Here is a 57,671-nt window from a genome sequence, read left to right as displayed (position 1 = left end):
TGCAAAAAACGATTGATGAAACCAATTACAGGCGAGAAAAGCAACTGGCATATAATACTTTAAATAATATCACACCAAAGGCCCTGAATAAAAGCCTGGATAATGCTTTGGCCAAAAATTCGGTAAGCACCTATAGTTATGAATTAATGGCCGCCAGAGCAGCCGAGCCTGAAAGCGAATATCTCACGAAATCAGAACTGGAAAAAAAGATTCGTGAAAAACGCAAACTCATGGAGGAAGCCGCAAAAGCCCTGGATTTTATTGTTGCCGCTCAATTACGTGACGAGATAAAAAAATATCAGGATAAAATAGAAGCGCTAAAAGTATAATACCTTTAGCGCTTTCCAATTAGAATTCAAACCCTTAAATACTAATTATATTGTGTTTTGAATATATCTATTAAGACATCCGGTGGAACAATCTTATTGGGAAAACTTTCCATTAAATAAAGTACCTTGCTAATGGACTCATGACTCAATCCCATGCGCAATCCAAAATTATACAATTTGGTTGCACCCGATCTTGAATTATCGCTGTCTATATTCATAAGTAAAACCAATCTATGAAACTGTACAATACGTTCACTGTGCGATTTTAAATGTGTATAACTAACAGGATGCTCAATTAAATAATCAAAATCTTCGCGGGATATACCCAGTTGTTTTGCAACCCCCAATAAAAAATTGTACTCTATAACATTTATCTCCTTATCGTACTTCGCAAATGCAATCATTTCCGAAAGCAGACTCAATTTTTCTACTCTATTAATCATTGCTGAGAGGATTAATTAATTACTTTATAAAGATACTCAAAACTGTATTTTTATAATCGTTGATAATATGTAACTTATCGAAAAGAGCTGTGCAATTCATCGCTGTTTTTTCGAAGTTCATCAATAAAAATTAATTACATTTTCCATAAATTAGAAAATTAACGCTATATATAAATGAACTTATCGGAATTTAAGACTCTGATAATCAATAAAATAATATAAACTTAATGTATGAATACCTACCAGATTTAAAACTTAAAATAAAGTACCTTTACAAAAATTGACAAAATTCTAGAAAGTGGTGGGTTTCCTTTTTAATTTGATAATATTTTAAGACTAAAACAAACACATATTATATAAATGACAAATAATGATATATTAAAAAAACTGCGCGTCGCTCTAGAATTAAAAGATAGTGATATTGTAGACATTTTGAAACTCGCAGACTTCAGGATATCAAAAAGTGAATTGGGTGCTTTTTTTAGAAGGGAAGACCACCCTAAATATATGGAGTGTGGCGATCAGATTTTACGAAATTTTTTAAATGGCCTCATTATTCATATGCGCGGACCAAAACCACCGGAAAATAAAAAAACCTCTAAGTAGAGGTTTTTTTATGCAGTGTCCTACCAGGCAGCATTTACCCTAACCGGTATGACAAAGTTTTTAGATCCCTTTTTGGATCTGGCATTAAGCCTTTTGTAGTTCAATCTATTTTTGATAAAACTATCGATGAGTTCGCTGTCCGAATCAACGGAAAGAACTACCATTTCATTGTTATCATTTAGAGTAAACTTTACAAATACTAAAACATCTTTCTCTAGGTGGAACTGAGGCTTTTTTAGATGAGATACAACCTCCTTCGAGATTGGGTTTGATGGCTCTGAGTTTTCGACCGTGCTTCGTGATTTTTTGTCGGTTAACGCTTCGATGTTACTACTGACTAAGATAGCTAGAAGTAACGCTAAGATTTTTAAAGATTTCATAAGTTGTTTGATTTTTGATTAATGATATTCAAAGTAATGAAAAAAAACTCCAAACAGCACTTTCAAAATATGTATTTAACCGCTTTTTAACACAATCTTTATTAATATATTAATTTTTTTAACAGTTTTTTGAATTATCGCAAAAAAAAGCTCTCTTTTGTTAATTTTACAAAAGAGAGCATATATATCTTGAATTATTGCTTTTACCCTAAAACTTCCTGAACTTTATCTGCAGCTTCCTGAAATTCTGTTGCACTTAAAACATCTAATCCTGAATTATCGATTAATTCTTTGGCAATGTCTGCATTGGTACCTTGAAGTCGTACAATAATCGGCACATTAATATTCCCCATATTTTTATAAGCATCTATCACCCCCTGGGCCACGCGATCGCATCGTACAATGCCTCCAAAAATATTAATCAATATCGCCTTAACCGCTGGGTCTTTTAAAATGATTTTAAAGGCGGCTTCAACTCGAGCGGCATCAGCAGTTCCGCCAACGTCTAAAAAGTTTGCTGGTTCTCCACCGGCCTGCTTAATCAAATCCATGGTTGCCATGGCTAAACCTGCACCATTTACCATACATCCCACATTGCCATCCAGGTCCACATAATTTAACCCTACCTCTTTGGCTTCAACTTCAATTGGATTTTCTTCACGTAAATCCCTTAATTCGGCATAATCCTTATGTCTGAACAGCGCATTATCGTCAATCGTTACTTTCGCATCGACTGCCATGATTTTATCATCACTGGTTTTCAAAACAGGATTGATTTCGAATAATGATGAATCAGACTTTACGTAAGCCGTGTAAAGTGCGGTAACGAACTTCACCATTTCTTTGAACGCCTGTCCGGACAAACCTAAGTTAAAGGCAATTCGTCTCGCTTGGAATGGCATCAACCCTATAGTCGGATCTATTTCCTCGGTAAAAATTAAATGCGGTGTTTCTTCTGCAACGGTCTCAATATCCATACCGCCTTCAGTAGAATACATAATCATATTTCTGCCCTTTGCTCTGTTTAACAGAACGGACATATAAAATTCACTTGTTTCACTGTCACCAGGATAATATACATCTTCCGCTATCAGCACCTGATGTACTTTCTTTCCTTCCGCAGAAGTTTGGGGTGTTATTAAATTCATCCCAATGATTTGTCCTGCCAAGGTTTCAACCTCCTGCAGATTCTTGGCAAGTTTCACGCCTCCTCCTTTACCTCGACCACCTGCATGAACCTGAGCCTTTATAACGTGCCAACCCGTACCGGTTTCTTCTGTTAACTTCTTGGCTGCTTCGACGGCCTCCGATGGATTTTGCGCAACAATACCGCGTTGAATACGGACTCCAAAACTACTTAAAATTGCCTTACCTTGATATTCGTGTAAATTCATAATTTGCCTAATAGTATAAGATGTGCAAATGTAAATAATAGCTCGTAATTAGACTAATCTTTTTAAAAAGAATAACCCGCATGATTGAGGCAGGACCATTAATTCGCTTGTTATATAATTAACATTTTGTTTATTTATTACAATATTTGTATTAATTATTTTATTTTTGAGCTAAAGAAATATCTTTGTCCTAAATTTTAAATGTCAACTATGACCAAGGATAAATTAATAGCGATAGCGAATGAATTTGGCAGTCCTGTTTATGTGTATGATGCCGAAAAAATTGTATCCCAATACCAGCGGCTGACCAATGCTTTCAAATCGGTTAAGCATTTAAAGATAAACTATGCCGTTAAGGCCTTGTCGAATCTTTCCATTCTTAAATTATTCAATTCACTTGGATCAGGTATTGATACAGTCTCCATTCAGGAAGTAAATTTAGGATTAGCAGCAGGTTTTAAACCGGAGCAAATTATATTTACGCCGAACGGGGTGTCCTTAGCTGAAATTGAAGAAGCTTCAAAACTTGGAGTTCAAATAAACATTGATAATTTATCGATCCTGGAACAATTTGGAACAAAATATCCAAGCATCCCGGTTTGTATTCGCATTAACCCTCATGTTATGGCAGGAGGTAACAGCAACATTTCTGTTGGTCATATCGATTCCAAATTTGGAATTTCTATTCATCAAATCCCTCACTTAATGCGTATTGTTGAAAATACTAAAATGAGGATTAACGGTATACACATGCATACCGGTAGTGATATATTAGATATTGATGTATTCCTATATGCCAGTGAAATTCTTTTTGATACGGCCAAACAATTTAAAAATTTAGAGTTTATTGATTTCGGTTCTGGGTTCAAGGTCGCCTACAGAGAAGGAGATATAGAAACCAATGTAGAGGAATTAGGAAAGCGGTTAACACGCAAATTCAATGACTTCTGTAAAGCATATGGTAAAGAACTTACGCTGGCCTTTGAACCAGGAAAGTTTCTGGTAAGTGAGGCCGGAATCTTTTTAGCAGAGGTAAATGCCGTAAAACAAACAACATCCACAGTTTTTGCGCAAGTTGACTCCGGGTTTAATCATCTCATCAGACCGATGTTCTATGGATCTCACCACGATATAATTAATATATCTAATCCAAAAGGACGTGAACGCTTTTACACCGTCGTAGGTTATATCTGTGAAACAGACACATTTGGAAACAACAGAAGAATAAATGAAATTAATGAAGGTGATATTTTAGCATTCAAAAACGCAGGTGCATACTGCTTTTCCATGGCCAGCAATTACAACTCACGATATCGCCCTGCCGAAGTCTTATGGTACAACGATAAAGCGCATTTAATAAGAAAACGCGAAACATTTGATGATATTCTAAAAAATCAGATTGAAATAAATTTTCAAAAACAGAAAGAGGCCGCGATCTCTAAATAAATAAGGAATTCAGTATAGTTTAAAGACGCTCAAAACATTGAGCGTTTTTCTTTTTAATATCTTTTCTTAATCACCTATATAATTTTAATAATTTATTATGCGTGCATAATAAATTTTATTATATTTGGGCTGCTTAACCATCCTCTAATGAAAGATAAAACAATAGACTATATTCTGCGAACAACATGGCTCAGTGTGCAAAAAATGTATAATGAAGAAGCGGCTAAATTCGATAGTACCATGGCCACCGGTTTTACATTGTTAAGTATAGACCCGGAAAAAGGAACGCCTTCTACCGCTCTCGGACCAAAAATGGGAATGGAAGCAACCAGCCTCTCAAGAATTTTAAAATCAATGGAAACCCGAGGCCTTATTGAACGGCAACCCAATCCTGAAGATGGCCGTGGCGTATTGATACATTTAACCGAATTTGGAAGGGAAAAAAGAGATTATTCTAGAGAAAAGGTGCTCACTTTTAATAATAAAATTAGAAATAACATTTCGGATGAGAAACTAAAGCATTTTTATGAAGTCGCCGATCTCATCAATGACATGATATCTAACAAAAAAATTTACGATCAAAATAAATAATAGCTTATCATAAATGGGCAAACGAAGAATTAAAAAGGTAGCCATAATTGGCTCTGGAATTATGGGTAGTGGCATTGCATGTCATTTTGCCAATATTGGTGTTGAGGTGCTGCTTCTCGATATCATTCCAAAACAGTTAAATGAGAAAGAAAAAGCCAAAGGACTTTCTTTAAACGATAAAATAGTAAGAAACAGGTTAGTCAATGAGGCATTAAGCAATGCCATTAAATCGAACCCCTCTCCTATCTACCACTCCAAATTTACAGACAGAATAACCACAGGGAATTTAGAAGACGATATTGCTCGAGTAGCTGAGGTCGATTGGATTATGGAGGTCGTTGTTGAGCGGCTTGACATTAAAAAGGAGGTCTTTGAGAAATTGGAACGTTATAGAACACCGGGCACCCTAATTACCACCAATACCTCAGGGATCCCTATAAAATTTATGAGTGATGGCCGAAGTGATGACTTTCAGAAGCACTTCTGTGGTACACACTTTTTTAACCCGCCCCGATACCTTAAATTATTTGAAATTATTCCCGGGCCTAAAACCGATCAGGATGTATTGAACTTTCTCCATGATTACGGTCAACAATTTCTTGGAAAGACCCCTGTGATTGCCAAGGATACTCCAGCCTTCATCGGTAATAGAATTGGCATTTTCAGCATTATGAGTCTGTTCCATATCGTGAGGGATATGGGATTGACAATTGAAGAGGTTGACAAGCTCACCGGGCCTGTAATAGGACGACCTAAGTCGGCAACGTTTAGAACGGTCGACGTTGTTGGTTTGGACACCCTCGTCCATGTTTCCAATGGTATTTTAGAAAATTGTCCCGAAGATGAATGTCTGCAACTTTTTGAGTTACCCGATTTCATTGCGACCATGGTAGAAAAGAAATGGTTGGGAAGTAAAACCGGGCAGGGCTTTTACAAAAAACACCTGTCCAATGACGGGAAGAAAGAAATTTTGTCATTGGACCTCAACACCTTAGAATACCGATCTGCTAAAAAAGCAAAATTCGCGACCTTGGAGTTGACCAAATCTGTTGAAAATTTAATCGATCGATTTAATATTTTAATACAGGGCAAAGATAAAGCCGGTGTATTCTATAGAAAATCATTCGCTGCCTTATTTGCATATGTTTCACATCGAATTCCTGAAATATCAGATGATATCTATAAAATAGACGATGCCATGAAAGCAGGATTTGGATGGGAGCACGGTCCTTTTCAAATATGGGATGCCATTGGTTTGGAGAAGGGAATTGAACTTATTAAGGAAGAAGGATTACAGGTTGCATCCTGGGTAAATCATTTAATTTCTGCAGATAGACCCTCGTTTTATACAATTAGAAATGGGGCCACCTTTGTATATGATATTTCGAAAAAGAACCATATTAAAGTCCCTGGGCAAGAAGGCTTCATTGTTTTGGATAATATCAGAAAATCGAATGCCGTCTTCGAAAATTCTGATGTCGTTGTTGAAGACCTGGGCGATGGCATTCTCAACTGTGAATTTCGGTCAAAAATGAATACCATCGGGGGCGATGTTCTTGCCGGTCTGAACAAAGCCATCGATCTTGCAGAACAAAATTTTGAAGGCCTGGTCATTGGTAATCAAGGTGCCAACTTCTCAGTTGGAGCAAATATTGGTATGATATTCATGATGGCTGTCGAACAGGAATACGAAGAATTGAATGCCTCAATAAAGTATTTCCAGGATACGATGATGCGCATGCGCTACTCGTCGATACCCACAGTGGCCGCTCCCCATGGTCTTTCCCTTGGTGGTGCCTGTGAACTCTCCATGCATGCCGATAAAGTTGTTGCAGCTGCAGAAACCTACATTGGGCTCGTAGAGTTTGGTGTCGGAGTCATTCCAGGAGGTGGCGGTTCTAAGGAAATGGCCTTAAGGGCCTCGGATACATTTAAAAAAGGTGATGTAGAATTAAATGTACTTCAGGAATACTTTCTTACTATCGGAATGGCAAAGGTAGCAACATCTGCCTATGAAGCATTCGATTTAGGATTGCTTCAAAAAGGTAAAGATAGTGTCGTCGTTAATAAGGATCGACAGATTGCATTAGCTAAAGCCCATGCCAAACTAATGGCCGAAAATGGATACACAAAACCTATAAAACGTCATGATGTAAAGGTGCTTGGTAAACAAGCTCTGGGGATGTTCCTGGTGGGTACAGATGCAATGGAAGACAGCAATTATATTAGTGAGCACGACCGTAAAATTGCCAATAAACTGGCCTATGTTATGGCTGGTGGTGATTTATCGGAACCCACATTGGTCACAGAACAATATTTATTGGATTTAGAACGTGAAGCATTTTTAAGTTTATGCACAGAACGAAAAACCTTAGAACGTATTCAGCATATGCTTAAAACAGGTAAGCCATTAAGAAATTAATTTGGGGATGATCTCCTTAAAAGATATCTCATTACAATAGATTGAATAAAGAAAATGAAACAAGCATATATCGTAAAAGCATACAGAACCGCGGTTGGAAAAGCACCCAAAGGGGTCTTTCGCTTTAAACGCGCAGATGAATTGGGAGCGGAAACCATTCAATACATGATGAAGGAATTACCAAATCTCGAAACGTCCAGAATAGACGACGTAATTGTGGGTAATGCGATGCCTGAAGGATCACAGGGTCTGAATATGGCTCGGTTTATATCATTGATTGGTTTGAATAGCATTGATGTTCCCGGAGTTACAGTGAACCGATTCTGCTCATCGGGAATTGAAACCATTGGCATAGCCACGGCTAAAATTAATGCGGGTATGGCTGATTGCATTATTGCCGGCGGCTCGGAAAGTATGAGTGCTGTACCTATGACGGGTTTCAAACCGGAACTCAATTATAACACCATTAAAGCGGGTCATGAAGATTACTATTGGGGTATGGGAAACACCGCAGAGGCAGTTGCAAAACAATTTAAGGTCTCCAGAGAAGATCAGGATCTATTTGCCTATCATTCTCATATGAAAGCATTAAAGGCTCAATCTGAAAATCGGTTTGAAGGTCAAATTGTACCGATTGAAGTAGAGCAAACCTATGTGGATAGCGCTGGTAAGAAAGCGACGAAAACCTATACCGTTTTTGAGGACGAAGGCCCACGATCGGATACCAGTTTGGAGGCTTTGGCCAGATTAAAGCCCGTTTTTGCTCAGGGGGGCAGTGTGACAGCCGGAAACGCTTCACAGATGAGTGATGGCGCTGCATTTGTTATGGTAATGAGCGAAGATTTGGTCAAAGAGTTAAACCTTGAGCCCATTGCGAGATTAGTAAGTTATGCCGCTGTAGGTGTGGAACCGCGTATTATGGGAATAGGTCCCGTAAAAGCGATACCCAAAGCCCTTAAAATGGCGGGTTTGAAACAAGATGCATTGGCGCTCATTGAATTAAATGAGGCTTTTGCCTCACAATCCTTGGCCGTAATCAGGGAACTGGATCTCAATCAGAATCTTGTTAATGTCAATGGAGGTGCTATAGCACTTGGGCATCCCCTTGGTTGCACGGGCGCCAAATTATCAGTTCAGTTATTTGGCGAAATGCGCAGGCGAAAAATGACCGGTAAATATGGGGCCGTAACAATGTGTGTAGGAACAGGGCAAGGAGCCTGTGGTATTTTTGAATTTCTCAATTAATGAATCAAGTAACAAGACTTATTCTTGACTCTTGGTCCTGAATCATAAAAATTATAACCATGTCAGAAACAAGTAAAAATATTCTAAGAGGCGGACAATTCCTCGTAAAAGAAACCAATTGCGAAGATGTATTCACACCGGAAGACTTCAATGAAGATCAGATGATGATGAAAGAAGCGGTCACAGAATTCGTGGACCGTGAAATCTGGGCTAAAAAAGAACAGTTTGAAAAAAAAGATTATGCCCTAACCGAATCGTGTATGCGAAAAGCCGGTGAATTGGGCTTTTTAAGTGTTTCCGTTCCAGAAGCATATGGCGGTATGGGAATGGGTTTTGTAGATACTATGCTGGTATGCGATTTTATATCCGGGGCAACTGGGTCCTTTAGCACGGCCTTTGGAGCACATACTGGAATCGGAACCATGCCCATAACGCTCTATGGAACGGAAGAGCAGAAACAGAAATATGTGCCTAGACTGGCCTCTGGAGAATGGTTTGGTTCCTATTGCTTAACGGAACCCAGCGCCGGGAGTGATGCTAATTCTGGTAAAACCAAGGCTGTATTATCAGATGATGGTACAAGTTATAAAATTACAGGGCAGAAAATGTGGATATCAAATGCCGGCTTTTGTAATTTGATGATTGTGTTTGCCCGTATTGAGGATGATAAATACATTACCGGTTTTATTGTTGAATACGATCCCGATAATCCAAATGGCATTACCCTGGGAGAGGAAGAACATAAATTGGGGATTCGAGCATCATCCACCCGTCAGGTGTTTTTTAATGATACAGTGGTGCCGATAGAAAACATGCTGTCTACCAGAGGAAACGGGTTTAAAATTGCCATGAATGCTCTAAACGTCGGTAGAATAAAATTAGCAGCAGCCTGTTTGGATGCTCAGAGACGAGTCATCTCCGAATCTGTAAAATACGCTAACGAAAGGATTCAATTTAATAAGCCTATCTCAAGTTTTGGTGCTATTCAACAAAAACTGGCCGAAATGGCAACCAACTGTTGGGTTGGTGAAGCAGCCTGCTACAGAGCTGCAAAAAATATCGAAGAGCGCATAGAGTTGAGAAAAGATAACGGAAAAGACAGTCTTCAGGAAGCCGAATTAAAAGGAGTTGAAGAGTATGCCATTGAATGTTCTATACTTAAAGTAGCTGTTTCTGAATTTATTCAAAATTGTTCGGATGAAGGCATACAGATTTTTGGTGGTATGGGCTTTTCAGAGGACACACCTATAGAATCGGCCTGGAGGGATGCCCGCATCTCCCGAATATACGAGGGGACCAACGAAATAAACAGAATGCTCTGCATTGGCATGCTCATAAAAAAGGCTATGCGGGGCCATGTTGACGTGCTTACTCCAGCCATGGCAGTTAAGGAAGAACTTATGGGTATACCTTCTTTTGAAACACCGGATTACTCAGAATTATTTTCTGAAGAAAAGAACATCATTAAAAACTTAAAAAAACTGTTTTTAATGGTTTCAGGTGCTGCCTTACAAAAATATGGCGAACAAATTGAAGAACAACAGCAATTAATGTTGGCAGCTTCGGATATTCTCATTCAAATTTATCTGGCCGAATCTGCCATACTAAGAGCCGAAAAAATGGCAAAAGCAAAAGGAGAAGACCATGCCAAAGAAGCTATTGCCATGGCTAAACTGTATTTGTTCCATGCCATCGATGTTATTGAAACAGCCGGAAAACATTCCATTATTTCATTTTCAACAGGTGATGAACAGCGCGTGATGCTTATGGGACTAAAACGGTATATTAAGTATGTCAATATGCCCAATATTATTGAACTCAGACAAGTCATTGCCAACAAAGTAATTCAGGAAAATAAATATTGTTTTTAATTTTATAGTGACTAATTCAATCCTGAACACCCTATAAATTTTAGGGTGTTTTTTTTTGATCGACACCCTGGTTTAAAAACATTTTATTTAATTTTAGGCGAAATCCAAAACCATGTCTGTACGTTTCTATTACCTTTCCTTTTTGTCAGTTATTCTAACATGTGCTGTTTATTCTCAGGGCATGCTTCAGGAAAAAAATAGTTTTAACAGGCAGGATACGCTAAGGGGTAGTATTACTCCGGAACGGGCCTGGTGGGATCTGACCTATTATCATTTGGACATTAGAGTCGATCCCGATAAAAAATACATTTCGGGGAAAAATACCATTCAGTATAAAGTCCTTGAATCTGAATCTGTAATGCAAATAGATCTGCAAACACCTTTAGTTTTAAGCAGGGCCATTCAAAATGGAAAAGAACTGGATATAATTCATGATGGTAACGCCCATTTCATAAAGCTTGAAGAGCAACAGATCCCCAACGATATCAACAGTATAGAAGTGTACTACGAGGGCCATCCTAGAGAAGCTATTAGAGCACCCTGGGATGGAGGCATTTCGTGGAAAAAGGATACCAACGGTAATCATTTTATTGCCTCTTCATGCCAGGGTCTAGGCGCCAGTGTATGGTGGCCATGCAAAGACCATATGTACGACGAAGTAGACAGTATGCTGATTAGTGTGAATGTTCCCTCCAAATTAATGGATGTCTCCAACGGGCGATTGAGAAAAGTGGAACAGATAGGAGATACTAAAACCTATCATTGGTTCGTCAGTAATCCGATCAATAACTATGGTGTAAATATAAATATTGGCGATTATGCCAATTTTTCGGAAGTCTATGATGGGCTTGGTGGAAATTTGCTTCTGGATTATTACGTCCTGAGAGATAACCTCGAAAAAGCAAAAGCACATTTTAAAGTCACCCCAAAAATGATGGAAGCCTTCGAATATTGGTTTGGTCAATATCCTTTTTATGCCGACAGTTTTAAATTGGTGGAGGTCCCTTATTTAGGCATGGAGCATCAAAGTTCGGTTACCTATGGTAATGATTACCAAAATGGATATCGTGGAACGGATTTATCCGGAACCGGCTGGGGCCTTAAGTTCGATTTCATTATCATTCATGAGGCGGGTCACGAATGGTTTGCGAACAACATTACCTATAAGGACATCGCTGATATGTGGATCCATGAGAGTTTTACGGCCTACTCTGAAAATTTATTCCTGGATTATTTCTACGGCAAAGAAGCATCAGCTGACTATGTCATTGGCACCAGAAAAAATATTATGAACGACCGCCCTATCATCGGTTTATACAATGTAAATTATAAAGGTTCAGGTACAGATATGTATTACAAAGGCTCCAATATGCTGCACACCTTAAGACAGCTCATCGAAGACGACGAAAAATGGAGACGCATTTTAAAAGGTTTAAATAGAACCTTTTATCATCAAACTGTTACGACCCAGCAAATTGAGAATTATATCAGTGAGCAAACGGGATACGATTTAAGCGAATTTTTTGACCAGTACCTTAGAACGACCATGATTCCTACCTTAGAGTACCAAATTGATGACCGTTCATTAAAATATCGGTGGACCAACATAATTGCTAAGTTCGATATGCCGGTTGAAGTTATAATCAATGGCAAGAACCAATGGCTTTATCCGAATGCTGAATGGAAAACCCTGACATCAGAAGATAATCCGATCACCTCCTTTGAAGTCGATAGGGATTTTTATGTCGATTCCAAAAAAATTTAAGGTTTGGAAAAATTCCCGGAACTGTATTTTAAAGAGGACAGGGATTGGTATAACTGGTTGTTGCAAAACCATAAGACTTCCTCGGGTGTATATTTAATTTTTTACAAATTGGAATTAAATCTTCCAACGATGCGTTGGGAGGAAGCGGTTAAGGTAGCTTTATGCTTTGGATGGATCGACTCTACAGTAAAAAGTTTAGGAAATGGCAAACGGCGACAATATTTTACGCCAAGAAATCCAAAAAGTGTCTGGAGTGCCTTAAATAAAAGCTATATTCAGGAATTAAAGGCCCAAAATTTACTGCATGAAAGTGGTCTCAAATCTGTGGAAACCGCAAAAATCAACGGAAGTTGGAATGCTCTGGATGATGTCGAAAATGAAGTTATTCCGGATGATTTGCAACTTGCATTTAACCGTCATCCTGAAGCCTTAAATAATTATAAAAATTTTGCACCTTCCTATCGTAAAAGTTATTTATACTGGTTGCATCAGGCGAAAAGGGAAAGCACCAGGATCAAGCGTATCTCAGAGATCATTGATTATTGTGCAAAAAACATGAAATCCAGAGGAGGCTACTAAGTGCCTTAGAGAGTCGCTGAAGTCCTTTGAATAAACCTCCATAAAAATCTTTTCGATTAACTATAGATACTGGACTCCATACTCTGTTGATTTATGGAACTCCTAAAGACTTGAAGCATACGCTTTGCAATGCCGGTCCAACCAAAATTGCGTCTTGCAAACCGCGCCCCTTCAACCGATAGTTCATTTCGCATTTTCGGATAAAGTAAAGGCATGGATACCATAGTTCCAAATTCAATCGGCCTGTGAGGATCTGCAAAAAGCGCCTGATTACCAAAATCAATTAGATCGTATAGACCACCGTGAACGGTAACAACACTTGGCGTACCGCAGGCCATGGCCTCAATGGCTACCATTCCAAAAGGTTCGTACCGCGATGGCATTGCAAATATATTGGCCGCTCGGTACACATTGGCTAAATCTTCGTCTGCGATATAATTCTTCCATGTTATCTTATCCATGACACCCAATTCGGTTGCCAATTCCTTGAGTTTGGCCACTCCCTTATCATCGCGATCGGATTTGTCACTTCCAATTGCTGCGACCAGGCGTGCTTCCGGACATAATTCCAAAACCGTAGGTAAGGCTTGTATGAGAAGATCATAGCCTTTATTATGGGCCATTCTGCCCAAAGCTAAAATATCACTGGGATGAATATCGTATTTCGCACGGATTTTGTCCGTTTCCTTTGAAGGCACCGGATAAAATCTGTTTTCATCTATTCCAGGTGGTATCATAGTGCAATTCTTGGGAAGCACATCGTATTGTTTGGTAAGCAGGTCTACCTGAGGTAATGTGGTGGCAATAATATGATTACACATCTGGTAAACAAAATACTCTTTACGGATACGCTCTTTAAATCGGTATTTTCGCTCCATGTCCTTTTCATCCATATCGCTGCCCATGGTATGCTGTTTCCACCAACCTACCGAATGCGGGGTATGGACATGAGATATACCTAATTCTTCAGCTATTTTCTGACCTGCCCATCCGGCATCCCAGTAGTGGGAATAGACGACATCGTATTTCTTCCCATCTTTTTTAATGGCAGCCAGACAATTGGTAACAAACTTCTTTAAATGATCATGCATATCCTCTTTACGGATAAACTTTTTACCTCCAAAAGGAATACGCCAAACCCGATAATTCTCATCAACGACATCATATTCAGGTTGATCCTCAAATTGACGGGTTACCAAATCCACTTTTTTACCCAATCTGCTGAAACGCTCAGCCAATTCTAAAACATAAACTACCTGACCACCCGTATCGGGCTTTCCTAATTCCGGGTTTGCACCTACATAGCCATGTAGAGAGATCATTAATATCGATTTCATAGTTTAAAAATTTTAGTTATTTAATTATTTTCAATTTATGGCAAGCGGAAATATATTGAGCCGCCGACCAGGCCTGATAAGCCTTACCCATAGGTCTTCCTGTTGTGCCATGCGCCCATTCATTAAATTCCCATTCTTCGCTTATTCCCTCTTTATTGAGTAATGCCAATTTATGAAGCTCTGAAACAGCTACTTCTTTCAATCCTAATTTATAGACAAACTTTACCCAAAAACCGCCCACAAAAGGCCATATCCCACCATTGTGATAATGATTAGGTAAATTAAGCAAATTGACCGTGTAGTAGGGTCGCCAATCCGGATCACCGGGAGTGACTACAGGATATACATTAGCCACTGGATAAGGATCATTAACTCCCGCACCCAACATGAATCTAAAGGTCTGATGTGCCTTTTCCGAATCTACAGTCCCGAAAATAAAAGCCAGAATATTTCCCAGAACGTCACATCTCCAACTAAAATCAAATGGTGTGGTCTGAGCAATCAAATAGGTCGTATCCCCAAGTGTGAACTGCTTCTCCGCAAAAGAGACCGATTGAAACATTTTTTGCTGTGTCGATGGCCAGAAATTTTGTAAAATCTCCTTTTTTATGACCTGGGACCACCTGATATACTCCCCGGCCTGTTCGTAATCTCCGAGCATCTCCAACATCCTGCCAAAACATACATTGGCCCTATACCACAATATTTCATCATAGAGAATATTGTAACTCCTACCAAACAAATCGGTCCAATCCCCGGCTTCCGGAATTTCCAATAAGGCATCATTATTACTGTCATGTGCGCCAAGCCATCGCATGGTTTCCTTGAGATCCGAAATGTATTTCCTCAGAAACTTGATATCCTTGGTCACATTAATATATTCATAAAATGCGATCACCACCCAAATACCGCTATCTATGGAGCATATACCTCCCACACCTGAATAATCCGGAATATTATCCTTGATTCTGACGTTTGAAGGAATCTGTCCATTGGCAGAAATATGTTCCAATAAAGTGTGTAAGGTTTGTCGCTGACATTCATGTATGTCCTCGTCATGAACCAATGGTAATGATCCCAAAACCGTAATGGCCCCATCCCTTGCCCATACACTGTGATAGTTTTCGTCGGTGCCACTGGGAATGTTATCCTTTATTGAACAGGCCGAAAAGCCCAGGGGTGTAATATTCTTCTTGAGTACTTCAATTGCTTTTTTGTACCCTAACTTAATCAAAGCAATTTTTTCGTCTTCATCTTCCTCTGCTATGTTACTTAACTCCTGCTTGATGAAGAAGTCTTCCTTATGGTCTACATTATTCTCTACAATGGCCTCCTCCGGCAAAATACCATAATAGACCAAACCTTCTATTACCCCGTCACCATGAATTCCTTCGGCGTGATAAATCTGTCGGTATTTGGTATACTTATATAATTCTTCATGCGCATTGGCCACCACGATGCCTTTCACATTTTCTAAATCGAACATCGCTGAATCATTTCCACTATCGCCTGCAACCAGGGTTTTCGAAGGATGTATACGCAATCTTCGTAACAGCCATTGTAGGGCATTGCCTTTATTGGCCCATTTTGGCAGGATGTCCAAATACTGTTCTCCGGAATACACCACATTGATATGCATACCCGCATTAATAAATTCTTTTTCAATGCTATCTATAAGATCTAAAGAGGCATTATGAAAAAAATAACTGCGCTTGTAGGCATGTTGAAATTTTGTCGGCTGTTCACTGATGGGGTGATCTATATTTTGAACGATCTCCTCGACCGTTTCCAAATCCCATCCGTCATCCAGAATATCATTGAACTCTTTGACGACCTCCTTTTTCTCATAGTCATAGATATGTGTTCCCACACCGGATATAATATAATGTGGTTCGGGCAAAATCCTGGTATTAATCAAATTGAGTACGTCATCAATGAGACGTCCGGTGTTATAGGTAAGAATAACATTATTGTTGGGTCCAAATGCATCCCATATTTTGGGGAAATTACTTTTGTGGGTATGAAAATCAATTAAGGTATTATCTATATCAAAGGAAAGAAGTTCAATTTCTGGTGAATTACCTGCTTCTATTTTACTCATATATTGTTTTGCTTTTAGAAATTTACTTTTAATAAAAGTAACATATTGCAGTAAAATAAGGCTTTGAGCTTATATAACCAAAAAATGCAGCTGAATTATAAATGCAATTCTTAATGTTGTAAATTGATTGAATTACATTAAGAATATGCAAATATTTGTAATTGGAATTTATAAATTTCGTAATCGGCTTTTATGTGAATTTTAGTTGAAATCACGTATGATGGACAGGTGTTTTTATTGAAATCGCTGCATCAAATTCAATGGTTTAATTTATATCCCACTAATAAAACTCCCATAGGGATCCTTAAATTGAAGCCCCTTCGAAATCCTGTACTTGCTAAGCAACTTAAATTCCACCAAAGCCCATAATACAAACTCTTTGACAAAATAGGTGTCCTGTTGGCTTAGATTTGGTTGATAGGCACCGAGCAAATCATCTAACGGTGAAATGGCTTCTAATACACTTTTATACTGCTTATCTCTGACATCGTCCAACAATTCGAATCCTTCCTTTTGATTAAAGAACCAGGAGACCACATCGTCATAGGGCCCTTCCTCGTTTTGTTTCTGCAGTTTTTCAACTTTTGGAAAATACTGAACAAACAAGCTCTTAACCGCTTCACCTATCAAATTGTAGGCCACGGCAACGGCGCCTTCCTGTTCCCCTTCATAAACGAGTTCCACCTTCCCGGTGATCGAGGGAATAATACCAATAAAATCACCTAAACGGACCGTCGTAATCTTATCACCCGATAACAAAGCCCTGCGTTCTGCGGTGCTCAGTAAATTTTCAAGGGCGGTAATGCTCAGCCGAGCACTCACACCACTTTTAACATCGATGTAGTCGTTCTTTCGCGCTTCAAACACGATTTGCTCTAACAAGTCCCTAGCTAAATCAGGAACAATGACCATTTTCTTTTGAGATTCGACTAATTTGGCCTCTTGTTGGGTGATTTGTCTTGCCGTATCGATATCCTCGGGATAATGGGTCAAAATTTGGGAGCCTACCCTGTCCTTAAGTGGTGTAACGATACTTCCTCTGTTGGTGTAATCTTCCGGATTGGCTGTAAATACAAACTGAATGTCCAGGGGTAACCTTAGTTTGAACCCCCTGATTTGAATATCCCCTTCCTGTAAAATATTAAATAAGGCCACCTGAATTCGCGCCTGCAAATCAGGTAATTCATTGATCACGAAAATACACCGATTCGCTCTTGGAATCATCCCATAGTGAATCACACGATCGTCAGCATAGCTCAATTTGAGGTGGGCTGCCTTTATCGGATCGACATCCCCGATGATATCGGCTACCGTAACATCCGGTGTCGCCAATTTTTCAGCAAAGCGTTCGCTCTTATGGAGCCAGCTAATGGGTGTTTCATCTCCTTTTTCTTTAATTAATTCCTTAGCGTATCGCGAAATGGGACGATACGGATCGTCATTGATTTCAGAACCTTCCACAACAGGAATATAGTCATCCAGCAAGTTAACCATTAACCGCGCCAGCCGTGTTTTGGCTTGTCCGCGTAACCCTAACAGATTAATGTTATGACGCGATAATATGGCACGTTCCAACTCGGGAATTACCGTGTCTTCATAACCGTATACGCCTTCGAAGGTCGTGGCTTTTTGTTTTATTTTTTGAATTAAATTGTCTCTTAACTCGTCTTTAATTGACTTGCTTTTTATGCCTGCCTTTTTTAAGGCTCCAAACGTTTTAATATCTTTAATTTCCATGCTATCCTCTAATTCTTTTTTTTCTATTCGTTTCATAATCCTCAAAAATCATTTCGCCCAGACCTTTCAAACCGGTATAAAAGGCCTTTCCCTGATTGGCATGGGTAAACTCCCTGACAAACTGCATCAGGTAGTCATCTTTGGCAATCATAAATGTGGTAATCGGTATATGCAGGCGCCTGGCCTGTTGTGCCATCATGTAGCAGGTATTGGTAATGGTCGGGTTCAGGCCAAAACTATCTTTAAAGTATTCCCCATTGGGTAATTTTAAGCAACTTGGTTTGCCATCGGTTATCATGAAAATCTGCTTGTTCGTATTTCGCTTTCGTCTTAACAGGTCCATGGCAAGCTCCAATCCCGCCACTGTATTTGTGTGATAGGGTCCGACCTTTAAATAGGGTAAATCCTTAATGGCTATCGGCCAGGCATCATTACCGAAAACCAAAATATCCAGGGTGTCCTTGGGATAACGCGTGGTGATTAATTCCGCCAGGGCCATGGCTACTTTCTTCGCGGGTGTAATACGGTCCTCTCCATACAAAATCATACTGTGACTGATATCGATCATCAATACCGTACTCATCTGCGATTTATGCAGTGTTTCCTCGACAACCAAATCATTTTCATCCAGAGTAAAATTGGAAATTCCGTGATTTATCTGTGCATTCTTCAAACTCTCTGTAATCGAAACCTTATCCAGGGCATCACCGAATTGATAACTTCTGAAATCACCGGTATGCTCATCACCAAGGCCCGGACTTTTACTTCTGTGATTGCCCTGACCACTGCGTTTTATTTGTCCGAATATCTGATCCAGGGCCTGCTGCCTTATCGCGCGTTCCGTCTTAGCCGTTATAGACAAGGCTCCGTTACCATCCGGATCAATCTCTTCCTTTAGAAATCCTTTTTGCTTTAAATCCTCGATAAAATCCTCAATAGTGTATTCGTCCGTAGTGATCTGGTATTCTTTATCCAGTTCCCGCAACCATTCTATGGCTTCATCGAAGTCGCCTGAAGTATAGGTGATCAACTCCTTGAAAATTTCAAAGAGCGTTTCGAACGGCGTTTGACTTGGTGCATTGTAGGACTTAAAGACAAAGCCCCTTTGTTTTGAATCTTTTCTCATCATGGCACTCTAAAAATAAGGTATTTTGATGAAAAAAAACAAAGCGCCTGATTAGATTTGTTTATGGCCTTATTAGGAGACCTTACTCGACCCGACCCAAACCATTTAAGTTTTCAATCTTAATGTATTTCCCGGTAGTAGAAATTAAGCCTTCTTTCTTGAATTGGGATAAAACGCGAATGGCCGATTCCGTTGCAGTACCTACGATATTGGCAAAATCCTCACGCGATAAAATAACGCTTAAGGTACCGTCAGGGTTTACACCAAAGGAATCATGTATATAGACCAGGGTTTCAGCCAAACGTTGTCGCACAGACTTTTGCGCCATATTGACAATGACATCATCGGCTTCCTTCAGATCGTGAGCCATTTCCTTTAAGACTTCAAAAGAAAAAGAGGAGTTCTTTTGAAGATCAGCCATGATTTCACTTTTCGGAATAAAACAAACCTCCATATCGTTTAGAGCGGTGGCCTGTAAATTTGAGCTCTCCTCAGTGACCAGGGAACGCTGACCAATCAACTGCCCTTTTACAACCATCTTTACAATTTGGTCCTTACCGTTTTCACTTAATTTTGAAAGCTTGCAAATGCCGTCCTTTACACAATAAACACCATTTATATTCTCGCCTTCTTCAAAGAGAATTTCACCTTTTCTAATCGTTCTTGAGGTTTTGCATTTCGAAATTCGAACCAGTTCATCATTAGTCAATGCCTTGAGAGAATTGAACTGTTTTATAATACATTGCTCACATTTACTCATTCCTTTTTCTTTAGGGTCATGCAAAAATAAACAAAACATGACATATATCATATTAAAATATTTCCTATCTTAAAACCTTTGCCGCAGGTATAAATTGAGCAAATATTTATGGAAGACAAAACCTGTTTCCACTGTGGGTTGGACGCCTACAATTCCGGTATTACATATGATGACAAGTTGTTTTGCTGCACGGGTTGCAAAACAGTTTACGAAATTTTTTACACCAACGATCTTACCTGTTATTACGATTTGCAGGAGGCTCCGGGTGCTACTCCCAAATCCGTTGAGGGGAAATTTAACTTTCTCGAGAATGCTAAAATTGTAGACCAGTTATTGGAATTCAATGACGAAGGTATTCAAATCGTTTCACTTTTTATTCCTCATATACATTGCAGCTCCTGCATCTGGATTCTGGAAAACTTAAACAGACTACACTCTGGAATACGGAGCTCTATGGTCAATTTTGGTAAAAAAACCGTTAGAATAACCTATGAGGCAAAGGGTATTTCTTTGAAAGAATTAGTGACCTTACTGAGTAAAATTGGTTACGAGCCTTATATCAGTCTTGACGATTATGCTGTTGGAAAAACACGATTCGATCGCTCCCTGATTTATAAACTCGGTGTCTCGGGTTTCGCCTTCGGGAATGTCATGTTTTTATCATTTCCGGAGTATTTTCAGGTAAAGGAATTCTGGTTGGAACAATACAAGCATCTCTTTCGATGGCTCATGTTTGCCTATTCCATTCCGGTAGTTGTCTATGCCGCCCAGGATTATTTTATATCGGCTTTTAAAGGCTTACGATCGAAGCTTTTAAATATTGATGTTCCTATTGCTTTGGGCATTACCGTATTATTTGTTCGAAGTGCTTTTGAGATTGCCTTCGATTTAGGCTCAGGCTTTTTTGACAGTTTAACCGGCCTGGTCTTCTTTTTACTCTTGGGTAAATTTTTTCAGCAAAAAACGTACAGCTTTTTATCTTTCGAACGCGATTACAAATCCTATTTCCCAATCGGTATTACCAAAATCACCTCTGATCAGAACGAAGCATCCATTCAGGTCTATGACATTCGAAAGGGAGATCGCCTGCTGATTAGAAATGAGGAACTCATCCCGGTTGATTGTCGGCTGGTCAAAGGTCGTGCTAGAATTGATTACAGTTTTGTAACCGGAGAGTCAAAGGCCGTTTCAAAACAATTAGGAGATAAGTTATATGCCGGAGGACGGCAATTGGAGGGCAGTATAGAAGTGGATGCCCTAAAGTCGGTGGAACAGAGTTACCTCACCCAGTTATGGAGTAAGGATGTATTTAAAAAAGACAAAGGCCTGTCTTTTACAAATATTACGAATCGCATAAGCAAAGGCTTTACAATCACTATTTTATGCATTGCCTTATTTGCAACGCTCTATTGGCTATACACCGATAGCTCCAAGGCCTTAAATGTATTTACTTCGGTCCTGATCATTGCCTGCCCTTGTGCGATAGCCCTTGCCGCACCATTCACTTTGGGCAATGTGTTAAGGCTATTTGGAAAGCACAAATTTTATTTGAAGAATACCTTGGTTATTGAACAGCTGGCAAAAATCAATACGCTAATTTTCGACAAAACAGGTACGATCACATCAAATAATGAAGCTCAGATCACCTACGAGGGATCTCAACTCTCCGAGAGCGAAGCTGTTTTATTGAGAAGTACCTTACGCGGTTCCAACCATCCCTTAAGTCGATCCCTGTATGACATTCTAAAATCAAACGACATCGTCTCCCTGGATTATTTTGAAGAACACATTGGTCAGGGTATTGAGGCCTCTTCAGGTCAGGAAAACATTAAAATTGGTTCAGCGCCTTTTGTGGGGCATACCGATAAGGCAACTGCCATGAACACCGTAGTTTATGTGTCCTCGAATGACCGTTATAAAGGAAAATTCACCTTTTATAACAAATACAGGTCCGGACTTTCAAAATTGTTCAATCGACTTAAAAAGCATTATGATCTGGTCATCCTTTCGGGTGATACTGAAGGCGAACGCGAGAATCTCACCAAATTATTGCCTACTAAAACAAAATTGCTGTTTAACCAGAAACCTGATGATAAACTGGAGTACATCGCCTATCATCAGAAGGAAGGTGCAAAAATTGCAATGCTTGGTGATGGTTTAAACGATGCCGGAGCATTGGCTCAGAGTGATGTTGGAATCGCCATTTCCGAAAATGTCAATGTGTTTTCGCCGGCCTGTGATGCCATATTGGATGCGTCGAATTTCAACAAATTATTCAAGTTCTTGACCCTGTCCAGACAGTCCATTACCATTATAAAATGGAGTTTTGTATTGTCCTTTTTTTATAATATTATTGGATTGTATTTTGCTGTTACCGGGCAATTAGCACCCATCGTAGCCGCCATTCTTATGCCTTTAAGTTCCATCAGCATTGTCGTGTTTACCACGATAGCGACCAACATTTCAGGCAGAAAATTAAATTAGAGGATAAACATGATAAATGTCATATTTTGGCAATTGGTATAAAATTAATTTTGAACCGTAACTTCAAACAGGTATGAGTGTTATATATATGTTATTAGCTATTAGCATTGCTGTAGCTGTGGTCTTTTTTGTTGCCTTCATCATTGCAGTTAGAAATGGACAATATGATGACAGCTATACCCCTTCTGTTAGAATGCTGTTTGAGGACGAACTCGTTAAAGAAAAAAAGGATAAATCAGTACTAACCAAAAATAAATAATCAGCACCTTATGCCATCGCTTATTCATTTCTCGAACAACAGACTGCTTTTTGAGCGATTACATAAGACCACTAAAAATCAAATAACTAATTAATTATGGAAATGCAGCAATTTCATTACGATAATAAAATCGTTACCAAGTTCATTTACGCCACAATTGTGTTTGGAGTTGTAGGTATGTTAGTTGGATTACTACTTGCCTTTATGTTCCTTTTTCCAAATCTTACGGATGGCATATCCTGGTTGAGCTTTGGTCGGTTAAGACCATTGCATACCAATGCCGTAATTTTCGCTTTTGTTGGTAATGCCATGTTTGCGGGTATTTATTACTCCCTGCAACGTTTACTTAAAGCCCGTATGGCGAGTGATCTCTTAAGTAATATCAATTTTTGGGGTTGGCAGCTCATCATTGTGGCAGCGGCCATCACATTGCCTTTAGGCATTACGACGTCTAAAGAATATGCGGAATTGGAATGGCCCATAGATATTGCTATTGCACTGATTTGGGTGGTGTTTGGTGTTAATATGATTTGGACCATCTTAAAACGTCGTCAGCGCCATTTATATGTGGCCATATGGTTTTATATTGCCACCTTTGTTACCGTAGCCGTACTTCACATCTTCAATAGTTTCGAACTTCCGGTAAGTGCATTGAAAAGTTATTCGGTTTATGCGGGTGTGCAGGATGCCTTAGTGCAGTGGTGGTACGGACACAATGCCGTAGCCTTCTTTCTGACAACGCCATTTTTAGGCATCATGTATTACTTTGTTCCGAAAGCAGCAAATCGTCCGGTCTACTCCTACAGACTGTCGATCGTACACTTTTGGTCCTTGATATTCATTTACATTTGGGCCGGACCACATCATTTATTATATACTGCGTTACCGGAATGGGCACAGAACTTAGGTGTGGTGTTTTCCGTGATGCTATTAATGCCTTCCTGGGGAGGTATGATCAACGGTCTGCTCACTCTGAGAGGTGCCTGGGACAAGGTCCGAATAGATCCTGTTCTCAAATTTATGGTGGTCGCCATTACAGGATATGGTATGGCCACTTTTGAAGGTCCTACCCTGTCCTTAAAGAATGTCAATGCCATTGCACATTTTACCGATTGGATTATCGCACATGTTCACGTGGGTGCCTTGGCCTGGAATGGATTTATGGCTTTTGGAATCATTTATTATCTGGTGCCGCGTTTATTTAAAACAAAATTATTCTCTACGGGACTGGCCAATCTCCATTTTTGGTTGGGAACGCTTGGTATCATTATTTATGCCCTACCGATGTATGTGGCCGGATTTACTCAAGCCAGTATGTGGAAACAATTCAACCCGGATGGCACATTGGTTTATGGGAACTTCCTCGAAACCGTAACTGAAATTATACCGATGTACTGGATGCGTGCGATTGGCGGAACCCTGTATATTGTCGGTTTACTCATTTTGGTTTACAATGTATTTGCCACGATTAAAAATGGCAGTAAGGTAGAGGACGAACTAGCTGAAGCTCCAGCCTTAGAACGGGTCACCAGCAAGCGAACCGCTAACGAAGGCTGGCATACCTGGATAGAAAGAAGACCAGTACAGTTGACCCTTTTGGCAACGGTGGCCATCTTAATTGGTGGTATCATCCAGATTGTACCTACGATCATGGTAAAATCGAACATTCCTACCATTGCCAGTGTGAAACCCTACACCCCTCTCGAATTGGAAGGTCGAGATATTTATATTCGTGAAGGTTGTGTTGGATGTCATTCGCAAATGATACGCCCCTTTAGGAGTGAGGTCGAACGTTATGGCGAATATTCAAAAGCGGGCGAATATGTGTACGACCATCCTTTCCTTTGGGGTAGTAAGCGTACAGGACCGGATTTGCACAGACTCGGAGGAAAGTATTCCGACAATTGGCACTTCAACCATATGTACGATCCTCAGAGTACCTCATCGGGATCTATTATGCCGCGATATCCGTGGTTAATAACGGGACCATCGAGTACCCTTGACAAATCGCAAACAGAGGCGAAAATGAGAACCATGGTGGCCTTGGGTGTTCCTTACACCGAAGAAGATATCGCCAATGCCCAACAGAGTATGCTCGAGCAGGGTGCCGCAATAGAGCAAAACCTATACAGCGATCCTGATTTTGCCAAAAACTATGAAGCGAATAAAACCTATGCAGCTGAAAATGGCGAACCCTTTGTTGAAATGAAGAACAGGGAAATCGTCGCACTCATAGCCTATTTGCAACGCCTGGGAACCGATATTAAAGTAGAAACCGCTCAAAACTAGTATTATGTTAAAATTCATAAAAAACCACATGGAGAGTATTGCGGATATCGAAATCTATCCCATCATTTCCCTGCTCATCTTTTTTATCTTTTTCGTAGCACTATTTTGGTGGGTCATAACGGCAAAAAAAGACTACATAAAGAAAGTAAGTAACTTACCATTAGACAATAAAAACGACGATATATTATGAGACATTTAATTCCATCTTGGGTACGGGTACCCGTTATATTCTTCATCATTTTTGGTGCTGTTGAATACTTTATAGATTCAGGAGAAAAACCAGCATTTATCGAATACCCCAGTGTCCTTCTGTTCCTGCTGTTGGTGCTTATAATATTAATCGCCATTGAAGCCATTATCAATGCCCTGGAAAATGTCATGCTTCACAAGCTCGATGCAGAGGCCAAGGCGCGTTTCCTCGCCGAAAAGGAGCAATCCTATCAGTTTACCTGGTTAACGCGCATATTCAAGAAACTTGTCGGTTCAAGACCTATTGAAGAAGAAGGCGAGATCATTCTGGACCACAATTACGATGGCATCAAGGAATTGGACAACAGTCTACCACCGTGGTGGTTATATGGGTTTTATGCTACCATTATTTTTGCCGGGATTTACTTGCTTAGATTTCATGTGTTCGATGGTGCCGGACAGTTCGATGAGTTGGAAACCGAATTGGCAGAGGCACGAATGGCCATCGAGGAGTATAAGAAAACTGCTAAGGACCTAGTAGATGTCAATACAGTTGAAGTACTTACCGAAGCCTCCGATCTGAATGCCGGTAAATCCATTTTTCAAACCAATTGTGTGGCCTGTCACATGGCTGATGGTGGTGGTGGTATTGGTCCAAATTTAACGGACCAGTATTGGATCTTAGGCGGCGATATTAAAAGTATCTTCCAAACAGTCTCCGAAGGCGGACGTTCCGGTAAGGGTATGATTGCCTGGAAGCAGCAATTAAAACCTTTGGAAATAGCTCAGGTCTCCAGTTATGTACTCACGTTCCAGGGAACCACACCAGCCAATCCTAAAGACCCGGAAGGCGAACTATGGGTTGAAGAACCGGTGGAAAATGAAACCCCGGAGAATTAAATTTTTCCTTAACCAGAACTGCAGGGATTAAAATAGAGCCATCTGCAGGTTTGTAAAAAGAACGTAGTGGACACCTCAGAGCACGAAAATTTCAGAGACTCCATTGGTACGATTACCGAGGAAGGGAAACGGGCTTGGATCTTTCCAAAAAAACCGAGTGGAAGGTATTACGACAAGCGAAAATTGGTAAGCTACGTTTTACTGGCCTTTCTTTTCCTGTCACCATTTATTAAAATCAATGGCAATCAGTTCCTGCTATTCAACGTTTTGGAACGGCGGTTCAATATTTTCGGATTTCCATTTTGGCCACAGGATTTTCACCTGTTTGTCGTTTCCATGATCATTGGTGTGGTGTTTATTACCCTGTTTACGGTGGCATTCGGTCGTATTTTTTGTGGCTGGATCTGTCCCCAAACCATTTTTATGGAAATGGTCTTCAGACGGATCGAATATTGGATCGATGGTGATCGGAACAAACAACGTAAACTGGACAGGCAACCATGGGATGCCGAGAAGATTCGAAAACGGGTATTGAAATGGACTATTTTCTTGGTGATCTCATTTCTCATTGCCAATGTATTTTTGGCCTATCTTATCGGCAGTGACAAATTAGTGGGTTATATCACCGATGGACCATTAGAACACCTGAACACGCTATTTCCTCTGATTATTTTTACGGCCGTTTTTTATTTTGTTTTCGCCTGGTTCAGGGAACAGGTATGTATCATAGCCTGTCCCTATGGTCGGCTCCAGGGCGTATTATTGGATACAAAATCCGTGGTAGTGGCCTACGACCACAAACGCGGTGAAGGGACTAACGGCAGAAAAAGTTTCAGAAAAAATGAGGATAGAGAAGCCCTGGGTCATGGCGATTGCATCGATTGCCTGCAATGTGTGCATGTATGCCCCACGGGGATCGATATTCGAAACGGTACCCAGTTGGAATGTGTAAACTGTACGGCCTGTATTGATGAATGCGATCATATCATGGAAAGCATTAATCTTCCCAAAGGCCTTATACGCTATGCCAGCGAGGAGGAAATAGAGAAAAAGGTACCCTTTAAGCTCACTGCGAGAATGAAGGGCTACATGGCCGTATTATTTATTTTAATGGGTTTGCTTACGGGAATGCTATTTTTAAGAAATGATGTTGAGGCCAACGTTTTAAGATTGCCCGGACAATTGTATGAACATAAAGAGGACAACGTCATAAGCAACGTGTTTACCTATAAACTGGTCAACAAAACAACCCGGGATATAGAAAATGTGCGATTAAAATTGATGTCGCATAAAGGCCATCTTAAATTGGTTGCTACAAGTGAAAGCTTTGTGGTTCCCGGTCAGGGCATTGCGGAGGGCACCTTGTTCATCGAGATTAATAATGCCTTATTGTCCGGAGACCGGAATAAGATTAAAATAGGCGTTTACAAGGGTGAAGAATTAATAGAAACAACAACGGCAAATTTCTTAGGGCCGAGGAACTTCAACTAAATTGGAAAAGAAAAGAAGACAAATAATAAAATAGTAACTAAAAAAGGAGATTCCTGATCAAGCAGGAATAAGTGATATGAAAATAAATTGGGGAACAGGTATTGTACTGGCATTTATAGCTTTTATTGGTTTTATCATGTATTTTATCATTACCATGAATGTCAATGATAAATATGATCATGACCTGGTTACAGAGGATTATTACGCTGAAGAATTGAGTTACCAGAATGACATCGACAAGCTGAACAATGCGAAGGACCTGATTGAAAATGTGAATTACGTCAAGACAGTTGACGGACTCAAAATAAATTTCCCAAAAGATTTAGACTATAAAGAGATAACCGGTAAAGTGTTCCTATACAGACCATCTAACAAACAACTTGACTTTGAAACTCCAATTTCATTGTCTAATCCATATTTGCTCATACCTGACAATCGTTTGGTAGATGGTCGTTGGAACATTAAAATCGATTGGCAATATAACGGAAAATCTTATTTATATAAAGCATCCATAAATTATTAATGTGTTAGCCTCTGCATTCATATTGGGTTTATTAGGCAGTTTTCATTGTGTCGGCATGTGTGGTCCCATCGCATTCGTCCTGCCCGTGGATCGATCCAACAGGTTCAGGCGAATGGTCCAGATCTCCGTGTATCACAGTGGCAGGATCATCGCCTACAGTATGTTAGGTCTTGCCTTCGGTATGATTGGCAAGAGTCTATATCTGTTTGGGTATCAACAGCAACTGTCAATCCTTATCGGTATCATCATGATTCTAGTTGTGGCGATTCCAAAAAAGTACCTTAATACCAGTGCCCTTTCAAAACCCGTGTACCGCATCATCTCCAAAATCAAATCACGTCTGGGTATGGCCTTAAAAAAGAAGACTACCGATACCTTTTTAACCATCGGATTCTTAAATGGATTCCTGCCCTGTGGTTTGGTCTATATGGCCGTTATCGCTGCCATTGCTTCAGGACATGCACTTGAAGGCGGGCTCTATATGGCCGTATTTGGCCTGGGTACCATCCCTCTAATGACTACGGCTATATACTTTAGTCACATCTTAAAAGGACATGTCAGACAAAAAATTCAACGTTTGGTTCCCGTTTTTATCGTCATCATTGGCCTCTTATTTATCTTACGGGGATTGGGTCTGGGCATCCCCTACCTCTCTCCTGCCCCGGTTAATGACCTGGTATCCAACACGATGAATTGCCATTAACAGGCAGTAATTAATCCACTCCCCACTTTCCTTTAATACATTAAATGTTAAAATTGCCTTAATTTCATCAACTCTATTTTAATTTTAATAGTATTACTATTATATTTGCGTGCAAATTATTTAATAATGGAAAGATTACTATCAAATATTAAGATTTCTGTCCCTGAAAAAATCTATGTCAAAGATCCTGAATCATCCGAATTAGGCAAACGCATGGTTAAACACAGCATCATTCTTATAGATGAAATTGGCTTTGAAGGGTTTACCTTCAAGAAGTTGGGCGACCGCATCGATTCCAATGAAAGTTCCATATATCGCTATTTTGAAAGTAAGCATATGCTGCTGTTATACATCACCTCCTGGTACTGGTCCTGGATCGAATACCAATTGGTAATAGAGACGCATAATTTAACATCAGCTGAAAAGTTACGTAATGCCATTCGAATAGTAACCCGCAGTGTAAAGGAAGATACGAGTTTCTCGCATATCGATGAGGTCATCCTGCATAGGATTATCGTAAACGAAAATTCAAAATCATTTCTTACCAAAGAGGTGGACAATGAAAATCAAGAGGGGTATTTCGTGGTGTACAAGCGAATTATTCATCGTTTAAGGGATATGATCTTAGAGGTAAATCCAGAATACCCCTATCCCTCCAGTCTGGCCAGTACCATTATTGAGGCCAGTTTGCACCAGCATTTTCTCAAGGACCATTTTGTTTCCATTACCGATTGTGGAAACACTGTTACACCTACCGACTTTTTAATGAACTTAGTATTAAACACCATCACATCTTAATTATGGAAAAACCAACTTTGTCACCCTGGAAACGCTTTTTAGGATTATTGCAATTGGAGAGAAAGGATATTTTACAAATATTCTATTACGCCATCTTTTCCGGAATTGTAGCCTTATCGCTGCCTTTAGGAATACAGGCTATTATCAACCTGATCCAAGGGGCCCAGATTTCAACATCATGGATCATATTGGTCATCTTAGTAACCCTGGGGGTTGCCTTTAACGGTGGGCTTCAACTCATGCAACTTCGCATTATTGAAACCATTCAACAGCGTATTTTTCTGCGCTCCTCCTTCGAATTGAGCTACCGATTTCCAAAAATTAAAATGACCGAATTGCGAAATTTTTATCCGCCGGAGCTCGCCAATCGCTTTTTTGACACCTTAACCATACAAAAGGGGCTTTCAAAAATCTTAATCGATGTGCCAACGGCCATATTACAGATCCTGTTTGCCTTGATCCTGCTATCTTTTTATCATCCCTTCTTTATCATTTTCGGACTCCTACTGCTATTACTTATCGTTATCGTATTTAAATACACGGCCGAAAAAGGTCTGAAAACGAGCTTGCAGGAATCGAAGCACAAATACCGCGTTGCACATTGGATCCAGGAAATAGCACGAACCATTGTGAGTTTTAAACTCTCAGGGAATACGAACCTGGCCATCACTAAAAACGATGCCCTGGTATCCGACTATCTCAATGCGAGAGAAAGCCATTTTAAAATATTGGTGATACAATTCATACAGATGATCAGCTTCAAAGTGGTTGTAACCGCCAGTTTATTGCTCATCGGAGGGGCATTGGTGTTAAACCAGGAGATGAACATCGGTCAGTTTGTCGCGGCTGAAATCATCATCATACTGGTCATTGCCTCGGTAGAAAAACTAATCCTCGGATTGGAATCCTTTTACGATGTCCTTACCTCCATTGAGAAATTAGGTCAGATTGTGGATAAGGACCTGGAGAACCTTAAAGGTGAAATCCCTATGTTTAAAAATGGTTTTGACATTACCCTCGATCATGTGTCTTACCAGGTAAAGGATCGGGAAAAACCCATTTTACAGGACATTACGCTCGATATTAATACCAGTAGCAGGGTTTTAATTAAAGGCGAAAGCGGGTCCGGGAAATCCACTTTACTGCGATTAATATCCGGCGTCATTCAGCCTACATTGGGAAGCATTCACGTGAACAATGTGTCGCTTCATGGCATCAATCTGAACCACTACCGGTCTCAGTTGGGCTTGTCACTGACCGAGGAAACCCCTTTTGAGGGGACTGTAAAGGACAATCTGACCTTTGGTAATCCCAATATCAGTGACGAAACTATATTTCAGGTATTAAAGGACATCGCTCTACTGGATTTCGTTAAAGAACTCCCCAATGGGCTTCAAACCATCTTGTATCCTGACGGTAAACAGATGTCGCACACGGTTTCTAAAAAAATAGTTCTGGCCAGGGCCATCTTAAAACAGCCGAAGATACTCATATTGGAAGATGCGTTGGACCGATTTAACCGAGAGGAAACCGATGCGATCATTGAATTCCTGAGTCATAAAGACCGACCATGGGGACTTATTGTGGTGAGCAGCAGCGAACATTGGATTGATAAATGCGAGAAAGTCATTACGTTGGAAAAAGGGAAAATTAAATCAAAAAAATTCTAGGTCATGCTAAATATTTCACATAATCAGTTGAATAAAAGAGTGGATTTAAGGCAGTTCAAATCAGGTAAGAATGTGCTTGATAAATCCTATTACAAGTACTTTAACAAATTCCTTCTCGTGGCCGCCGGAATCACTTTGGTTACCATGTTCCTGCCATGGACACAAAATATTACCGGAAAAGGGCTGGTCACCACCTTAACCCCCGACCAGCGTCCACAGAGCATTCAATCGCAAATACCCGGTCGCATTGAAGAGTGGTTTGTCAGGGAAGGTGACTTTGTGAAAAAGGGAGACACCATTCTGAGAATTTCTGAAATTAAGAGCGAGTATTTCGACAATCAACTCGTTGAACGCACCAACAGTCAGATTCAGGCCAAGTCTTCCTCTTTAGGTGCCTATCAGCAAAAAGTAGAAGCCTTGAAGCGTCAAATCCTGGCGCTTCAAAACGAACAAAAGCTCAAATTGGAACAAACCAGAAATAAGTTGTTGCAGGCGCGACTAAAGGTGAAAAGCGACAGTATTGATTTTGAAGCCCAAAAAACCAATATGGCCATAGCCGAGCGCCAGTTCAATCGTGTGACAACACTTCAGAGTGAAGGTTTAAAGGCCGTAAAGGATGTGGAGGAAAAACGGGTAAAATATCAGGAGGCTCAGGCGAAATTGATATCTCAGGAGAATAAATTTATCGCCAGTAAAAACGAGGTCATAAATGCCCAGATAGAGCTTTCCAGGATAAATCAGGAATACATAGATAAAATATCCAAATCGGAAAGTGATTTATTTACAGCACAGTCCAATAGGTTCGATACGGAAGCGCAAGTCACCAAACTTCAAAACGATTACACGAATTACCAGGTGCGAAACAGTTTGCTCTATGTGACTGCTCCCATCAACGGATTCATAAATAAGGCCTTAACAGGCGGTGTTGGTGTTACGTTTAAGGAAGGTGAAGCCCTGGTCGGCATCATGCCGGAACAGTATGATCTGGCCGTGGAGACTTATGTGAGACCTATCGATCTGCCCCTTTTACACATCGGTGAAAAAGTGCGAATTCAGTTTGACGGCTGGCCGGCCATTGTCTTCAGTGGATGGCCCAATCTGAGTTATGGGACCTATGGTGCAAAAGTGGTGGCCATTGAGAATTTTATAAGTGATAAAGGCTTATACCGGGTTTTGCTCGCTCCCGATGAGACGGACCACGAATGGCCCAAAGCCATCAGAGTGGGTTCCGGGGCCCGAACCATTGCGCTCCTGGAAGATGTCCCCATATGGTTCGAACTCTGGCGTCAACTGAATAGTTTCCCTCCTAACTATTACCAACCGGAAAATGGAGATAAAGCGAATGCTAAAAGTTAAACAATGAAAAATATACTGCTTTCAGTTTTGATTTTAATCGGTGCTGCTGTCCAGGCACAGGTTGAACCGACTATCATAAGCCTTTCGGAATATCTGGGTTACGTTAAGCGCTTTCATCCTATTGTCAAGCAGGCCAATCTCGTCATTAGCGAGAGTGAAGCCAAGCTATTGAAGGCACGGGGTGCTTTCGATCCCAAAATAGAAGTGGACTATGATTCAAAGACCTTTAAGAACACTGATTATTACGATAAATTAAATACCACCTTTAAAATACCCACATGGTATGGTATTGAGCTCAAGGGTAGTTTTGAGGAGAACGACGGCGTATTCTTAAACCCGGAGGCATCACTGCCGGAAGACGGTCTTTACAGTGTCGGGGTTTCGGTATCGGTAGCCCGCGGGTTGCTCAATAACGAACGCATGGCGGTATTAAGACAATCCAAATTATTCGTAAAGCAGGCGAAAGCTGACCGGCAATTGCTGGTCAATGAAATACTTTACGAGGCCACACTCAGCTATTTTAACTGGTTGCGATCGTATAATGAAATGCGTCTTTTCGAAGATTTTTTAGACAATACCTCACGTCGTTTTGAGGGTATCAAGAAAAGTTTCGAGGAGGGTGAACTATCGGCCATCGATACACTGGAGGCAAAAATCGCCTTGAACAACAGGGCGCTAAGCTTGGAGAAATCGCGTATTACTTTCACAAAGTCGTCCTTAGAACTATCCAATTATTTATGGCTTAACGAAAATACACCTATTGAGATCGCTGATGGGGTGATTCCCGATCTCAGTACCCTTCAAAGTATTGATGAAGCGCTTCAGATATCAGGCTTCCTTATCGACAGTATTAACATAAACGATCATCCTAAAATTCAATCCCTGGATTATAAGCTGCAAAGCCTCAATATTGAAAAACGTCTAAAAGTGAATAATTTGTTGCCCACAGTAGACTTGCAGTATAATTTTTTATCACAGACCCCGGATATTGTAAGCACCTTCAATACCGCTGCCTATAAGGGCGGCATCAATATTCGTATTCCACTATTCTTAAGGAAGGAACGCGGGGATTTGAAGCTTGCCAAGCTTAAAATTCAGGACACGCGGTTCGAAATGGAATCGACAAAGGTGAAAATAAAGAATAAATTTGATGCGCTCGACCAGGAATTGACCTCCTTAAGCACCCAAAACCGTTACATTAAATCTATTGTGAACGACTATGATACCCTGCTAAAGGCAGAAGAACGCAAATTCTTTTTAGGGGAAAGCTCGCTGTTCCTGGTCAATACAAGAGAGTCCAAACTGATTGATTCAAAGCTGAAATCCATTGCCCTGGAAACCAATTTCCTGAATACCAAGGCCATGCTTTTCAATGTATTATCACTACCTCAGGATGATCCGGTTAATTGAACTTTTTAATCCTAAGAGCTAAGTTCAAATAACCAGTGGATCAATCATGGTCAATGCAGAGGCGCTCTATATTTTAAAGGTGATTACCGGTAAGGTGGCATGATTGGCTACATCCTCACTTATACTGCCTTCAAAGAAGTGGGCAATGCCTTTTTTTCCATGGGTTGATATGGCAATGAGGTCCGCCCCGACATTGTTGGCGAAATTTAAAATCCCTTCTTCAACGGTATAGTCACTGACATAATTCACACTGTCCAATCGCTGTAGGTCACCATCTGCTTTCTTTAAAAAACTGTTTACAATGCGCTCAATCTCTACCGTACTTTTAAAACGGTCGTTCGGTAGGTTGACATGCACCAAATACATTTTGGCCTTCATTTTTTCAAATAATTTGGTGGCTTTAATAAAGGAGGCAATACTTTCTTCCTGAAAATCACAGGCATACACCACGACATCAAAATTTACAGCCAGCAAATCCTTTTTCACCACCAAAACCGGAATTTCAGAGTGACGCACCACCCGTTCCGTATTCGATCCCACCAAAAACTCCTTAACACCACTGGCCCCATGGGATCCCATAACAATAATATCGGCATGGTGTTTTTTAGCAACATCATTGACCTCAGAGAAGACCTTAAAATGCTTCACTATCGCGGTGACATTGATATCCTTCAGATAATCCTTATTGATAAAGGCTTCAAATTTTTGTTCCGCCAGTTTAAAAAAGTACAGGGCCTTCTCATTCTGAAGGCCATCAGAAGCCGTCAACATAATATCAGACATCTCCAACATGTGTAAAATAAGCAGTTCTGCATTGAACTTTTTCGCCAATTTTGCAGCTGCTTTCATAGCATATTCTGAATGATCGGAAAAATCTACGGGTACAATTATCTTTTTCATCAGTTCTAGTATTTAATGGTTTGCTTGAATCTAAGAAACTAAAAATTTCTCTAAAAAAAGAAGCTTTAACTGAAAACTTGCCTATTTACGAAATCACAATTCGATGAAATTCATGAATATTCCTGAATATACATCGTTATGATGTCATATGGTCATGGAAAACAACTTTGTATCAGGTTGTCTTCGTTTCAATAACAAATCGAAGGCCATACATACGTTTCGAACAAAGGGTCGCCCCTTTTCTGTTATGGTAATATCGGTGGCGCCAATTTCTATGAGTCCGTCGTTTTCCATCTCCTTCAGGTCAATAAGCGCATCGGGAAGTTCATCAAAATACAAATCACTCGATTTCCAGGAGGTCTGGAACTGGCACATTAAGTTCAGAATATGCCTGCGGATGATCAAATCCTCCTGATTCAGGATATGACCGCGATACACAGGTAAGGTGTCCTGTTCTATAAGGGCATAGTAGTTCTCGATGGCTTTGACATTCTGCGAAAACCCATACCAGCTGTCGCTGATTGAAGACACGCCCAGACCAATCATGACCTGGGTCTTAGAGGCTGTATAGCCCATAAAGTTGCGATGCAATGTTTTGGCAACCATCGATTTGTATAATGCATCCGTTTCCAGGGCGAAATGATCCATACCAATTTCCTTATAACCGACCTCAGCCAGTAACTGTTTACCCATTTCATATTGTTGTCGCTTTAAGGCAGGAGAGGGTAAATCACTCTCATTGAATCCACGCTGCCCAACACCCTTTATCCAGGGGACATGGGCGTAACTGTAAAATGCCAGTCGGTCCGGAAGGAGTTCCTTGGTTTTGAGTATGGTTTCTCTTACATGTTCCATGGTCTGGTGGGGCAATCCAAAAATAAGGTCATGGCCTACCGAAGTGTACCCTATTGCCCTGGCCTGCTCAGTGGCCTGCTTCACCTGGTCGAAAGATTGTATCCTGTGAATCGCCTTCTGAATGGTAGGGTTGTAGTCCTGGACCCCATAACTCACGCGGCGAAATCCCAGATCATAAAGGGCCTTCAAATGCGCAACCGTGGTATTGTTGGGGTGTCCCTCAAAACTAAACTCAAAATGATCAGCCAGCCTGGCATCTCGTAAAATGCCTTTAATAAGTCGCGTTAAATGTTCCGGACTGAAAAATGTGGGCGTACCTCCACCCAAATGCAATTCCTTGATAATTGGGGTTTCATCGAACAGTTTCAGATACAATTGCCATTCCGATAACACCGCGTCAATATAGGGCAATTCCACACTGTGTTGCTTTGTGATCCGTTTATGACAGCCACAAAAGGTGCAGAGGCTTTCACAAAAGGGCAAATGGATGTACAGACTGACACCCTCCTTAGCATTGCTTTCATTGAAAGCTGTTATTAAAGACCTTTTCCATTTGTCCAATGAATATGTATTACTGTCCCAATAGGGTACCGTTGGATAACTGGTATAGCGCGGCCCGGCTACATTGTATTTATTTACTAATGAACTTAACATACCTAACAATTATAAAACAAAACTAAACTTTAGTTATTTTTAAAAAAATGACATATGTCATTTCCAAATTTGCAATTGGATGAATATTGCCTTAACTTTCCTCAAAATTGTTTTGAACACATTACTTTGGAATAAACATAACATAAACCTATGAAAAAAACACGATTTTTAGTTGCAACTCTTGCATTAATTGGTATGATGAGCTGCAAGAATGAAAAAAAAGAACCTGTGGATTCTGAAGAAACCAAAGTGGAGGTTAGCCTTGAAACAGTCGTAAAGGAGGTGAAAAAGCTGACCATAAACCTGGAACCAAAGAGTGATAGTAAGGTCAATGGTCAGGTCACCTTTAAAGAAGAGGACGGTGTGGTTACTATGACGGCCATCATGAGTGATCTTGAACCCGGCGTTCACGCCATCCATCTGCACCAAACCGCCGACTGCTCTTCAGCCGACGGGAAATCAACGGGCGGTCACTGGAATCCAACAGCGCAGCCTCATGGCAAATGGGGAGACGAAGCAGGTTATCACAAAGGAGATATCGGTAATTTCACGGCCGACGAGAACGGTAATGGCCTCATCCAGTTTTCGACAGATGAATGGTGTATAGGCTGCGATGATGAAAATAAAAACATCCTGGGGAAAGCGGTCATCGTTCATGCCGGAGCCGATGATTTAACATCACAACCATCCGGAGCAGCCGGAGCCAGAATAAGTTGTGCGGGCATTATTGAATAAAATATTTAAAATACAAGTACAAATTAGCTGCCTTGAAAAGCAGCTTTTTTTATTTTTACCTAATAATTAATTCAGGCCGTAGTCATTATGAACCCGTCAGCAACCGGTTGGATAAACAAGGTATTAAAGGAGGTGAGTCATCATAACGCGTTTTTGAACGATGATGAAGAAACCTTCTATGCAGCACTCAGGGCCTGCGGTTTTATTTTTGGAAGCAACCTGAGTATCGTTGGGGGCATTTTTGCCAAAAAGGATCTGACAGAGGATGAGCTCTGTAAGGTCAACCTCCTGCTTGCCTTCCTATACACACATCACAATACCGCATGCAATGTCCCCTTTGTAGATAGTGTTATACAGTTTTATGAAGCCATCAACGAATTAAAAACATCCTTTTTCAAAGGGCTTTTAAACTCTAAAAAATCAAGCGACCAACTTGAAAAAGTGATTCATAAGCGTATTCATCTAGACCATAATGTACTTACGAAGCATTTTAATTACTTCATTATCAATGCCCTGCTTTTTGTGGATATCCTGGCCTATAAAAAGTTTTTACAGGAGGGGGTTATTTCCATAGATTATATCAGGCGCCTGGAAAATGTCATCGAATCCATTGTCTTGGATGCCATTGAGGCTAAATCGATTAAAAATCAATATGACGAGAGTTTGATAAGACTGTTTGAAGCCTCCCTGCGCTATCATGATGCGGAGCAAATCACCTACAATCAGGCAGTGGCATTGACCAAAACCGATTTGGAAAAATTCTATATCCTTGATCTGTCCTGTATGGCCAGTTGGAGCGATCGCGTGATCGATGCCCATGAAATGCAGTTCATTGTCAAACTGGGGAATGATTTTAACTTACCCTCTGAAAAAACCAGGGCATCCATAAGCTTTGTAAATTCATTTTATACCACACATAAGGAGGACATCGCCCTGCTGAGCTCAAAAAATATAGTACAGAGTTTTTATGATAATTCCAGTAAAATGGTGAGTAAACTGATTACGCGCAACAGTAAGCGACTCTACCGGGAATTAAAGGACAGCAAAGAACTACTTGTGTTATTGTCGCAGTCTACCCAGCGCGAACTCAGTTCGGCGGAACAGAAAAAAGTACAGGACCAACTGTTGGACATTTTCAAATCCATTCCGAGTCTGGCCATCTTCATATTGCCAGGTGGGGCGCTGTTACTGCCTTTGGTCGTTAAATTTATACCCAAATTATTACCATCGGCCTTCGATGAGAACCGTGTAGAGGATTGAATCGTGCATCAGGACCTCAACAAATCCTTTAAAGCAGGTTTGATAGAATTGAACTTGAAAAGGAAACCTTTATCTTCAATTTTCTTAGAGCTCACACGCTGACTTTCAAACAAAAGGATATGCATTTCGCCCAATAGCAGTTTCATGAAGAATTTCGGAATATTGGGTAAGAACAAGGGGCGTCGCAACGTATGTGCTATGGCCCTAACCAATTCTTTATTCGTAACCGGGTTCGGTGCGACTGCATTGTAGGTACCGGCGAGTGTATGATCCAGGACATATATAAAAAGTCGGGACAGATCGTTTATGTGTATCCAGGATTGCCACTGTTTTCCTGATCCAAATGCGGCTCCCAATCCAAATTTTACGGGCCTGGCCAATTCAGTTAGGGCACCACCATTGGTGGAGAGCACCAAACCAATCCTTACTTTGGACACCTTGATATTCAGTTTTGTGAATCCATCCACCGCCTTTTCCCATTGTTGTACAACACGACTTAAAAAGCTGTCCTCAAAATCACTGAATGCCTCGTCATAATACTGCACCAGCGAATCGGGATAAATACCTATGGCACTCGCAGAGATGACCTGCTTTACCGTGTGGGACTCACCCTTTAGGGCATTTATCAGCAGCTTGGTGCTTTCCAATCGACTCGAGAGGATCGCCTTCTTGTACTCCGGTGTCCACCGTTTTGAAATTGAAGCACCGGCCAAATGAATTATGGCATCAACACCACCAAAACAACGACTGTCTATTTCCTGTCTGTCCGGATCCCAGTGAAATCCTTTATACATATCGTCCGTTTGAATTTGAGATGACCTGGTAGTTAAGTAGTGGACCTCAATACCCTTTTCATGACAACGTTGTACAATGTCCTGACCGATCAACCCCGTTGCCCCTGTAATTAAAACTCGCATAGTCTTTTGGTATAAAATTACGAAATGCGTGACAGGAATACACCAAGTTTATATTCCTTTTAACACTTATGGTGCTTAGGGGTTCCCTCACTCAAAAAAGTGGCATGGTACCGGTTCGATAGTTTGTGTAATTATGTAACTCGTTTTCGGTTTTTCAGACCTGAAAAGAGACCTGTGCGATGTGTCTTATACTTTTGTCTTCGATGCGCGAAGCATTTCCCGTTTTCCCGGCGGACCGGGAAGTTTCTCTACCAGAAATCCGACCTGCTGCATGGCCCGTCGCACACTGCCCTTTGCAGAATAAGTGACCAATACACCCTGATACTTCAAGGCCTTAAACATCCTTTCAAATACAGGGACTGTCCATAATTCAGGTTGTACTCTCGGGCCGAAGGCATCAAAATAGATGAGATCAAATGTATTTTCATCAGCGACAGCGTTAAAAAACTGCCTCCTTTTGGTGAGCGAAAAATGTGAAGTGACCTCGTGCGCATGTTCCCAGGACAGCTCATGCAGGGTCTTAAAAACAGCCGCACCAGAGCTTGGATCGGTCCTGTCGGCATAGTTCAATTGAAACACCTCATCCGGGGTAACCGGATAGGCCTCTACACCCACATAATCCACTGTAATATTCAGTTTCTCTGCTTCGAAAAGCGTCATCAAAGCATTGAGTCCCGTTCCAAAACCCATTTCGAGGATGGCCAGGTGGCCGTTTCTCCCGGATTTCAGCTGACAGCAATGATGGAGGCCTGATTGTATGAAAACATGGGCGGCTTCCTGAATGGCGCCGTGTTTGGAATGGTAATGCTCGTTCCATTCAGGTAAATGAATGGTACTTGAGCCATCGGCAGTTATAATGATTTCTCGTTTCACATTATGGCTTCAGAAGCACACCATCAGCCTCAAACCCATAGGTGCGCTTCGGCTGGGTAATCTGTGCAAGCTCCTCCTCGCTTTTTCCGGCATCTTGGGCATAATGACGCTGGTCTTCAACAGAAAGTTCCTCTATAAAGGCCAATCCGTTCACGATCACCTGTTTATCCTTAATGTCTTTAGGAACAAAAAAACCATAATCCTTAAACCGAACCATGACCTCATGATCCCCATCGAGTTGCAACTTCATCCAGCAGCCCTTGGCCTGGCAGACCTCTGTTACGGTACCCAGCATTTTTGTGGTCAAGGTATCGCCAACTTTCATAGTGCTATAGGTCGGCAGCATCAATTTTGCGATGGATGCATTGTCCGGAGCGATCTCTTTTCCAAAGGAGACATAGTCCTTCTTTGCAACAACTGTATCCGTATCCGGGGTTTTGTCTTGTTTTTTGCAGGAATTTAACAATAAAGCACTGATAAACATAACGATTAGTAATCTCATCTTAGGACATTTTTAAATTTTAAACGATTTGTGTAAATATACCTTTTTTAATATGCTTTTTACTTACATTTGTGCATAAATAATGAGACCATGAGCACGGTAATCAACGACATAGAAGTGATAAAAGCCAAAACCACCAAGATCCATGAGGTCGATTTTGATAATTTAAAATTTGGTACGGTCTTTTCGGACCATATGTTGGTATGCGATTATAATAAGGGCCAATGGCATGCCCCCAAGGTGATGCCCTATCAACCGATTACTCTTGATCCCTCAGCAAAGATTTTCCATTATGGCCAATCCGTCTTCGAAGGTATGAAGGCCTATAAGGATGCTGAGGACCAGGTTTGGTTATTTCGTCCCCTGGACAATTTTAAACGCCTGAACATCTCATCGAAACGATTGGCGATGCCGGAACTGCCGGAAACCTATTTCATGGAAGGCTTGAAAGCCCTGCTGAAGGTGGATAAAGATTGGATTCCCAAAGGTGAAGGACGCTCCTTATATATAAGACCCTTTGTTTTTGCCTCGGGTAACGGATTTCATGCCTCTCCTGCGGACGCCTATAAATTCATCATAGCAACCGCACCATCCGGATCCTATTTTTCAGGAAAGGTAAAAGTGCTTATCGAGCAAACCTACTCGCGATCCGCTAATGGGGGTGTGGGCTTTGCAAAGGCCGGTGGTAATTATGCCGGACAGTTCTATCCGACACAACTGGCCATCGAAAAAGGATACCAGCAGGTCATATGGACGGACGATAACACCCATGAGTTTATTGAGGAGGCCGGCGCTATGAATATTTTTGTTCGTATTGAGGATACTTTGATTACGGCACCAACAAGCGATCGCATTCTGGATGGTATCACACGAAAAAGTATTATCGAATTGGCGAAATCCGAAGGTATGGATGTTGAAATCAGAAAACTGAGCGTGCGTGAAGTGGTTGAAGCGGCCAAAGAAGGTACCCTGAAAGAAATGTTCGGTGCAGGAACAGCCGCAGTGGTTTCTCCCATTTCCGGGTTTGGTTACAACGGTGAAGACTATATGTTACCAGAACTGGAGGAGACCTATGCCAGCTTCTTAAAAAAGCGCATCGTAGATATCCAGACCAATAATGCGGTAGATCCGTTTGGCTGGCGCTATAAGGTGGTATAGTACCCTTTACCAAAGCGGCCAACTGAAAAATACCTGTTTATACAGACTAACGCCGCTCTAGACCAAGCGAATGTTTATGGTCTGGCCGAATGTGTTTCAGCTTCTAAAAAATGATGTGAATTACTTATCCAGTATGGATCCGATATTGGGTTTAAAATAATTGGGGCCTTTCAGGACCTTACCATCTGCCCTGTAAATGGGTTTCCCGTCCTCGCCCAGTTTACTCATATTACTGCGCTGAATTTCGTCAAAGACCTCCTCTATCTTATATTGCATGCCGTGCTCGATGATGGTCCCGCATAGGATGTACAACATATCACCCAGGGCATCGGCCACCTCCACTAAATCATCATTATTGGCTGCCTCCAGGTATTCTTCATTTTCCTCCCGCATTAAATTAAAGCGCAATTTGTTTTTTTCAATGCCCAGATCGGCTTTCGGGGTCTCCCGATGTCCGATTTTAAATGCGGTATGAAATGCTTTAACAGCGTCAATATTCTTTTTCATAGTGCGGTAAAAGGTATTATAAGGTCGCGCTATACACAGTGATGATGCAAACAGGCCACCCGGATTCAATAAATGATTACGATCAACATACTTAATGACTATTTTAAGAAACTCTGTCTTATATATTCATTAAATTTGCATAAAAGTAGCGATATGTTCAGTAAAGGTCAAATCATTTTTGGAGTTTTATTTTTTGTCATCTTCGCCATTGTCATTGCGATGACCTATAAAAAAGACCTCAAACTTCACCGGATGTTTTATGCCGGAAGCATCTGGATCCTTATTGCCTTTATTGCCTTTATCTTATTTATTGTTGCAATTAAGTTTTTATTTAAAGTATAAAGAATATGCGAGATTACTTAGCTTCCGAGAGCCGCTATGGGACGATGACATATAAGAGAGCAGGAAAAAGCGGGGTGCTGTTGCCCGCCATTTCTCTGGGCCTCTGGCATAACTTCGGACACGACGATAGTTTTGAAAATGCGCGTGATGTCTTACGCTGTGCCTTCGACATGGGGATCACCCACCTCGACCTGGCCAATAATTACGGTCCTCCGCCAGGATCGGCCGAAGAAAATTTTGGAAAAATCCTGAGCTCCGATTTTAAATCCTATCGCGATGAACTCTTTATAGCCACCAAGGCCGGGTATCTCATGTGGGACGGTCCCTATGGGGAATGGGGCTCCAGAAAATATTTGATCTCCAGTTTGGACCAGAGCCTGAAGCGTATGGGACTGGACTATGTTGATGTGTTCTATCACCACAGGCCGGACCCGATCACCCCTCTGGAAGAATCGATGGGGGCCCTGGCGGATATTGTGCGACAGGGAAAGGCACTTTATGCAGGAATTTCAAATTACGGACCGGAGGAAACTCAGAAGGCAGCAACTATTTTAAAACGCTTAAATGTACCTTTTATATTGAACCAGGTGCGGTATTCCATGTTCGACCGCTGGATTGAAGACGAACTGTTACATACCCTGGAAAACAATGGGGTCGGAGGTATCGCCTTTTCCCCTCTTGCCCAGGGTCTGCTTACCGATCGCTATTTGGATGGCATCCCTAAAGACTCCCGTGCCGGCGGTAACTCAGTCTTTCTGAATGCCGATGTGGTCAATCAAACCATTGAAAAAGTGAGGCAGTTAAATACCATCGCACAAAACAGGGGACAAAAATTATCTCAAATGGCAATTGCCTGGATCCTGCGACAGCCCCAGATAACATCCGTGCTTATTGGCGCGAGTTCAAGTCAGCAACTACGCGAGAATGTAAACGCCTTGGATAATTTGGACTTCAGCAAGGAAGAATTAGAAGGTATCGCAGCGATACTGGATTAACAGCCTATTCCTTAACAACGATGACGGTGGCCTTTACCCCTGTGGCAAGGTTCCACTGATTATGGGAAACCACCATGCCTTTATCATCAATCACCTTAAACTCGGCTGTATTGGGACCCGATTCACCCTGATTCAGGGCCAGGAAATCGATTTTGTTGAATCCGGGTAACAAATTAAGTTTAAATCCTTTAAATGCGCCCGACAGATACACACGGGCATGTACGATATCGTCGTTCACCAGAACTTGAATCACGTCGCCGTCAGTATACCCATGATCCCGATAGATCACATTAACGAATGCCGCGCTACTTTTAAAGTCTCCGAAATATACATCGGTCGTACTTCCATTGCGCTGTTCGATTTCTTCCGGCGATAATTTCAAATCCTCTATATTCTTACTGATGCGCTTGACGTATAATTCGCCCGGATTTCTAAATTCCTCCTGCGGAAACATGGAAAACTGCTTTTCCGGAAGATTCAAATTATTGGATAGTTCGGGAAGGGCTAAATCGGTGACATTGTTATCCTGAGGTTTCGATGGAAGCAAAGGTACATTGGGGGCCGTATCGTTTTTGCTTTCCTCGGCCGGAACAATCTTCAGCTTTTTCTCGGTGTCAATCTGGGCATGGATGGACATCGAGAAACACAGCAACATAAAAGTTAAAACACTTAATCTCATTTGTTTAAAATCGTTCAGGTTACAAACCTATGGGCCTACAAAGTTAAGTCAAAGATATTTTTTTATCCATATACTCCCTTGCAGAATCCTAATTTTGAAGAATAATTAACAAAAATCATTCCCAAAACCCACCCTTCTCCTATTTATTGGCCCTAATTGAGACCAAAAACGCCCATAATCTGTTAAAATTTGTTAAATTACTATTATGTTATGCATAGTACTGTAACAAAATTATATTCCTGTCGTCTATCTAGTACAAAACAATTAAAAAACGAATAGAAATCAATTAAAAAACGAAAAACAATGAGAACTTTAAACACAAATCAATTGACAAGTAACTTACCTAATTCTAAGAGTTACAATTGGAACACCAAAAGACGTTACAGATAAGTAACCCTTTTTAGCAGACATTAAATCATAACAATCAAAAAACGAAAAACAATGAGAACTTTAAACACAAATCAATTAACAAGTAACTTACCAAATTCTAAGAGTTACAACTGGAACAGCAAAAGACGTTACAGATAGGTAATTTCTTTTAGAGACCAAATAGTATAACCATCAAAAAACGAAAAACAATGAGAACTTTAAACGCAAATCAATTAACAAGTAACTTACCAAATTCTAAGAGTTACAACTGGAATAGCAAAAGACGTTACAGATAAGTAACCCTTTTAGCAGACATTAAATCATAACAATCAAAAAACGAAAAACAATGAGAACCTTAAACACAAATCAATTGACAAGTAACTTACCAAATTCCAAGAGTTACAACTGGAACATCAAAAGACGTTACAGATAGGGAACGTCTTTATTGAGACCTAAAACACAACGATCAAAACACATTTAAAATGAACACAGTTATAAAAATATCCAGACATAGAAATCAGCTTGTTGAGCATTGCCTGTTGCAGACGCGACAATTGCTGAGACTGCATAACCAGGATGGGGTTTGGAAAGGCACCAAGCGTTACGCCCATTAATGTTAAAGAACCGCGTCCATCACCGCTATCGGTTTTTGGTCAGTCCGATGGATTAACACTATCCATCAACCACAGAGTAATAGTCCTCCTGCGGGACGGCAGGCAACGGAAGCAAAGACACAAACATTAGAACTGCAGGCCGAATAACAGTTAAGGCGCATCAAAAACAGGAAGCAAGAACTAGCCCAAAAAGGTCTACCTGAATACATAAAAATGCCTTGCGCAGGAAATGTAAAAAACATGCGCAGAAAACAGGCAAAACATAAGCAAGAAATCATAAAAACATGCGCAGGAAATGTAAAAAACATGCGCAGAAAACAGGCAAAACATAAGCAAGAAATCATAAAAACATGCGCAGGAAATATAAATTTCCTGCGCATGTTTTTTAGGCCTTATAAACACTGGGATTTTCAGAGGTTATTACAGCTATTCCACATTCGGGAGATCAGTTATTTAAAAGGTTACTGCGCATCATCAGATCAGTCCTCCGCAGGAACACCATAGCTTATGGATATTTTTTTTCTTCCCCAGGCCCTGGCGGCCTTGACATCAAGTCCCATATAGATATCAATGTGATGCTTCCAACGGGAGTGCATTTTATCCTTCACCACATAAATTTGGTCCAGGCCTTCAATCTTGACCGGGGTATTGTGTTTTAATCCCATTTTTAACAGATCACGTGATACGGCAATGTAAGGCAAACCCGGTACCAGGCTGTCACCAAAGGCCGTAATATGCGGATCGCCATCGGTTTGGCTGCTCAATGAATTATAGGCCGTGGCCGTTACCTCCAGCGCATGCCAGGTGTAGTTGGCATAGGGATCGGGCTGTTTACAGTGCCACAGGACTACAGGGAAAATGATGATTATATACCTCAACATGATTTAAATATAATTATAAAAAGTGACTCTTTAAGAGTCTCATAACCGGTATGTTGTTTATTTAACTGCTTTACTATACTGATTTTAGCGACTGATCGATATCATTGACCATAGCTCTCAGTTGTTGTACTTTCTTGAACTCTTAATAGAGTAACAGATGGTATTCATTTAAACTATTGAGCTATGAAAAATCTAATTATTACACTTTTCACAATGTGCTTGTGCGCTTTTTATTCATTTTCCCAGATCCAAATAGGAAATGACATTTATGGAGAGGCTGCTGAAGATAATTTGGGAGCGTGTGTAAGCTTATCCTCTGATGGTTCTTTTGTCGCTGTTGGAGCTCCCTTTAAAAATAATTATACCGGAATGGTAAGGGTATATGAAAACTTAAATGGGATATGGTCACAAATTGGCAACGCCATTTACGGTGAATCTGAATCCGTGTATTTTGGACATGCTATCAGTTTATCTTCTGATGGTAGTGTAATGGCTGTGGGTGCGTTTTTGGGCTCTAATTTTGGTCGTGTCCGCATATTTAAATACACCGGGGGTGATTGGACCCAGATAGGAAATGGTATTGATGGGCAGTCTGGGGATACCTTCTTTGGGTACAGTGTGAGTCTTTCTGCAGATGGACGAATGGTTGCTATCGGAGCACCATCCAATCTTCTTATTGGACTTGTTGATTCGCATATACGTATCTATGAAAATATACAGGGGGTATGGACACAAATTGGCAATGATATCATGGGGGATAGCAACTTCGATATGAAAGGTTGGAGTCTCAGTTTATCAGATGATGGAAGTAAATTGGCTATAGGAGCACCCGGATCGAATGTTACGGGAGATTTTTCAGGGATGGTAACTGTATATGAAAAGACAGAAGACGATTGGACGTCAATCGGGAATACTATTAATGCAGAAAATGAAGGTGATTTTTTTGGAAACAGTGTGAGCCTATCAGGAGATGGAAACACAGTTGCCATAGGTGCGCCAGGTTTTGACAGCAGTTATGACTGGGGCTATGTGCAGATTTATAAAAATAGTTCAGGAATTTGGACTCAACTGGGAAATAGAATTGAGGCTCATACAGTTGATGATCGATTAGGTTGCAGCGTTAGTTTATCTTCTGATGGTTCTTTAGTTGCCATAGGAGCCGCCGGTGATGATTCGCACGGTACTGATGCCGGGCTCGTAAGAATCTATAGAAATATTTCTGGAATTTGGACTCAGATCGGGAACGTGATCGCAGGTGAATCCCCTAATAGTAATTTGGGTGCGTGCGTCAATATATCTTCTGATGGCAGAACGGTTGCCGTAGGTGCCCCATCTAACGATACCTATTTGGAAAATTCAGGTCAAGTTAAAATTTTTGATTTGAGTGCACTTTTATCAACACAGGAATACATTAAACCCGAGGTTAAGGTATATCCAAATCCCACATCTCAGGAACTCAACATTGAGTTAAATCAAAGAGCAGAATTACAATGTGTTAATCTGCACAATGCCTTAGGCCAAATTGTAATGAGTGGTAAGGAATTACGTGTTGATGTATCCCATCTTAAAAGTGGCCTATATTTTATTCAAGTAATTACAAAAAATGGTAAAATCACCAAGAGAGTCATCATAAATTAATTATGGTTAAATCCACACATGAAGTATATGAACATCCCTTCTGCTGTCCAATCCTCTTTTACACGGGTCAATCCCCCTTTTTGAATCCATAATAGAGCTGTTTGAAAAAACTGTGTGGCATCTTTTCGTCATCATGGTAGCCCAATTTAATTTTTCCACCTGCTTCGGGAATGTAATTGGTTTTGAACAGGTAATCCCACAGGCTCAGGCTAATCCCAAAATTGACCCCATAACGCCTGTTTTTCGGGAGGGCATAGGCATGATGGTAGAGATGCATCACCGGATTGTTAAAAATATATTTCAGGGGCCCATAGGTCAGCTTGATATTGGCATGGTTCAAATGCCCTATCGCTATGGCCGTAAAATGAACAATAAAGGCCTGTTCCGGTACAAATCCGCCCAAGACCATAACGGCAAACACCTTGAGGGGCTTGTAGAGGACATTTTCCATCCAGTGGTAGCGCAGATGGGCTGCAAAACCCATTTCCTTGACGGAATGATGTACCTTGTGAAATCGCCAGAGCAGGTCAAAGCGGTGCAGCAATACATGGGTAAACCACTGCACAAAATCGAGCAAGACAAAGAAAATCAGTAATTGACCCCATTTCGGCCAATGCGAGATATCAAGTAAGGACAGGGAGGTCATGGTTATCCCGACTTCGGAAAACAGGACCTCAAAAACCTTATAGAAGCCACTGATGACGATTGCAAAAATGAAGAAATTGAAAAACATATAAAAGGCATCGAGCCAGAAGTCCTTTCTAAAAATGGACTGCTCCTTTCGCCATGGAAAGGCGATCTCCAGGATCCATACTACTACCGAGATCAGGATTAAACCCCAAAAGTAATTGTTGTACCAGGGCACATCGAAGGTGATGGACCTCCAGGTCCAGTTGATGGTCCCGTTAATAGCTTTTAAAAATACATCCAGATAATCCATATCCTCTTTAATATTTTATGAGTTGTTTTAAGGCCTCTTCAAAGCGGTCTTTAGCCAGATACTGCGCTTCCAGCGGACTCGCAAACGGAATCGGCGTTTCTAAACTGGCCACCCGCTTCACCGGGGCATCCAGGTACTCAAAGCAGGACTCCATGATGAAGGCCGAAATATCGCTCGCTATACCGCCAAACAAGGAATCTTCCTGTAATATAATAACTTTTCCCGTTTTCTTTACAGACGTGATTATGGCCTCCGTATCCAGGGGCTGTAGTGTTCTTAGATCGATCACATCAGCCAATATGTCCAGGTTGTTGTCCAGTATGTCCAAGGCCCAATGTACAGCGGCACCATAGGCAATGACCGTCACATCCATACCTTCACGTATCAGGGCCGCCTTACCAAATGGTAACGTATAATATGCTTCAGGGACCTCCTGTCGGATCGTTCTATACAGGCCTTTATGCTCAAAGAACAACACTGGATTCGGGTCATTGATCGCTGTGGCCAGTAATCCCTTGGCATCGTAGGGAAATGCGGGATAGACCACCTTGAGTCCCGGTGTCTTCGTAAACCAGGCCTCGTTGGTCTGCGAATGGAAGGGCCCTGCCCCAACCCCCCCGCCACAGGGCATTCTTATGACCACATCAGCCTCCTGTCCCCAGCGGTAATGGGACTTTGCCAAATAATTGACCAGGGGATTGAACCCCGAGCTGATAAAATCGGCAAACTGCATTTCAACACTACTTTTTATTCCGGCAATGGACAGCCCCATAGCGGCCTCAACAATGCCCGATTCACAGATGGGTGTATTGCGTACACGGTCCTTGCCGAACTGCTCTAAAAAGCCCTCCGTTATTTTAAACACCCCGCCATATTCAGCGATATCCTGTCCCATGAGCACCAGATCGGAATGCCGCTCCATACTCTGCCTCAGACCTTGTGAGATGGCATCCACGAACCTGATATTGGCAGATGCCTTAGGAGCTTCAATCGCCTCATAATCCCAGGGTTTATAGACGTCCCGTAGTTCCCGGTCCACTGCCGGCACAATGGGCGGCTCCTGAAAGGCCTGCTCTAAATGCGTATCGATTTCTGATAGTATCTGTGCCTTAAAGGCGACCTCATCCGATTCCGTGAGCATCCCCTTTTCCCTTAAGAAGGCCTGAAAATTGATTACCGGATCCTTTGCAGCCCAGGTATCCATGAGCTCCTGTGGGACATATTTTGTTCCGCTGGCCTCTTCATGACCCCGCATTCTGAAGGTCTTGAACTCCAGAAGTACTGGTCTTGGCTGCTTGCGCATCCTTTCCGCCAATTGAGAGACCTGTGTATAGACCGCAATCACATTGTTGCCATCGATGATGTGCGATTCCATACCGTAGCCCACGGCCCTGTCCGCCAGATCCTCACAGCGGTATTGTTCATCAGTTGGCGTGGATAAACCATAGCCATTGTTCTCAATACAAAATAGAACAGGCAGTTGCCAAACGGAGGCCACATTCAAGGCTTCGTGAAAATCACCTTCGCTGGTACCGCCCTCACCGGTAAACACCGCCGTAACCTCTTGCTTCTGTTGTAGCAGTGAAGCCAAGGCAATACCATTGGCCACACCCAACTGCGGACCAAGATGGGAGATCATCCCCACAATCTTATAGTCCCTGGTCCCGAAATGAAAGGAGCGGTCACGCCCCCTGGTAAACCCATTGGCCTTACCCTGCCACTGCGAAAACAGCCGCGACAACGGAATCCCCCGAGTGGTAAACACCCCGAGGTTGCGATGCATGGGGAGGATGTATTCCTCCGGATGCAATGCCATGGTGACCCCCACAGCAATCGCCTCCTGACCAATCCCCGAAAACCATTTGCTAATTTTACCCTGGCGCAGCAGGATCAGCATCTTTTCCTCGATAAGCCTCGGTTTCAACAAGGCCTTGTACAGCCCAACCAATTCCTCCGTGCTCATATTTCCAGGGTGATAATGCATCGATTCAGAAGCCAGTGACATGCCCAATCATTTAATTTAGTTGTCTCAAATGTACATGAAATTTTTCATTTATCAGACCCTTAAAATCCATTGAAAACTTCAGAATTAAAGTGTATTTAAAAGCCCTTCCCTATCGTTTCAGCACCATTGGCTTAGCTGCATTCATCGCGCTGTAAAATAGCTTGGAATACGGTAGCCTGATCGCATTCAAACAGGCAAAAGCTAAATAAGGACTGAGAATTGGAACGTTTTTGTATTTTTGTAAACGAGATCAATACCAATTCTATGAATTCCATTCCAAGTGTTAATTTAAAGGATTTTGTTTCCGGAACACCGGAACAAAAGCAACAGTTTGTCGACGCCATTGGCAAAGCCTACCAGGAGATCGGTTTTGTTGCCCTTAAGGGTCATTTTCTGGACGATGCACTGGTTGAAAAACTGTATCGTGAAGTCAAGAACTTTTTTAACCTCCCCTTGGAGGTCAAACAGAAGTATGAGATCCCCGGTATTGGAGGACAACGGGGTTATGTCTCCTTTGGTAAAGAAAGTGCCAAAGGAAAGAAAGAAGGGGATTTAAAGGAATTCTGGCATTTTGGGCAGTATGTGGAGGACAACCCGGAATTAAAAAAGGAATATCCGGATAATGTGCATGTTGAGGAATTGCCTGAGTTCAATGCAGTTGGGAAGGCTGCCTATAAGATGTTGGAAAAAACTGCCAAATACGTGTTGCGTGCCCTGGCCCTGCACCTGGATTTGGAAGAGACCTATTTTGATGACTTCATTCACAATGGCAACTCCATTTTAAGACCTATACACTACCCACCCATAACTGAAGAACCTAAGGAAGCCGTGAGAGCGGCGGCCCATGGCGATATCAATTTGATCACCTTGCTCATGGGGGCCCATGGCCGTGGCTTACAGGTACAGAACCACAAGGGCGAATGGATCGATGCCATTGCACAGCCTGACGAACTGATGATCAATGTGGGTGATATGTTATCCAGACATACGAACAACAAATTGAAATCCACTATCCATCGCGTCATCAATCCCCCGAAGGAACTATGGGGTACCTCCCGCTATTCCATTCCCTTTTTCATGCATCCCATCAGCAGCATGAAACTGGATGTGCTCGAAAGCTGTATCGATGAGGCCAACCCGAAGGCTTTTGAGGATATCACTGCCGGCGAATTTTTAAAAGAACGCCTGGTGGAACTGGGGCTTATCAAAAAATAACAGCGAATGGATTTACAAGATCAACTGAAACACCTGTTCCCGGACCACGTCTCCGAAGACCCCCAGGAGGTCAATCAGGAAGATGATGGCCTGTGGCTTCAGGAAGCACCCATCATATGCAAATATGAAAAGCGAAAAGGCAAACCCATAACCATCCTCGAGGGGTATACGGGTGCGCAGGAGGATTTCAAAGCATTGGCAAAGGACCTGAAGACCAAACTCAGTGTTGGCGGCAGTTTCAAGGATGACAAAATTATCATACAGGGGGATTACCGCGACAGGATCATGGAACTGCTAAAGGAAAAAGGCTTTAAAGTGAAACGCGTTGGAGGATAGTATTTCAATTCCATATATCCGTCTCAATTTCTATCTAAAATTAAAATCAGGTTACATCCCTACCTTTAAAACCCGAATATATGCCCATTAAAAATTCAGAACTTATCCTTAACCCAGATGGCAGTATATACCATCTCAATTTAAAGCCCGAACACATTGCCGATACCATTATCCTGGTTGGTGATCAGGATCGTGTGGAAAAGGTATCGAAACATTTCGACCGTATCGATTACAAGTCCCAGAAGCGGGAATTCAAAAGCCATACCGGCTATTATAAAGGGCTTCATCTCACGGTATTGTCGACCGGCATTGGTCCGGATAATATTGATATTGTCCTTAATGAACTGGATGCCCTGGCCAATATTGATTTTGAGACCAGAACCATTAAAGAAAAGCTGCGTTCCCTGAGGTTCATACGCATTGGTACTTCCGGCGCCCTGCAGGAAGACATCCCTGTGGATGCCTTTGTGGTCAGTGAATACGGCCTTGATCTGAATGGCATGCTGCACAGTTACCGAACGGGTGCCATTACGATCCCGGAGATTGAACATGCTTTTATAGAACACACCCAATGGCCAGGGTTTAAAGCCCGACCCCTGCTGATTAAATGCCATGAGGCGCTTGAAAAACAAATAGTCAGCGATCAGACCTACAAAGGTATTACCCTGACTGCCGTTGGTTTTTACGGTCCGCAGGGACGTATACTGCGGTTACCCCTGGAGGACGAAGCCCTCAACTCTAAGATCCAGTCCTTCAACTACAACGGATTACGGGTCACCAACCTGGAGATGGAAACCAGTGCCATTTATGGTCTGTCGAAATTGATGGGACACCAGGCCTTGTCCATAAATGCGATCATTGCCAACCGAAGCCTGGGTACCTTTAGTGCACATCCGGGTGAGACCATTGAAAAGCTGATTGCCTATACCCTGGAGCGATTGATGGATGAGGGATGAGTGATGTGAGATGAGTGATGAGTGACCCTTTGGTTCTTATTGAATAGATTACAAGTGGTTGTCAGTTCCAGTGACCCCTCCCGCTCCTATCGACATGACTGGATGGTCCATATTATAAGTAAAGTCAAATAAGATTTTATAGTCATTTCGAGCAAAGGGAGAAATCGCACAAGATAGGTAAAACCAAAAACCCTTCATGATCAACATAGATAGACACAATCATATTATTTAATCAATACTTCACAAACAGGATGTGATATCTCGTCCTTCACCCGATCCCGAGGATTCGGGGGGTTCACTCTGTCGACATGACTGATTGGTCAAATTCGTGTTCGTAGTCATTTCGACCCCGAATACTCGGGGGGAGAAATCGCACAGGACAGGTAAATTGAGAAACTTTTCATTCAGTATAGCTACTTTATATCAATTAATTTAATTGACTTTTTTCTTGATTAATGCGATGTCTCAGTCAAAACAATGTTCCCAGTCATGTCGAGCGAAGGGAGACATCACACAAGATTGGCTGCTAGATACAATCTAAATGTATATACTACCTAATTACATTAAGCCGATAATTTACAAATCATATCCCCCTTTTAAGACTGATTCTATCACTGATTTCACGATATTGAACAAACTACTGATGGTTCAAACTGTTTGATACAAAAAAATGTCTAATTTCATCCATGCACCATTCCTACTTTGTTTATATAACCACAAATAAATATAGAACGACCCTATATATCGGTATGACCAACAATATTCAAAGGAGGTTACCTCAACATGTTTTCGACAGTGAGAATGCGAAAATGTCTTTTGCCGGAAAATATGGTTGCATTTATTTAGTTTATTATGAAATATTTGAGTTTCCGAGACAAGCTATTCATAGAGAAAAGGAACTAAAGAAATGGCGCAGGGAGAAGAAAAATGAATTGATCACCAGTTTTAACACTGAATGGGAAACTCTAAATAATCAAGTCTTCTGAAAAATAATGCGATGTCTCAATCACTACGCTCATGTCGACATGACTGGTCAGTCAAAACAATGTTCCCGGTAATGTCGAATCTTTCGGCTGTCGCTCAAGACAGGCTAAAGGGAGATATCACATAGGATGCGTAAAAATCAACTTTTCAGGTTTAACGCAGTTATACATCATCATATTATTGATTGAACACTTTACAAACACGAGGCGATGTCTCGTCGCTCACCTGAAAAAATCAGGCTCACTCTGTCGACATGACTGGTAGTTAAAATAGATGTTAGCAGTCATTTCGAGCCCGATCCCGAGGATTCGGGAGGGGGAGAAATCGCACAGGATAGGTAAAACCAAAAACCCTTGATGATCAACATAGATAGACACAATCATATTATTTAATCAACACTTCACAAACAGGATGCGATGTAGCCTCGCTGAACCTAAAGGTTTCTCAGTCACTACGCTCCTATCGACATGACTGATAGTCCTTTTTCAATCTAACGTCTACCAACTAAAGTCTAACAACTACCATCTACAGCCTCATAAATCCTCTTTTAAACTAATTAATTCAACCCTTAAACCATAAAACCAAGTAACTTGTGCATTTTTTTTATAATTTTAGCTAACTCTTAAACTTAATCCTTATGAAAAAAATTACCTTATTCTTTTTACTAACCATTTTATATGCTGCCGGGGTTTATGCACAGCCTGCCAATGACGACTGTTCCGGTGCTATTGATATCTTAAATATTACAGGAAGCTGTTCTACAAGTGAAATTCTGGTTGATTTGGACAACACTGCGACGCCCTCTGCAGGCGATCCCGGATGTAACTTTGCCGGTGGCGACCTTTGGTACAAACTCGTCATGCCTGCTTCCGGGGCCGTTAGGATTGAAACCTCAAGTGGTACTCTCGATGATAACGGTATGGCAATCTATACAGGTGCCTGTGGCGCATTGGATTTTTATGCTTGTAATGATGATGCCTATTTGAATGGTGATGATTTAATGGCCGCCTATGAAGTGGTCCGTCCGGCATCCGAAACCATCTATATCAGACTTTGGGGATATGGTGGTGCCACTGGTACATTTAATATTTGTGCTGTTGCATTTACACCACCGCCTGCTGCCACCAACGACATTTGTGCTGATGCAACAGAAATAATTCCGGATGTGTCTTGTTCTGACATCAAGTTGGGCTCTAACAACGCTACGGATTCCGGTGTTGCAGCTCCGGGCTGTCCTGAACCCGATTCCTATGGGGGCAGAGACGTCTGGTATAAATTCGTTGTTCCGAATACCGGTAATTTTTCTGTTGAAACCAGTGTGGATGACGGCTCCATAACGGATACCATGATGTCTATATATACCGGTTCTTGTGCCGGATTAACCGAGCTATCCTGTGATGACGACAATGGTGTGGGCGCTTTCTCTTTAATACAGGCGACGGATATCAGTGGGAATTATTCCATTGGCGAAACGTTGTATGTGCGGGTCTGGTCTTTCGCGAACCTGGAATTGGGAACCTTCAATATCTGTGTCGCTGAATTACCTTCTTTAAGTACGGAAGAGGCTTTTGCAGATACCTTTAAATTATTTCCAAATCCCGCTCGGGATGTGGTCAACCTGAAGTTTACACAGTCATCAGGTTCTAAGGTGGCTATCGCTATTTACAACCTCCAGGGGAAACTGGTCCAGGCCGCCTCCAAAACACCTGGCAATCAAAATGTGTCACTCCCTATTGCGCATCTGGCTACAGGCATGTACTTCGTGAAGCTGAATGACGGTGCCAACGAAGTCACTAAAAAATTAATGGTCCGCTAAGGATCGAAAGTTTATAAAAAGTAGAAAGGCTCTAAAATTGATTTAGAGCCTTTTTTTATCTACAGTTTCACCAGGCGTTTGAACCCAGATCTCGTATCCTTATAGCTGATCCTAAGCAGGTACAGTCCCTGCTCAATACCTTCCAATCGCTCCATGGTTATACGGCCCTGTATTGCCTCCTTCTCTTCATGCCTGATCATCTTGCCGGTAATGTCGTATAAAGTGATCCTGAACGTTTCATTACTCAGGTGCACCGGCAACTGAATGTTAATCACGGCATTGAACGGATTCGGTATAATGGCCACCTCCTTAAAGGTAAATTCGACATTGTCGAGTCCCTCACAGGCGTCCCCTATGCCATCGATATCGGCATCCGCCTGATCCGGATTGGCTACACTCGGACAATTATCAATGCAATCGGCCACGCCATCACCATCGGTATCGGTAAATCCTTCATCGGTCTGCCCGTCACAGTTATTGTCGATACCATCACATAGTTCAGTGGCATCAGGGTTGATATCCGGATTGGTGTCATCACAATCCCCCTGGTTTTCCGAATACCCATCACCGTCATCGTCAATGTCAGATGAGCTGTCCAGGGTTGCGGGATTACAATCGTCGTCCTTACCGTTATCCACTATTTCCGATTTACCGGGATTGACCTCGCTGTCACTGTCGTTACAGTCCGTATTGTTAGCCACATAACCCAAAGGAGCCGAACAGGCTTGGGTGGTTGCGGAGGGATCCCCATAGCCATCGCCATCCGTATCGGCGTAATAGGTGCTGGTCACACCGTCATCGGTCTGCCCGTCGCAGTCGTTGTCCTTACCATCGCAGAGTTCGGGTGCATTTGGGTATATGGTGTCGTCTGTATCGTCACAATCGGCATTATTACTCACATAGCCCACAGGAGCAGAACAGGCCTGCGTGGTTGCTGATGGATCCCCGTAACCGTCGTCATCCGTATCAGCATAATAGGTACTGGTCACCCCTTCGTCGATCTGTCCATCACAGTCATTGTCCTTGCCATCACATAGTTCCGGGGCATTTGTGTATACGGTGTCGTCTGTATCGTCACAATCGGTATTGTCACTGACATAGCCTACAGGAGCAGAACATGCCTGAGTGGTCGATGCCGCATTTCCATAGCCGTCCCCATCGGTGTCGGCATAATAGGTGCTGGTTACCCCTTCGTCGGTCTGCCCGTCGCAGTCGTTGTCCTTACCATCGCAAAGTTCCGGTGCGCCAGGGTAAACGGTGTTATCGGTATCATTGCAATCCGTATTATCACTCACATAGCCAAAAGGAGCAGAACAGGCCTGGGTGGTCGATGCTG

52 protein-coding genes (1 of these 52 running past the window's edge) are annotated in these 57,671 nt (G+C 41.5%); 33 read left to right on the top strand and 19 right to left on the bottom strand.

Features of this window, described 5'->3' with window-relative positions; genetic code table 11:
* Nucleotides 1-329, top strand: the final stretch of a protein-coding gene (gene uvrB, locus MR041_RS13160) for an excinuclease ABC subunit UvrB (RefSeq protein ID WP_242094649.1). Its footprint begins 1,675 nt before the window's first position; 329 of the gene's 2,004 nt are visible here — the last part of the coding sequence; the start codon falls outside the window, past its left edge; the stop codon is at nucleotides 327-329.
* 41 nt (nucleotides 330-370) lie between these two features.
* On the opposite strand, the gene MR041_RS13155 is transcribed toward uvrB, so the two are convergent.
* The gene (locus MR041_RS13155) at nucleotides 371-772 is read right to left on the bottom strand and encodes a TerB family tellurite resistance protein (protein WP_242094647.1); all 402 of its coding nucleotides are present in this window, start codon (nucleotides 770-772) and stop codon (nucleotides 371-373) included.
* 360 nt (nucleotides 773-1,132) lie between these two features.
* On the opposite strand from MR041_RS13155, the gene MR041_RS13150 reads away from it, so the two are divergent.
* On the top strand, nucleotides 1,133-1,378 hold the full coding sequence (locus tag MR041_RS13150) for a DUF1456 family protein (RefSeq protein ID WP_242094646.1): 246 nt from the start codon (nucleotides 1,133-1,135) through the stop codon (nucleotides 1,376-1,378).
* Between the two features lie 20 nt (nucleotides 1,379-1,398).
* On the opposite strand, the gene MR041_RS13145 is transcribed toward MR041_RS13150, so the two are convergent.
* The gene (locus MR041_RS13145) at nucleotides 1,399-1,542 is read right to left on the bottom strand and encodes a hypothetical protein (protein ID WP_242094644.1); all 144 of its coding nucleotides are present in this window, start codon (nucleotides 1,540-1,542) and stop codon (nucleotides 1,399-1,401) included.
* A gap of 419 nt (nucleotides 1,543-1,961) precedes the next feature.
* Nucleotides 1,962-3,152, bottom strand: a complete 1,191-nt coding sequence (gene sucC, locus MR041_RS13140) for an ADP-forming succinate--CoA ligase subunit beta (protein WP_242094642.1) — start codon at nucleotides 3,150-3,152, stop codon at nucleotides 1,962-1,964.
* 210 nt (nucleotides 3,153-3,362) lie between these two features.
* Between sucC and lysA the strand changes: the two genes are divergently transcribed.
* From lysA to MR041_RS13105, 7 genes are all read left to right on the top strand, one after another.
* Nucleotides 3,363-4,598, top strand: coding sequence for a diaminopimelate decarboxylase (lysA, locus tag MR041_RS13135; protein WP_242094640.1), 1,236 nt, complete (start codon nucleotides 3,363-3,365; stop codon nucleotides 4,596-4,598).
* Between the two features lie 147 nt (nucleotides 4,599-4,745).
* Complete coding sequence (locus MR041_RS13130; protein ID WP_242094639.1) at nucleotides 4,746-5,189, top strand: MarR family winged helix-turn-helix transcriptional regulator; 444 nt, start codon at nucleotides 4,746-4,748, stop codon at nucleotides 5,187-5,189.
* Nucleotides 5,190-5,202: 13 nt separating this feature from the next.
* On the top strand, nucleotides 5,203-7,611 hold the full coding sequence (locus tag MR041_RS13125; RefSeq protein WP_242094637.1) for a 3-hydroxyacyl-CoA dehydrogenase/enoyl-CoA hydratase family protein: 2,409 nt from the start codon (nucleotides 5,203-5,205) through the stop codon (nucleotides 7,609-7,611).
* 54 nt (nucleotides 7,612-7,665) lie between these two features.
* Entirely contained in the window at nucleotides 7,666-8,856 is a 1,191-nt protein-coding gene (locus MR041_RS13120; protein WP_242094635.1) for an acetyl-CoA C-acyltransferase, read from the top strand.
* 59 nt (nucleotides 8,857-8,915) lie between these two features.
* Entirely contained in the window at nucleotides 8,916-10,727 is a 1,812-nt protein-coding gene (locus MR041_RS13115) for an acyl-CoA dehydrogenase family protein (protein WP_242094633.1), read from the top strand.
* Between the two features lie 181 nt (nucleotides 10,728-10,908).
* Complete coding sequence (locus MR041_RS13110) at nucleotides 10,909-12,492, top strand: M1 family metallopeptidase (RefSeq protein WP_242094631.1); 1,584 nt, start codon at nucleotides 10,909-10,911, stop codon at nucleotides 12,490-12,492.
* Between the two features lie 3 nt (nucleotides 12,493-12,495).
* A complete protein-coding gene (locus MR041_RS13105; RefSeq protein ID WP_242094630.1) occupies nucleotides 12,496-13,071 on the top strand; it encodes a YdeI/OmpD-associated family protein in 576 nt (191 codons plus the stop codon).
* A gap of 56 nt (nucleotides 13,072-13,127) precedes the next feature.
* Here MR041_RS13105 and MR041_RS13100 read toward each other — a convergent pair whose 3' ends face one another.
* From MR041_RS13100 to MR041_RS13080, 5 genes are all read right to left on the bottom strand, one after another.
* On the bottom strand, nucleotides 13,128-14,408 hold the full coding sequence (locus MR041_RS13100) for a glycosyltransferase (RefSeq protein ID WP_242094629.1): 1,281 nt from the start codon (nucleotides 14,406-14,408) through the stop codon (nucleotides 13,128-13,130).
* Nucleotides 14,409-14,424: 16 nt separating this feature from the next.
* Complete coding sequence (locus MR041_RS13095) at nucleotides 14,425-16,509, bottom strand: HAD-IIB family hydrolase (RefSeq protein WP_242094628.1); 2,085 nt, start codon at nucleotides 16,507-16,509, stop codon at nucleotides 14,425-14,427.
* Between the two features lie 270 nt (nucleotides 16,510-16,779).
* Nucleotides 16,780-18,246 (bottom strand): MoxR family ATPase, encoded by a 1,467-nt coding sequence (locus MR041_RS13090; protein WP_242094830.1) that lies wholly within the window; start codon nucleotides 18,244-18,246, stop codon nucleotides 16,780-16,782.
* A gap of 1 nt (nucleotide 18,247) precedes the next feature.
* Nucleotides 18,248-19,372, bottom strand: a complete 1,125-nt coding sequence (locus MR041_RS13085; RefSeq protein WP_242094829.1) for a vWA domain-containing protein — start codon at nucleotides 19,370-19,372, stop codon at nucleotides 18,248-18,250.
* 82 nt (nucleotides 19,373-19,454) lie between these two features.
* Nucleotides 19,455-20,132, bottom strand: a complete 678-nt coding sequence (locus MR041_RS13080; RefSeq protein WP_242094828.1) for a Crp/Fnr family transcriptional regulator — start codon at nucleotides 20,130-20,132, stop codon at nucleotides 19,455-19,457.
* 108 nt (nucleotides 20,133-20,240) lie between these two features.
* Between MR041_RS13080 and MR041_RS13075 the strand changes: the two genes are divergently transcribed.
* The 12 genes from MR041_RS13075 to MR041_RS13020 all read left to right on the top strand — a co-directional run bounded on the left by MR041_RS13075 (nucleotide 20,241) and on the right by MR041_RS13020 (nucleotide 34,204).
* A complete protein-coding gene (locus MR041_RS13075; protein ID WP_242094627.1) occupies nucleotides 20,241-22,616 on the top strand; it encodes a heavy metal translocating P-type ATPase in 2,376 nt (791 codons plus the stop codon).
* A gap of 73 nt (nucleotides 22,617-22,689) precedes the next feature.
* A complete protein-coding gene (gene ccoS / locus MR041_RS13070; protein ID WP_242094626.1) occupies nucleotides 22,690-22,875 on the top strand; it encodes a cbb3-type cytochrome oxidase assembly protein CcoS in 186 nt (61 codons plus the stop codon).
* A 96-nt stretch (nucleotides 22,876-22,971) separates the two neighbouring features.
* Nucleotides 22,972-25,164, top strand: a complete 2,193-nt coding sequence (gene ccoN, locus MR041_RS13065) for a cytochrome-c oxidase, cbb3-type subunit I (RefSeq protein WP_242094625.1) — start codon at nucleotides 22,972-22,974, stop codon at nucleotides 25,162-25,164.
* A 4-nt stretch (nucleotides 25,165-25,168) separates the two neighbouring features.
* Nucleotides 25,169-25,354, top strand: coding sequence for a CcoQ/FixQ family Cbb3-type cytochrome c oxidase assembly chaperone (locus MR041_RS13060; protein ID WP_242094624.1), 186 nt, complete (start codon nucleotides 25,169-25,171; stop codon nucleotides 25,352-25,354).
* Complete coding sequence (locus MR041_RS13055; protein WP_242094623.1) at nucleotides 25,351-26,253, top strand: cbb3-type cytochrome c oxidase N-terminal domain-containing protein; 903 nt, start codon at nucleotides 25,351-25,353, stop codon at nucleotides 26,251-26,253. Before MR041_RS13060 ends, MR041_RS13055 begins: the two co-directional genes overlap by 4 nt.
* Nucleotides 26,254-26,319: 66 nt before the next feature.
* Nucleotides 26,320-27,744, top strand: coding sequence for a cytochrome c oxidase accessory protein CcoG (gene ccoG / locus MR041_RS13050; RefSeq protein ID WP_242094622.1), 1,425 nt, complete (start codon nucleotides 26,320-26,322; stop codon nucleotides 27,742-27,744).
* 76 nt (nucleotides 27,745-27,820) lie between these two features.
* Nucleotides 27,821-28,267, top strand: coding sequence for a FixH family protein (locus MR041_RS13045; RefSeq protein WP_242094621.1), 447 nt, complete (start codon nucleotides 27,821-27,823; stop codon nucleotides 28,265-28,267).
* A 1-nt stretch (nucleotide 28,268) separates the two neighbouring features.
* Nucleotides 28,269-28,970: a sulfite exporter TauE/SafE family protein gene (locus tag MR041_RS13040; protein WP_242094620.1), complete on the top strand. Its 702-nt coding sequence runs from the start codon at nucleotides 28,269-28,271 to the stop codon at nucleotides 28,968-28,970.
* 126 nt (nucleotides 28,971-29,096) lie between these two features.
* The gene (locus MR041_RS13035; RefSeq protein WP_242094619.1) at nucleotides 29,097-29,768 is read left to right on the top strand and encodes a TetR/AcrR family transcriptional regulator; all 672 of its coding nucleotides are present in this window, start codon (nucleotides 29,097-29,099) and stop codon (nucleotides 29,766-29,768) included.
* A gap of 2 nt (nucleotides 29,769-29,770) precedes the next feature.
* Nucleotides 29,771-31,438, top strand: a complete 1,668-nt coding sequence (locus MR041_RS13030) for a peptidase domain-containing ABC transporter (protein WP_242094618.1) — start codon at nucleotides 29,771-29,773, stop codon at nucleotides 31,436-31,438.
* Nucleotides 31,439-31,441: 3 nt separating this feature from the next.
* Nucleotides 31,442-32,794 (top strand): HlyD family secretion protein, encoded by a 1,353-nt coding sequence (locus MR041_RS13025; RefSeq protein WP_242094617.1) that lies wholly within the window; start codon nucleotides 31,442-31,444, stop codon nucleotides 32,792-32,794.
* A gap of 3 nt (nucleotides 32,795-32,797) precedes the next feature.
* A complete protein-coding gene (locus MR041_RS13020) occupies nucleotides 32,798-34,204 on the top strand; it encodes a TolC family protein (protein ID WP_242094616.1) in 1,407 nt (468 codons plus the stop codon).
* A gap of 66 nt (nucleotides 34,205-34,270) precedes the next feature.
* Here the strand turns inward: MR041_RS13020 and MR041_RS13015 are convergent, their stop codons facing one another.
* Nucleotides 34,271-35,104 carry a universal stress protein gene (locus MR041_RS13015; protein WP_242094615.1) on the bottom strand — a complete coding sequence of 278 codons (834 nt, stop codon included), beginning with the start codon at nucleotides 35,102-35,104 and terminating at the stop codon, nucleotides 34,271-34,273.
* Between the two features lie 144 nt (nucleotides 35,105-35,248).
* Entirely contained in the window at nucleotides 35,249-36,613 is a 1,365-nt protein-coding gene (gene hemN, locus MR041_RS13010; protein ID WP_242094614.1) for an oxygen-independent coproporphyrinogen III oxidase, read from the bottom strand.
* A 150-nt stretch (nucleotides 36,614-36,763) separates the two neighbouring features.
* Here hemN and MR041_RS13005 point away from each other — a divergent pair, with 150 nt between their 5' ends.
* Both MR041_RS13005 and MR041_RS13000 read left to right on the top strand, forming a co-directional pair.
* On the top strand, nucleotides 36,764-37,348 hold the full coding sequence (locus MR041_RS13005; RefSeq protein WP_242094613.1) for a superoxide dismutase family protein: 585 nt from the start codon (nucleotides 36,764-36,766) through the stop codon (nucleotides 37,346-37,348).
* Nucleotides 37,349-37,435: 87 nt separating this feature from the next.
* A complete protein-coding gene (locus tag MR041_RS13000; protein ID WP_242094612.1) occupies nucleotides 37,436-38,608 on the top strand; it encodes an LETM1-related biofilm-associated protein in 1,173 nt (390 codons plus the stop codon).
* An 8-nt stretch (nucleotides 38,609-38,616) separates the two neighbouring features.
* Here the strand turns inward: MR041_RS13000 and MR041_RS12995 are convergent, their stop codons facing one another.
* From MR041_RS12995 to MR041_RS12985, 3 genes are all read right to left on the bottom strand, one after another.
* Nucleotides 38,617-39,525: a TIGR01777 family oxidoreductase gene (locus MR041_RS12995; RefSeq protein WP_242094611.1), complete on the bottom strand. Its 909-nt coding sequence runs from the start codon at nucleotides 39,523-39,525 to the stop codon at nucleotides 38,617-38,619.
* A 186-nt stretch (nucleotides 39,526-39,711) separates the two neighbouring features.
* Entirely contained in the window at nucleotides 39,712-40,398 is a 687-nt protein-coding gene (gene mnmC2 / locus MR041_RS12990) for a tRNA (5-methylaminomethyl-2-thiouridine)(34)-methyltransferase MnmC2 (RefSeq protein WP_242094610.1), read from the bottom strand.
* A 1-nt stretch (nucleotide 40,399) separates the two neighbouring features.
* Complete coding sequence (locus MR041_RS12985; RefSeq protein ID WP_242094609.1) at nucleotides 40,400-40,900, bottom strand: DUF4920 domain-containing protein; 501 nt, start codon at nucleotides 40,898-40,900, stop codon at nucleotides 40,400-40,402.
* A 90-nt stretch (nucleotides 40,901-40,990) separates the two neighbouring features.
* Between MR041_RS12985 and MR041_RS12980 the strand changes: the two genes are divergently transcribed.
* The gene (locus tag MR041_RS12980; protein WP_242094608.1) at nucleotides 40,991-42,058 is read left to right on the top strand and encodes a branched-chain amino acid aminotransferase; all 1,068 of its coding nucleotides are present in this window, start codon (nucleotides 40,991-40,993) and stop codon (nucleotides 42,056-42,058) included.
* Nucleotides 42,059-42,178: 120 nt separating this feature from the next.
* Here MR041_RS12980 and MR041_RS12975 read toward each other — a convergent pair whose 3' ends face one another.
* On the bottom strand, nucleotides 42,179-42,565 hold the full coding sequence (locus tag MR041_RS12975) for a nucleoside triphosphate pyrophosphohydrolase family protein (RefSeq protein ID WP_242094607.1): 387 nt from the start codon (nucleotides 42,563-42,565) through the stop codon (nucleotides 42,179-42,181).
* A gap of 153 nt (nucleotides 42,566-42,718) precedes the next feature.
* Between MR041_RS12975 and MR041_RS12970 the strand changes: the two genes are divergently transcribed.
* Nucleotides 42,719-42,907 (top strand): hypothetical protein, encoded by a 189-nt coding sequence (locus tag MR041_RS12970; RefSeq protein ID WP_242094605.1) that lies wholly within the window; start codon nucleotides 42,719-42,721, stop codon nucleotides 42,905-42,907.
* 5 nt (nucleotides 42,908-42,912) lie between these two features.
* The gene (locus tag MR041_RS12965) at nucleotides 42,913-43,902 is read left to right on the top strand and encodes an aldo/keto reductase (RefSeq protein ID WP_242094603.1); all 990 of its coding nucleotides are present in this window, start codon (nucleotides 42,913-42,915) and stop codon (nucleotides 43,900-43,902) included.
* A 4-nt stretch (nucleotides 43,903-43,906) separates the two neighbouring features.
* On the opposite strand, the gene MR041_RS12960 is transcribed toward MR041_RS12965, so the two are convergent.
* Nucleotides 43,907-44,581 (bottom strand): hypothetical protein, encoded by a 675-nt coding sequence (locus tag MR041_RS12960; protein WP_242094601.1) that lies wholly within the window; start codon nucleotides 44,579-44,581, stop codon nucleotides 43,907-43,909.
* An 851-nt stretch (nucleotides 44,582-45,432) separates the two neighbouring features.
* Here MR041_RS12960 and MR041_RS15635 point away from each other — a divergent pair.
* On the top strand, nucleotides 45,433-45,564 hold the full coding sequence (locus MR041_RS15635) for a hypothetical protein (RefSeq protein WP_262917574.1): 132 nt from the start codon (nucleotides 45,433-45,435) through the stop codon (nucleotides 45,562-45,564).
* Between the two features lie 479 nt (nucleotides 45,565-46,043).
* Here the strand turns inward: MR041_RS15635 and MR041_RS12955 are convergent, their stop codons facing one another.
* The gene (locus MR041_RS12955) at nucleotides 46,044-46,445 is read right to left on the bottom strand and encodes a 3D domain-containing protein (protein WP_242094599.1); all 402 of its coding nucleotides are present in this window, start codon (nucleotides 46,443-46,445) and stop codon (nucleotides 46,044-46,046) included.
* Nucleotides 46,446-46,628: 183 nt separating this feature from the next.
* On the opposite strand from MR041_RS12955, the gene MR041_RS12950 reads away from it, so the two are divergent.
* The gene (locus MR041_RS12950; RefSeq protein ID WP_242094597.1) at nucleotides 46,629-48,083 is read left to right on the top strand and encodes a T9SS type A sorting domain-containing protein; all 1,455 of its coding nucleotides are present in this window, start codon (nucleotides 46,629-46,631) and stop codon (nucleotides 48,081-48,083) included.
* A gap of 67 nt (nucleotides 48,084-48,150) precedes the next feature.
* Here the strand turns inward: MR041_RS12950 and MR041_RS12945 are convergent, their stop codons facing one another.
* Both MR041_RS12945 and MR041_RS12940 read right to left on the bottom strand, forming a co-directional pair.
* Nucleotides 48,151-49,023, bottom strand: a complete 873-nt coding sequence (locus MR041_RS12945) for a sterol desaturase family protein (RefSeq protein ID WP_242094595.1) — start codon at nucleotides 49,021-49,023, stop codon at nucleotides 48,151-48,153.
* A 7-nt stretch (nucleotides 49,024-49,030) separates the two neighbouring features.
* Complete coding sequence (locus tag MR041_RS12940) at nucleotides 49,031-51,007, bottom strand: alpha-ketoacid dehydrogenase subunit alpha/beta (RefSeq protein ID WP_422613577.1); 1,977 nt, start codon at nucleotides 51,005-51,007, stop codon at nucleotides 49,031-49,033.
* A gap of 285 nt (nucleotides 51,008-51,292) precedes the next feature.
* Here MR041_RS12940 and MR041_RS12935 point away from each other — a divergent pair, with 285 nt between their 5' ends.
* The 5 genes from MR041_RS12935 (at nucleotide 51,293) to MR041_RS12915 (ending at nucleotide 56,335) form a co-directional block, all read left to right on the top strand.
* Nucleotides 51,293-52,243, top strand: a complete 951-nt coding sequence (locus MR041_RS12935; RefSeq protein ID WP_242094827.1) for an isopenicillin N synthase family dioxygenase — start codon at nucleotides 51,293-51,295, stop codon at nucleotides 52,241-52,243.
* 6 nt (nucleotides 52,244-52,249) lie between these two features.
* Nucleotides 52,250-52,579, top strand: coding sequence for a translation initiation factor (locus MR041_RS12930; protein ID WP_242094592.1), 330 nt, complete (start codon nucleotides 52,250-52,252; stop codon nucleotides 52,577-52,579).
* Nucleotides 52,580-52,659: 80 nt separating this feature from the next.
* Nucleotides 52,660-53,535 (top strand): nucleoside phosphorylase, encoded by an 876-nt coding sequence (locus MR041_RS12925; protein WP_242094590.1) that lies wholly within the window; start codon nucleotides 52,660-52,662, stop codon nucleotides 53,533-53,535.
* A gap of 653 nt (nucleotides 53,536-54,188) precedes the next feature.
* Entirely contained in the window at nucleotides 54,189-54,521 is a 333-nt protein-coding gene (locus MR041_RS12920; RefSeq protein ID WP_479686167.1) for a GIY-YIG nuclease family protein, read from the top strand.
* A gap of 635 nt (nucleotides 54,522-55,156) precedes the next feature.
* A complete protein-coding gene (locus tag MR041_RS12915) occupies nucleotides 55,157-56,335 on the top strand; it encodes a T9SS type A sorting domain-containing protein (protein WP_242094587.1) in 1,179 nt (392 codons plus the stop codon).
* 59 nt (nucleotides 56,336-56,394) lie between these two features.
* Here MR041_RS12915 and MR041_RS12910 read toward each other — a convergent pair.
* Nucleotides 56,395-57,671: MopE-related protein (locus tag MR041_RS12910; RefSeq protein ID WP_242094585.1), on the bottom strand; the 1,277-nt coding region annotated here is incomplete at its 5' end.

It is taken from the genome of Aestuariivivens sediminicola, from assembly GCF_022662015.1.
GTDB lineage: Bacteria > Bacteroidota > Bacteroidia > Flavobacteriales > Flavobacteriaceae > Aestuariivivens > Aestuariivivens sediminicola.
The sequence above is the reverse complement of the archived record's forward strand: the minus strand, read 5'-3'. Positions and strand labels throughout refer to the sequence as shown.

What these genes read in the sequence shown, in the direction of transcription:
- ccoS (WP_242094626.1), top strand. Translation starts at nt 22,690, where the DNA reads ATGAGTGTTATATATATGTTATTAGCTATTAGCATTGCTGTAGCTGTG.
- MR041_RS13125 (WP_242094637.1), top strand. Translation starts at nt 5,203, where the DNA reads ATGGGCAAACGAAGAATTAAAAAGGTAGCCATAATTGGCTCTGGAATT.
- MR041_RS12950 (WP_242094597.1), top strand. Translation starts at nt 46,629, where the DNA reads ATGAAAAATCTAATTATTACACTTTTCACAATGTGCTTGTGCGCTTTT.
- MR041_RS12970 (WP_242094605.1), top strand. Translation starts at nt 42,719, where the DNA reads ATGTTCAGTAAAGGTCAAATCATTTTTGGAGTTTTATTTTTTGTCATC.
- MR041_RS13020 (WP_242094616.1), top strand. Translation starts at nt 32,798, where the DNA reads ATGAAAAATATACTGCTTTCAGTTTTGATTTTAATCGGTGCTGCTGTC.
- MR041_RS13060 (WP_242094624.1), top strand. Translation starts at nt 25,169, where the DNA reads ATGTTAAAATTCATAAAAAACCACATGGAGAGTATTGCGGATATCGAA.
- MR041_RS12935 (WP_242094827.1), top strand. Translation starts at nt 51,293, where the DNA reads ATGAATTCCATTCCAAGTGTTAATTTAAAGGATTTTGTTTCCGGAACA.
- MR041_RS12940 (WP_422613577.1), bottom strand. Translation starts at nt 51,007, where the DNA reads ATGCATTATCACCCTGGAAATATGAGCACGGAGGAATTGGTTGGGCTG.
- MR041_RS13015 (WP_242094615.1), bottom strand. Translation starts at nt 35,104, where the DNA reads ATGAAAAAGATAATTGTACCCGTAGATTTTTCCGATCATTCAGAATAT.
- MR041_RS12930 (WP_242094592.1), top strand. Translation starts at nt 52,250, where the DNA reads ATGGATTTACAAGATCAACTGAAACACCTGTTCCCGGACCACGTCTCC.
- MR041_RS13025 (WP_242094617.1), top strand. Translation starts at nt 31,442, where the DNA reads ATGCTAAATATTTCACATAATCAGTTGAATAAAAGAGTGGATTTAAGG.
- MR041_RS12915 (WP_242094587.1), top strand. Translation starts at nt 55,157, where the DNA reads ATGAAAAAAATTACCTTATTCTTTTTACTAACCATTTTATATGCTGCC.
- ccoN (WP_242094625.1), top strand. Translation starts at nt 22,972, where the DNA reads ATGGAAATGCAGCAATTTCATTACGATAATAAAATCGTTACCAAGTTC.
- MR041_RS13000 (WP_242094612.1), top strand. Translation starts at nt 37,436, where the DNA reads ATGAACCCGTCAGCAACCGGTTGGATAAACAAGGTATTAAAGGAGGTG.
- MR041_RS13090 (WP_242094830.1), bottom strand. Translation starts at nt 18,246, where the DNA reads ATGGAAATTAAAGATATTAAAACGTTTGGAGCCTTAAAAAAGGCAGGC.
- MR041_RS12985 (WP_242094609.1), bottom strand. Translation starts at nt 40,900, where the DNA reads ATGAGATTACTAATCGTTATGTTTATCAGTGCTTTATTGTTAAATTCC.
- sucC (WP_242094642.1), bottom strand. Translation starts at nt 3,152, where the DNA reads ATGAATTTACACGAATATCAAGGTAAGGCAATTTTAAGTAGTTTTGGA.
- MR041_RS12955 (WP_242094599.1), bottom strand. Translation starts at nt 46,445, where the DNA reads ATGTTGAGGTATATAATCATCATTTTCCCTGTAGTCCTGTGGCACTGT.
- MR041_RS12945 (WP_242094595.1), bottom strand. Translation starts at nt 49,023, where the DNA reads ATGGATTATCTGGATGTATTTTTAAAAGCTATTAACGGGACCATCAAC.
- MR041_RS12980 (WP_242094608.1), top strand. Translation starts at nt 40,991, where the DNA reads ATGAGCACGGTAATCAACGACATAGAAGTGATAAAAGCCAAAACCACC.
- MR041_RS13080 (WP_242094828.1), bottom strand. Translation starts at nt 20,132, where the DNA reads ATGAGTAAATGTGAGCAATGTATTATAAAACAGTTCAATTCTCTCAAG.
- MR041_RS13085 (WP_242094829.1), bottom strand. Translation starts at nt 19,372, where the DNA reads ATGAGAAAAGATTCAAAACAAAGGGGCTTTGTCTTTAAGTCCTACAAT.
- MR041_RS13130 (WP_242094639.1), top strand. Translation starts at nt 4,746, where the DNA reads ATGAAAGATAAAACAATAGACTATATTCTGCGAACAACATGGCTCAGT.
- MR041_RS12960 (WP_242094601.1), bottom strand. Translation starts at nt 44,581, where the DNA reads ATGAGATTAAGTGTTTTAACTTTTATGTTGCTGTGTTTCTCGATGTCC.
- MR041_RS13075 (WP_242094627.1), top strand. Translation starts at nt 20,241, where the DNA reads ATGGAAGACAAAACCTGTTTCCACTGTGGGTTGGACGCCTACAATTCC.
- MR041_RS13120 (WP_242094635.1), top strand. Translation starts at nt 7,666, where the DNA reads ATGAAACAAGCATATATCGTAAAAGCATACAGAACCGCGGTTGGAAAA.
- MR041_RS13005 (WP_242094613.1), top strand. Translation starts at nt 36,764, where the DNA reads ATGAAAAAAACACGATTTTTAGTTGCAACTCTTGCATTAATTGGTATG.
- MR041_RS13030 (WP_242094618.1), top strand. Translation starts at nt 29,771, where the DNA reads ATGGAAAAACCAACTTTGTCACCCTGGAAACGCTTTTTAGGATTATTG.
- MR041_RS15635 (WP_262917574.1), top strand. Translation starts at nt 45,433, where the DNA reads ATGAACACAGTTATAAAAATATCCAGACATAGAAATCAGCTTGTTGAG.
- MR041_RS13110 (WP_242094631.1), top strand. Translation starts at nt 10,909, where the DNA reads ATGCTTCAGGAAAAAAATAGTTTTAACAGGCAGGATACGCTAAGGGGT.
- lysA (WP_242094640.1), top strand. Translation starts at nt 3,363, where the DNA reads ATGACCAAGGATAAATTAATAGCGATAGCGAATGAATTTGGCAGTCCT.
- MR041_RS12995 (WP_242094611.1), bottom strand. Translation starts at nt 39,525, where the DNA reads ATGCGAGTTTTAATTACAGGGGCAACGGGGTTGATCGGTCAGGACATT.
- hemN (WP_242094614.1), bottom strand. Translation starts at nt 36,613, where the DNA reads ATGTTAAGTTCATTAGTAAATAAATACAATGTAGCCGGGCCGCGCTAT.
- MR041_RS13035 (WP_242094619.1), top strand. Translation starts at nt 29,097, where the DNA reads ATGGAAAGATTACTATCAAATATTAAGATTTCTGTCCCTGAAAAAATC.
- MR041_RS12965 (WP_242094603.1), top strand. Translation starts at nt 42,913, where the DNA reads ATGCGAGATTACTTAGCTTCCGAGAGCCGCTATGGGACGATGACATAT.
- MR041_RS13155 (WP_242094647.1), bottom strand. Translation starts at nt 772, where the DNA reads ATGATTAATAGAGTAGAAAAATTGAGTCTGCTTTCGGAAATGATTGCA.
- MR041_RS12975 (WP_242094607.1), bottom strand. Translation starts at nt 42,565, where the DNA reads ATGAAAAAGAATATTGACGCTGTTAAAGCATTTCATACCGCATTTAAA.
- MR041_RS13045 (WP_242094621.1), top strand. Translation starts at nt 27,821, where the DNA reads ATGAAAATAAATTGGGGAACAGGTATTGTACTGGCATTTATAGCTTTT.
- MR041_RS12925 (WP_242094590.1), top strand. Translation starts at nt 52,660, where the DNA reads ATGCCCATTAAAAATTCAGAACTTATCCTTAACCCAGATGGCAGTATA.
- MR041_RS13150 (WP_242094646.1), top strand. Translation starts at nt 1,133, where the DNA reads ATGACAAATAATGATATATTAAAAAAACTGCGCGTCGCTCTAGAATTA.
- MR041_RS13100 (WP_242094629.1), bottom strand. Translation starts at nt 14,408, where the DNA reads ATGAAATCGATATTAATGATCTCTCTACATGGCTATGTAGGTGCAAAC.
- MR041_RS13115 (WP_242094633.1), top strand. Translation starts at nt 8,916, where the DNA reads ATGTCAGAAACAAGTAAAAATATTCTAAGAGGCGGACAATTCCTCGTA.
- MR041_RS13095 (WP_242094628.1), bottom strand. Translation starts at nt 16,509, where the DNA reads ATGAGTAAAATAGAAGCAGGTAATTCACCAGAAATTGAACTTCTTTCC.
- MR041_RS13055 (WP_242094623.1), top strand. Translation starts at nt 25,351, where the DNA reads ATGAGACATTTAATTCCATCTTGGGTACGGGTACCCGTTATATTCTTC.
- MR041_RS13145 (WP_242094644.1), bottom strand. Translation starts at nt 1,542, where the DNA reads ATGGTAGTTCTTTCCGTTGATTCGGACAGCGAACTCATCGATAGTTTT.